This is a genomic window from Sporosarcina sp. P37 (assembly GCF_002109365.1).
Lineage (GTDB): Bacteria > Bacillota > Bacilli > Bacillales_A > Planococcaceae > Sporosarcina.
In genome coordinates this window covers 2175207-2232877 of the sequence record NZ_CP015349.1, presented here as the reverse complement: position 1 = coordinate 2232877, position 57671 = coordinate 2175207, and the positions used below count along the sequence as shown (strand labels likewise).

The window sequence follows — 57671 nt, the reverse complement described above, 5'->3', positions numbered from 1 at the left end:
TTCCATCAACTCTTCCATTCGTGAATCGCTGAACCCCCAGTGGAAAGACCGGCTGATCTCCATCTTACATGACACAGGATGCCCGGCGGATAAGGTATATCTGGAGTTCACAGAGAAATTTGCACTGAAAGCCGAAGAAGAACAATCCGTACTGGCACAAATGTCAGAACTTCAAAGTCTCGGGCTGCAGTTTACACTTGATGATTTCGGCTCTGGTTATGCTTCACTGCGCTACTTGCAGCATCTCCCTATTTCCAGCGTCAAATTTGACCGTGTCTTCATTGATGCATTGCTGAGCAATCCAAAGACGCAAATGCTGATCGAGGGATTAATTCAGCTTTCCAAGAAATTAAACTTGTATACGATTGCAGAAGGCGTCGTCAATGAACAGCAGTTTGAATTGCTGAAAGAAATGGGCATCGACGCCATGCAGGGCCACTTCATTGGAATACCGCTTCCTGCCGAGCAAATCGAAATCAAGTAAATCACTCTACACAAGTCAGATGGAGCTCCTTTCATGCAGAAAGGGCTCCATTTTTTATGTTGCATGTTCAATTGTGGCGGTTCATCGTGCATTTGATTACAGCTTACTGTACGGGGAGTGAAAAAACAACCTTTTACGATTGCTGCGGGGGCGGTTTTGGGCGGTTAGACTGGGTGATTGAGCGCTTGGCGTGGCGGTATGAGCGCACGGACCGCGTCTTTGAGCGCTTGGCGTGGCGGTATGAGCGCGCAAGCTGTGGCTTTGAGCGCTTGAGCCGGAGTTTGAGCGCGCAGGCCGTGGCTTTGAGCGCTTGCCAAATTTATTGAGCGCCCGCTCTGCCGCGCGGGCGCTGCGAACTTATTTCGCCAGTGTATCCAGTGGGGCAAAGCCGTCCAATGCATAGCTCCTTATTTCATTCACAGACACCGTGTAGACGGTATCTCCGCTATACAGCAGACGCTGGATTTCTTTTTCCCAGTCCATATAGTCATTCGTCATGCGCTCTGTCAGATCCGCCGCTTTGATAATGCCGCGCTCTGCTGTAATTTCATAAATCATAGCACCTGAACTTTGCAGATTCAGGATATCATCGTTTTTTGCTTGCTGATACACCGCGATCGGAAAGCCGAATAAATGACGCGACGGATGGATGAACAGTGCGTGATGGTCGTGCTGTACTGATGAATACGTCCCCGTTCCCCCAATAATCTCAGCGGCTTTTTCTTTCGGGTTGGTAAAATCGGTTACATCGAACAAGGAGACTTTCATCCCGCGCGTCTGAATAATCGGTGCTCCGCCCTGAGGATTTTTCTTAGCGACTGTTTCATAGCCGAAGCCGATCAGATGTCCTTCGTCAATCGGATGTAAGTAGTTGCTGAAGCCCGGAATCTTCAGTTCACCGAGCACCTGTGGATTGTGCGGATCCGCAACGTCCATCACAAACAGCGGATCGGTCTCGCGAAATGTCACCATATAAGCCTTGTCTCCGATGAACCGCGCGGAATAGATGCGTTCGTTAACAGCAAGGTCTTCGACTGACCCCACTTGTCTCATGTTCTCATCGAGAATGAATAAATGGTTTTTTGCTTTATTTTGTTCATCCCATAAATTGCCTTCCGTTGTGACTGTTCGGAAATAGCCGTCGTGTTCATCCATGGAAAATTGATTCAGAATCGAACCTTTCAGCTGCGCGGCGTTCAGAAAATGTACTTGCGTTCCGGCAAGGCCGAATTTGAAAACTTCACTGTTGCCCTGCTGCTGGTCCTGATAAAGTGTGGATGTTAAATAGATATGATCCGCCGACATATAAAGCTGTTCTCCGCTGCCGAGATATGCTTTTGTTTCCGTTCCGGCTGATTCACCTGATTCCAGATCAAGTGTTGTGATGACTGAATATGACGGTTCCATCGCGCCCGGCAAAATCGAAACCTTATCCAAATTGATCGGCTGCACTGACTGGTTTGCTGCAGAATCATACACTTTCGGCAGTAACTGATCACCCTTAGGCACCTGGTCAGTGAACCAATAAAACGGCCGGTTATTCGTGATCATATAGAGATATTGACCGATTTTCCGTGTACCGATGACATAGCCTTCAGCGCCGGTTTCCCGAATCAGTCTCGGGTTCGTGCGGTCCGTGACATCGTAGACCCGAATGACCGACAGCTCCTGCATCGGCATAATTTTGTCCTCTGTTGTATTCACATCCATATTTGATGCAGTCCCATCCAAATTCTTACCGCCGATCACCGCGACTTTGTTCTGATCCACATACAATTCTCTTGCCGTAAATCCATCGGGAAAATCAACGGTGCCTGCATGAACCATTCCGTGTGGATTACGGATATCAGTGATAATCAAGCTGCTTCCGTTTAACACATCATAGAGATAGCCGCCGTCTGTTTTGACAGTATCCGCCTCGTCAACACCTGCCACTTGCTGATTGGTTTGAGAATGATCGGCACCCCCGCCTGAGCTGGATGCTTTGTCTTCTGAAGACGACTCCACCGCGATACTTTCATCGCGGCCATTTGGTTCCACGCGCTCAAAGAATTTTTCAATTTCTTTTATAGATGTGACTGGCCGCACCGATTCCAGCACAGCAAAGGAAAGCACTTTTTCCTCCACGCGTTTCCACGTGCCAAAAACGTTGGAAGGTATGTGCAGCTCGTAGTTCCCCGGCTTCAATTCCCCTATTTGCAATGAAGTTTTATTGCTGCCATAGGAAAGCTGTGCAGGTATTTTCTTGCGATTTTCAGTCACGTAAAACATTGAGGCTTCCGCATTCTTTTTCACCGGCTGTGAGAAATAAACGGTCAGCGGCTGATTCGCAAGCACTGACTTCGTCGACGTGACACCGACTTTGGGCCAGAACAGTACGCTCAGCAATACGATAGCTGCAGCTGTTCCAATTGCGCCGCACACAATAATCCATTTGCCTCTATTCATCGTTTTCCTCTCCTCTGCTTTGCTTTATATCAAAGTAGACTGGAAAATTTTAATTACGTTACATCGAACGAAAAGTTACTGCAATTTCACTCAACTTTCTCATTGTCTGTCACCATCTGCATTACGTACCGAATGTCTCGTGCGGAAGCAACTCTCACAGTTCATTCAGCTAACCTTTTAGTTCAAGTCTGATGTGAACGGCATCGATTGTTTGCTTTTAGAAGAAGCCCTCGTTTTATTTGTGTGCTTTATCGATAAAAAAAGAAGAGCAGTTGATTCCCGCTCTCCTTGAGTGTAATTATGCAGTAACGATAGATAATTTCCCGAGCTGTTCGATCGCCTGCTCAATCAATTCAACTTTCTGTACAAGCGCAATGCGGACATATCCCTGCCCGGCGGCACCAAAAATACTTCCAGGCACCATGACAACGCCTGCTTGTTTGATTGCTTCAAAGACGAATTCTTTGTCGTCAATATCGTAAGGATATTTTGCCCAGACGAACATGCCGCCCTCAGAAGGGGTAGTTTCCCAGCCCAGAGTTGCGAGTCCGTTCATTAACGCGCGGTGACGCTTTGAAAACTCTTCGCGCAGTCGGTCGGTGATTTCTTCGCCGTGATCAAGCGCGACAGCCGCCGCTTCCTGGATCGGGCCGAATGTGCCGTAGTCGAGATTTGATTTCAATTCACGAAGCACTTTCAGCATATTAGCGTTGCCGACGAAGTACGCAATGCGCGCGCCTGCCAGACTGAAACTTTTCGACAGCGAATTGATTTCCATGCCGACTTCCATAGCACCCGGCGTCGTTAAGAAACTCGCCGGACGGTCCCCAGTGAAATAATACTCCGAATACGCCGCGTCATGAAGCACGATAATACCGCGTTTTTTCGCGAATGCAACGACTTCTTTGAAAAATGCTTCACTCGGCATGGCGGGCACTGGATTGCCCGGCAAGTTAAGGATTAACAGTTTCGTCTTTTTTAGGACGTCTTCCGGCACGTTATTCAGATCCGGCAAGAACCCGTTTTCGGCAAGCAGCGGCATGTAGTACGGCACAGCACCTGCCAGTTTGATCCCTGCATCATACGCAACGTAGGCAGGATCAGTTGTCAGGACATAGTCCCCTTCATCGCAAAAAGCAAACGGCAAATGCACGAGTCCTTCTTGGGAACCCATCGTCTGCAGGACTTCCGTGTCTGGATCAATGACGACACCTGTACGTCGTTTATAATAATTTGCGACAGCTTCATGGAACCGCTTCGTCCCCCCAAGTGTATAGCCGTAAGATGAAGCCAAAGCACTTTGCTCAGACAGCACCTGCCGAACGCGCTCGTCAGGCGGAAGATCCGGACTGCCGAGACTTAAATCGACGACCGCAGCGCCTGCAGCTCGTTTTTCCGCTGCAGCTGCTTTCAGATCACCGAAGATCGCGGGTGAGAAGATGGACATTTTTTTGGAAGGTTGAAAATTCATGAAGACACGCTCCTTAGCTGTTATAGAATAGTTAATAACTTTAGTATATCACGCAAACTGCCAATCCGAAAAAAGTTTCTGCAAACAATTCGTATGTTTGTTCAAAGACTATCCGGGAATACTTTTTGTAGAATATCTAAAGGAGGACATCATGTGAGTAAAGATAAATATGAAAAAATTGATGGACAAGTTGACGGACAAACGCAATCTGAACAGCCTGGTGTGGAAAATGAAATGCACCCTGCCCCTATTTATGATGACCCTGATTTCAAAGGAGCGGATAAACTTAAAGGCAAAACGGCACTGATCACAGGAGGCGACAGCGGAATCGGCCGCGCCGTCGCAGTAGCTTATGCAAAAGAAGGCGCGGATGTTGCAATTGCCTATCTTGCTGATCAAGAAGACGAAGACGCCGATAAAACGATTGAATTAATCGAAAAATACGGCGGAAAAGCGAAAAAATATCAAACCGATGTCAGCAAAGAAGAAAACTGCAAACAGCTGATCGAACAAGTTCTGAACGATTTTGGCGGGCTTAATATACTTGTAAATAATGCAGGAAAACAGTTCCCGCAGGATACTATCGAAGATATTACCGAAGAGCAGCTGAAAGAAACATTTGAGACGAATTTCTTCGGCTTGTTCCTGCTGTCAAAAGCAGCGGTCAAGCATATGAAGAAAGGCGACTGCATAGTCAACACGTCTTCCATTACGGCTTACAACGGATCACCCGGCCTGCTGGACTATTCAGCAACAAAAGGCGCGATCACCAGCTTCACACGCTCCCTTGCGCTCAATCTTGCGGATAAAGGAATCCGTGTAAACGCCGTGGCACCGGGACCTATCTGGACACCGCTCATCCCGGCGACATTTGATGCAAAAACCGTGGCAGAACACGGCGCAGACACACCGATGAAACGCCGCGGACAGCCGGCTGAAAATGCACCGGCCTATGTATTTCTCGCTTCACAGGACTCGAGCTATATGACAGGACAGACCATCCACGTTGACGGCGGCGATTTTGTCGGATCTTGAGTTATTGCAGTGACTGTATTGGCGGCAGAGTTGCCGGGTCGCGCCATTGATCCGGGGCACCGCGACAATACAGTCAAACACCGCGCATTTATCACACTTTAAGAATTTTAAAAAGCTATCCGGAACGCCAAAAACTGGCGATCTGGATAGCTTTTACATTTACCCTCATCCCTCAAACGGCCATTTCGGCAGCATGCGATGCAGTTTCTTATCACTTCGTTTTCCCAGCACATAATCTGCTTGCATGATTGTATGAATTTCACGTGTGCCTTCGTAAATAACCGGTGCTTTGGAATTCCGTAAATAGCGCGCAACGGGATACTCATCTGAATAGCCATATGCGCCGTGAATCTGCACCGCATCGTCTGCAGCCTGATTGGCAAAATCACATGCCTGCCATTTCGCAAGGGAGGTCTCACGTGTATTACGCAGCCCGCTGTTTTTCAGTTCACCTGCCCGATATACAAGCAGACGGCTCATTTGGTAACCGGCTTCCATCTTCGCAATCATTTGCTGCACGAGCTGATGCTCCCCGATCTTCTTGCCGAAAGTTTCACGTGCCGACGCATACTCTATGCTCGCTTCCAGACAGGCATATAATAGCCCGACGGCTCCTGCTGCCACAGTAAAGCGTCCATTATCAAGCGCCGACATAGCAATTTTAAAGCCTTCTCCTTCATCTCCGAGCAAGTTCTCTGCCGGCACACGGACATCTTCAAAAAATAATTCCCCTGTATTGCCCGAACGGATTCCGTATTTTCCTTTTATTGCTTTCGACGAAAATCCGGGCATCGTCCGTTCCACAATAAATGCGCTGATGCCGTGATGCTTTTTGGATTTATCGGTATAGGCGAAAACAAGAAAATGATCTGCCGAATCACAGAGCGAGATCCAGGTTTTCTGTCCGTTTAACACATAGTCACTGCCGTCACGAACCGCGTGTGTCTGAATTGCAGAAACATCTGAGCCTGCACCTGGTTCCGTCAGTCCAAATGCACCGACTTTCTCGCCTTTTGCCTGTGGCACCAAATACTTTTGCTTCTGCTCTTCCGTTCCCCACTGCATCAGTGTCATACAATTCAAACCGATATGCACAGAAACCGCCGTTCGAAATGCCGTGTCACCACGCTCCAGTTCCTCGCATAAAATTGCCAATGAATTATAGTCCATGCCGCTGCCGCCATACTTCTCCGGTACACAGACACCCATAAAACCGAGGTCCGCGAGCCGTTTCCAAATCACCGGATCAAAGCTTCCCTGCGCATCCCACTTCGCGATATGCGGCATAATTTCGGCATCGACAAACTGCCTGGCTGTCTTTCGCAGCATTTTTTGTTCATCTGTAAATGTAAAGTCCATCTTCGTGTCCTCCTTTACAATGAAACTATTCTTTTACAACACGTGCATTTATCGCAATCTTTCCGATTGGCACGCGATACACACGATTATACAACTGCCGATAGAACTGCCGGAAACTGCGTCCGTTCAATGGCGGCAGCTCTGTACTCGTCATCAACAGTAACGGATGTTTGAAGTTTGTCAGTTTCACCGTTTTGTTGAGCATCAGCCCGTTGCGTTCGTAAAATGCTATGCGCCGCGTACGGACGGACAATTCACTTTCATTCTTCGCAAAGTCCGGATCTTCCACTTCCAATAAAATTCCTTCGGGCGACATAGCGTTCAGACGCTGCAGCAGGATACTGCCCAGTCCGAATGAACGATAATCAGGCGCAATCGCCAAGTACAGCACATGAATGCCGCCGTATTTCGGAATACGCTGGTAAATCGCATAGCCGTATACATTTATTCCATCCGTTAAATACACAGCATGCAATATCTTTTTCTTCAATGCTGACCGCATGATGGGAAAAGGGATGTGGTCCAAAAATTCGAAGTCCACCAAAACAAATTCGAATAATTTATTTACTGTTCTTCGATTCGTTGCCAGATGCTGTAATCCCATTTGTTGTGTGTTGAGAGTTTGTTTGTTCATGTTCGTGCCACTCCTTATAAAATACACGAGGAAATGGTTCGCTGAGAGCTAGATCCACGCTTATCTCTAGTATATACGTGATCAGGCCCGTTGTACGTCAATGACAACTCCGCGTTTCTTCATTTCTTCAATATATCGTTCACCCGGCACGACTTTTTCAGGCGGATACGCACCTCTTTTCGTAATGACACCATTGCCGATCATTTGCGCTACAACCGAAATGGTGTTGGCTGTCGCACGTGCCATTGCCGTTTCATTAATTGACTGGTCTTTTTCAGTAATCATATTGAATGTTACCGTTTGTTCCACGCCATCTTTTTTCCCGCCAACAATGACTCGGAGCAATACGGCATCCGATTGATCACCAAGACGCAATTGCGGCGTCAAGTGGGCGAGCATGACATCGCGCACGCGCAGCGGTTTCCCGTCGACTTGGATGGCCGGTTCCCGCGACAGCAGACCTAAATCCACGAGCACTTGAATTTTTTCTGCGTGACCGGGATAGCGAATCGTCTTATATTCCAGCGTTTCAACGTCAGGGAATGACTCAAGCAGCGTCGATGTGCCGCCTGACGTATGGAAAGCTTCCATCATGCCATAGCCATCGAATTCAAGCGCTTCTACTTCCGATAATGAAGGCAATTCCAGCACCTTTCCTTCCCGGATGACCCGCGAGGAATCCGTGTAATGATCGAATAAACCTTCCAATGAAAAAACAACGTTATAGTTCAGCGGAGGCTTCGGATCAACTGGCACACCGCCGACAAATAGTCTGATCGACTGCGTTTCATCAAGCATCGACGCGCCGTACCCTGATAAAATATTGATCATGCCCGGCGCCACACCGAGATCGGGAATGAGTGTCACACCTTTAGCCGCTGCCTGTTCATGCAGAGACAGAACTTTTTCCGTCGCTCCGCCGATATGGCCGCCCAGATCAACAACGTGCACCCCGCGTTCCACCGCGCAGCGGGCAACCTGTTCATTGAATGTATAGAACAGGGCGTTGACCACGATATCACCAAGTCCGATGACATCGCTCAGCTGCACTTCATTGTTGGCATCCAGCAATAAAATATCGAGCTTTTCATTCATCAGCTGCTCCGCGAAATCTTCTGCCTGCCGGATTGCCCGGTCAGCGAGATACACTTTTTTCACTTCGTCCTGCTTCACTAAGTCGCGAACAACTTCTTTCCCCATTAATCCTGCACCTAATACGACAACTCTCATTTGCTCATCCCTTCTTCCTGTTAGTTCACTCCGTATCGATCTGCGCGCGCTGCAATTTCCCGCTGTAATCGACGTAAATGCTCTTCCATTCCGTAAAGACGTCCAGCGCGGCGACACCCGAGTCACGGTGTCCATTCCCCGTACCCTTCGTTCCGCCAAACGGCAAATGAATTTCTGCACCTGTCGTTCCCGCATTGATATAGACGATTCCTGTATCCAGATCGCGCTGCGCACGGAATACTTTATTGACATCCTGCGAGAAAATGGAACTTGACAGGCCATATGCGACGCTGTTATTCACTTCGATTGCTTCATCCAGACTGCCGACTGTAATCAATGAAACGACAGGTCCAAATATTTCTTCCTGCGCCAGGCGGCTGTCCCATGCAACGTCTGCGAAAAGAGTCGGCTCGAAGTAATGGCCGTCCGCAAATTTACCGTCACGCAAGACATTTCCGCCCGCAGCTAGAATCGCCCCTTCTTCTTTGCCGATTTCAATATACTTTTCTATTTTCTTCAATGCTTTTTCATTGATCACCGGACCGACTTTTACTGTTTCATCCAGTCCGTCGCCCATCGTCAGTTCTTTCATGCTTTCGACGAGACGTTTCTGCAGCTCTTCTTTTACCTTTTCATGTACGATGACACGGCTGCAGGCTGTACAGCGCTGTCCTGCCGTACCGAATGCGCTCCACAAAATCCCTTCAACCGCCAGCTCAAGATCCGCGTCATCCATTACGATGACCGCGTTTTTTCCGCCCATTTCCAGCGATACTTTTTTCAAATGACGCCCGCCCAATTCCGCGACATGACGGCCCGTTTCGGTTGAACCCGTAAAGGAAATAACGCGCACGTCGGGATGTTCGATCAGCGCAGTACCAACATCACTTCCTGAGCCATAGACGATGTTCGCTACGCCATGCGGCAAGCCCGCTTCTTCAAAAATCAATGACATTTCGTGCGCCATCAGCGGCGTTTCCGTTGCCGGTTTCCAAACGAACGTATTGCCCGCGACGATTGCCGGGAACGATTTCCACGTGGCGATGGCAATCGGGAAATTCCATGGGGTGATGAGCCCGACTACGCCGATTGGGGCACGTACGCTCATCGCAAATTTATCTTGCAGCTCGGACGGAACTGTTTCGCCGAACAGTCTGCGGCCTTCTCCTGCCATATAGAACGCCATGTCAATTCCCTCTTGCACTTCACCGCGCGCCTCTTCTATTACTTTACCCATTTCTTTCGTCAATACTTGCGAGAGGTGTTCTTTTCTGTCTTTCATCAGCCGTCCGATTTCATAGAGATAATCTGCACGTTTCGGTGCCGGAACCAGCGCCCATTTTTTCTGCGCTTTTTTAGCAGCAGCCACCGCCTGCCGCACCTCTTCATCTGAAGACAGCGGAACTTGCGCCAGTTCTTCTCCGTTCGCCGGGTTGAGTACGGCGGTATAGCGAGCCGCTTCCTTCTGCCAGACGCCGCCGATATAGTTAGTCAGTTTCATGTGTATTGCCCCTCTCTGTTTGGTATAGTTTTCGTAATTTGTCTCTACTAGATTTCTTCGACAATATACCATCCTATTCCTTTAAAGCTGGAGGTATTACTGGGATTTTATATGGTATGGGCGAGTACATTGAAGACGGTTTCTGGTTTTTGCATCAGAACTGGATTACATAGCCTGACGTCTTTGTGATCAGAGAAGCGAAACGGCTTTGGACTCACTGTTGCGCTAGCGGATGGCTACGCAATGGGCAAGTACTATGCAGTCCGCTTTCTGCTTTTTTGCAGCACGACTGGATTACATGGGCTGACGTCTCTGTGATCAGAGAAGCGAAACGGCTTTGGACTCACTGCGGCGCTGGCGGATGGCTACGCAATGAGCCAGACAGGAAGACCGCCTGGCTGTCTCATCACTTCGCCGACCGCTTGGGAGGCGCCTCCGTTTAGTAAGCGGAAATCACTTTGGCTACTGATTTTTGAAAAGTGACGGGCAAGTGCTGTGCAGATGATTTTCTGCTTTTGCATCGAAAATGGAATACACCAGTTGCCGTCATTGTTATTAGAGAAGCAAAACGGCATTGAACTCACTGCGGCGCTGGCGGATGGCTACGCAATGAGCCAGACAGGAAGTGCGCCTGGCTGTCTCATCACTTCGCCGACCGCTTGTAAGGCGCCTTCGTTTAGTTAGGGGGAAGCAAAACATGACACGTCATTTGCCAAAGCATACGCTAGTCGTCTAGTAGTCACTGCACTTCTTCTCTTTTAAAAGAGTACTCGGTTTGCCTCCACTCAGTAGCGCAGGCACAACTGCGGGGTCGGCCGAAGTCATGAGACAACTGGCACGCTCTTCGCCAGATGGCTCATGACGAAAGGCAATCCCCCACGTGCCGGCGCGGGTCCTAACAGGTGACATTTGCTAACTTCAATCCCAGACAACTAGTCGAGCAACGATCCCAAAACAAAGACAGAACGGCATTGGATCCACTGCGGCGCTGGCGGATGGCTTCCGCAATGAGCCAGACAGGAAGTGCGCCTGGCTGTCTCATCGCTACGCCTACCGCTTGTAAGGCGCCTCCGTTCAGTTAGGGGGAGCAATTAAGACACATCATTTGCCAAAGCATACGCCAGTCGGCAACCAGTCACTGCACTTCTTCTCTTTTAAAAGAGTACGCGAATAGCATCCACTCAGCAGCGCAGGCACAACTGCGGGGTCGGCCGAAGTCATGAGACAACTGGCGCGCACTACCGCCAGCTGGCTCATGACGTAAGGCAATCCCCCACGTGCCGGCGCGGGTCCAAAGAGCGGACACTCGCTAACTTCAAACCCCGAAAAAAATTCGAGCAACGGCCCCAAAATAGAGACAGAACAGCATTGAACACACCAACTGCAGCGACCCAACAACAAAAAATCCGCCACAGCAAGTCAGCAACACTGACTCGCCGTGACGGCTGGATTCATTATAGTAAATACCAAATATAATGCGCTTCTTCATGCGTACCCGGCACCAGATCCACACTTCTCGGATAGCTGAACTTCTTTGCCGACGTATGTATCAACGCACCAACATGCGGATTCAACTGCTCCGCCTTCTCGAACAACTCCATAACGCGGGCTGTGTTTTCACCTTTGTTTTTCTCCATCTCAAGCGTCCACGCCAAATACCAGTACACCGCGTCACCTTCAGAAATCTCAGCGCACGCCTGCATCACTTGCTCAGCTTGTCCAATCTCTCCCTGACGGATCAGTGAGGAAATGGCCAGGTAGCGTGCGTTCTGATGATCGTAAAGATCCGTCGTCAGCAGACGCAAGAACATTTCGCTTGACTCCGCAAAGCGGCCCTGTTCATACATCCAGATGCCGTACTGCAATAAACCGCGCAAATACGGACGGTTTGGCGCAAGATTCCACGCGCTCTCCGCACGGTTGTCAAACTGTTTTTCACCCGAGAAAACAGCCTGCTTGAAGAATTTCTCCTGCTCATCTTTGGAATCGGTGAACTCGGTCTGCAGCAATAATGCATCGACATTCGTCGGGTCCGCGCCATAGGCACCCTCTGCAAAGTCGCGGCGCTGTTCATCCGTTTCTGCATTATACGCCATATAACAAAGCATCTGCGCTTCCTGCTGCTGATTCTCCGGCTCGAACGGCTTTTGAATCTCTTCCTGAATAAACGCCTGGGCTTCTTCAAACGTTTCAAATTCATTTTTCGCAGACAACAGATGCACTTGCCAATTCATTTGCTCAGTTGCAAGCGGATCCGTTCCTATATGATACGGGGCACGCGGACTGTTTTTTTCCATCATCTGTTCCAATTTCTGAATTTTATCAGCGAGTATATCTGTGTGCTTTCTGAATGAAGACACCGAAACATCGAACATTTTCGCAACTTCTGCCTGTGTATATGTTGTTGGCATCATCGTCGTATCTACAGCCAGTTGGAATGCAGCTGCAGCCAGCACTTCCGGCTTACGGAACTTCGGATTTTGATCGGTAAAGTAGTAAGCAAGTAATGAAAGCAGCATTTCATAGGCACCTGGATACAATTCCTCTTCTTCCAGCTTGGCATCGAGTATTTCCACTACTTCCCGCTGCAGCGGTGTAAAGTTCTGCTCGACGACATCGGATAACGTCTGCACGTCCAGTTTACAGACCACCTCATAAATATCCACGAGATGCTTCTTAAAGAATTCGAAGCTGTTGCTCTCCTCGCTTTTTTCCGCAATAGCCTGTACGCGTGAGATCATTTCATCGCTCATATGCTGATTTACTGCGATCGCTGAAATGGGCATGACCCAGCGCTCGTCATTGCGGTACTCCTCCAAAACAATCGCCAGCACTGCACGCACATCTTCCGGCTCTCCCGGTTCTCTGGCCAGCAGATACTCGCCTTCGCCAAGAATTTCCTTCATATAATAAACTTCTTTACTTGCTTCTGTAACTTCCGCAAACGTAATGAATGCGTTCTGCCAGCTCTTCAAAATGGCGCGCACTGCTTTATTTTGCGTACGGTTCAGTGCTTTGACCAAGTGGCGTCTCCAAAGATCTTTCCGGACGATGAAGAAATAATAATCGCTGACATTCGTCACAAGCTCCTCTTCTTCCATCCACTCACCAAGACGTCCGCCCCACTCTTTCAGCAATCCTTCAAGCACTTGAATTTCTGAAGGCGACAATTTTGTTTCATAATAGCTGTTCAGTACACGCTTCAGTTCTTCCCGAATTTGATTCGTGCCCGGCTCATTCGTTTTGCCGCAGCAGTTCTCCACGATCTCATCGCTTCCACACGGGCAATTTGCTTTATTCCCTATCACATCGAACACAACCTTTTCTTTTTACTATACCATACAAAAAAGAAGCCCCGCATGCATCACAGCATACGGACCCTCTTATTCTACTTTTCAGACTCTTCCAGAGCTTCATCAGTCTGTATATTACTAGGCGGCATGACCCGTCGGATGAACAGCGACAATATCAATGCGCCAAGCGTAACGATTGTTGAAATGAAGAATGCGTGATTGACTCCATCCAGCATCGCGATGCGTTCAATTTCTTCAGCCTTCGCAGAAATATCCACACCCGAAGCCGCCAATTCACTTGCCTGAGCAGCAGCCGACTTATCCAGCCGGCCAGTCATAAGTGTCAGTAACAATGCTGATCCGATGGCACCGGACACTTGCTGCAATGTATTATTCATTGCCGTACCGTGCGGATTGGAGTGCATCGGCAAGGAATTCATTCCATTCGTCATAACAGGCATCATGACCATAGACAGTCCGAACATCCGGAACGTATACAGTCCCATCAAATAATAGTACCCTGTATCCAGCTGCAGGCGGCTGAATAAATAGGTTGCGATGACGGAAATGGCAAGTCCTGTGTAGACGAGCATACGCGGCCCATATTTATCAAACAGCCTGCCTGTAATCGGCGACATAATTCCCATCAGCACTGCTCCTGGCAGCATCAGCAGCCCTGCATCGAGCGGAGAAATCCCGCGGACGTTCTGCACATACAGCGGCGTCAAAATCATACCGGAGAACATCGCTACAGCCAACACCATCGAGATGACAGAAGCCAGCGCAAACATCGGATATTTGTAAATCCGGAAGTCGAGCATCGGTTCTTTCATGCTCAATTGTCTAAGAATGAACAGTACGAGTGCCACTGTACCCAGCGCAATCATGCCGTATACCAGCGGAGATCCCCAGCCCTTTTCCCCAGCAGAACTAAAGCCATACAGCAAACTGCCGAAACCAATACTGGACAGAATAAGCGACAGAACATTTACACGGACATCACGATTCGGCGTAATGTTCTTCAATTTAAAAATAGCCAGCAACAAAGTCAGCACGGAAATGGGCAAGACGATTTCAAACAATGTCCGCCACGAATAGTTCTCTACGATATAACCTGATAGTGTCGGCCCGATTGCCGGCGCAGTGAACATTACCAGACCGAACATCCCGAGCGCCGCTCCCCGTTTCTCAACCGGGAACGCCGTCAGCATGACATTCATTAATAATGGCATCATCAGTGCTGAACCCGATGCCTGAATCATCCGTGCAACAACCAGCAATGAAAATGTAGGTGCGACAATCGCAAGGAACGTCCCTAACGAGAAGAGCACCATTGCTGTGATAAAGATTTTTCTGTTCGTAAACTTCTGAATGAAAAATGCACTCGCCGGAATCATAATCCCGTTGACAAGCATATAGCCTGTCGTCAGCCATTGAACAGCTGACGGAGTAATGGAAAACTCCTTCATAATGACGGGCAAGGCAATATTCAGCAATGTATTATTCAAGATCGCAACAAATGCACCAATAAACAAAATCGCTATAATCCCATAAGGCGGTTTTTCATGCATTTTCTTAATTTCTATTGATTCTGCCATTTCATCCTCCTAAAACACGTATAAAATATGTCAGATACATATTTTATACCGGCAGTTCATTTATTTCAAGAAATAAATTCGCCAAAGACAAAAAGGTTGATACACGGGTGTTTAAAGAATAGTATACTATTTGTACAAGGTGTATAAAATAAATTTAATGTACAGGTGATAAACAATGAATGACCGAAAAAAACATGTCTTACATATCGCAAAACTGCTGTTCATAGAAAACGGCTTTCACACTACTTCGATTCAAGACATTTTGAATGCAGCACAGATTTCAAAGGGAACTTTTTATAATTACTTCTCTTCTAAGAACGAATGCCTGATGGCTATTTTGCGCGACGCTCATTACGCAAGCTATTTACGGCGAAACGAACTTGCGATCGGCAAAGACTTGGCAGATCCCGTTCTGCTCACTAAACAAATTGAAATCCGTTTGACTATGAACCGCGAACAGAATCTGCTATCACTTTTTGAAACGGTTATCCATTCACCCGACGATGAACTCCGGCTGTTCGTCAAGCAGATGTATTTCCGCGAACTCGTATGGCTTGCCAAACGGCTTACTGACGTTTACGGAGAAGAAGTGAAGCCCTACTCCTATGATTGCGCATCATTGGTTTTCGGCTTCATTCAGCATTCGCTGAACACTTTGAAAACCTCCTCGACAGAAGAAATCGATACGATAAGGATCGTGGAATTTGTTATGCAGCGGATGGAAGTTATCGTGCCGGACATCGTCAAGAAGGATGCGCATTTACTTTCTGAGGATCTGATTGAAGAAATGCTGACGGGCGCAGAGTTTTATCCGATGACGCCTGAGATGCTGACCGACAGCTTGAAGACATTTATCGGCGAGCTGCCGGACGGTGACGATGCAGGCAAATTGTACAGTCAGTTTCTGCTCGATGAACTGTCCGCAAAGCAGCCCCGAATCTACCTGCTGGAGTCCGTCGTGCGCTCCTTCCGTCAAGCTTTCGAAGGCAGCCCGAGCCAACTGCAGGCCATCGAACTGTCAGCAGCGGTCTGGCTGTATATTAACAAGTCGCGGCGAACATAAAAAAGACTGCCAAAGTCAGCGTTTAATGACTTTGGCAGTCTTTTTTTATTGGGTTTGTGAACGGCTTTGGATCCGGTGTGTTGCTTGCGATGACTGCGCAGATCTTTATTTGTTTTTGTGCATCTTAACAGGATGACACTAGTTGCCATCATTGTTAGGAAGTAAGGAGAACGGCATTGAACTCACTGCGGCGCTGGCGGATGGCTTCCGCAATGAGCCAGACAGGAAGTGCGCCTGGCTGTCTCATCGCTACGCCTACCGCTTGTAAGGCGCCTTCGTTCAGTTAGAGGAAGTTACTCTGGCTTCTGGTTTTAGAGGATTGACAGGCAAGTGCAGTTCAGACTGTGCTCTGTTCTTTTGCATCGTAACTGGATTACACGGGTTGTCGACATTGTGAGTGGAGAAGGATAACGTCATTGAACCCACTGCGGCGCTGGCGGATGGCTACGCAATGAGCCAGACAGGAAGACCGCCTGGCTGTCTCATCACTTCGCCGACCGCTTGTAAGGCGCCTCCGTTTAGTTAGGGGGAAGCAAAATATGACACGTCTTTTGCCAAAGCACACGCCAGTCGGCAACATGTCACTGAACTTCTTCTCTTTTAAACAACAACCTGGATTGCCCCCACTCAGCAGCGCTGGCACAACTGCGGGGTCGGCCGAAGTCATGAGACAACTGGCGCGCTCTTCGCCAGCTGGCTCATGACGAAAGGCAATCCCCCACGTGCCGGCGCGGGTCCTAACAGTGGACACCCGCTAACTCCAATCCCCGACAACTAGTCGAGCAACGATCCCAACACTAGAGCCTAAACAGCATAGAACCCACTGCGGCGCTGGCGGATGGCTACGCAATGAACCAGACAGGAAATGCGCCTGGCTGTCTCATCACTTCGCCGACCGCTTGTAAGGCGCCTCCGTTCAGTTAGGGGATGCAAAATATGACACGTCTTTTGCCAAAGCACACGCCAGTCGGCAACAAGTCACTGAACTTCTTCTCTTTTAAACAACAACCTGAATTGCCCCCACTCAGCAGCGCTGGCACAACTGCGGGGTCGGCCGAAGTCATGAGACAACTGGCACGCTCTTCGCCAGCTGGCTCATGACGAAAGGCAATCCCCCACGCGCCGGCGCGGGTCCTAACAGCGGACACTCGCTAACTTCAGCGCCCGACAAAAAGTCGTGCAGCGGCCTGCCCTACCCCTGCACCTGATGATTCGGCTCCTCACCACGCGCAAACGCCTGCAGCGCTTCCACATTACGCTTCATCATCGCCTTCCGTGTCTTTACAGTCGCACTCCCGATATGCGGCAGCACGGTGAGGTTCGGCAGCGTCAGCAGCGGATGGTCAAGCGGAACAGGCTCCGTTTCAAAAACGTCCAGCCCTGCCGCATGAATCTTCTTTGTGCGCAGCGCATCGAACAATGCGTCTTCATCCACAATCCCGCCGCGCGCCACATTGATCAGAATTCCCGACTCTTTCATCTGCGCCAGTTCCTTCTCACCGATCATGCCCTTCGTCTCTTCATTGAACGGCACAAGAATAAGTACGAAATCTGATGCCGCGAGCAGATCGGAAAGCTCTGCATAGCGGCAGCCGTACATGTCTTCCATTTCAGACTTCCGGCTGCGGTTATGATAAAGCACGTCCATGTCAAATCCTTTCGCGCGTCTCATCACTGCTTCGCCGATCCGCCCCATGCCGACAATGCCAAGAGTGGCGCCGTAAACATCGGTGCCCGTAAATCCAAGCGGTTCCCATGACGTCCAGCGTCCTTCACGCAGTGTGTTTTCTGCACCGATCAGATCACGCGCTGTTGCCATCAATAAAGCAAATGCGAGATCTGCTGTCGTTTCAGTAAGTACATCTGGCGTATTTGTCACGATTATGCCCCGTGCGTTCGCTGCTTTGACGTCGATATTATTATAGCCGACCGCCATATTGACAATTAGCTTTAATTCCGCGGCGGCGTCCAGTATTTCTTCATCAATTTGATCAGAAATGACCGTCCACAGTGCGTCTGCTGATGCCGCTTCTTTCATCAATACATCGCGCGGCACCGCTTCACTTGCAGACTCCCACATGCGCACTTCGTACTGATCACGAAGAGGCGCCACGACATCCTCCGGCATTTGCCGGCAAATATATACTGTTGGTTTCACAGACAACACTCCTTTAGCCGCCGATATAATTCATATCAATTTTCTTACGGTTTTTCACCGTCTGCTCTGTGCGTTCATCGGAATAGCGGTCTTTTCTGCCTCTCCAGACGTTCGCAATTGCATCGAATAACTCTTCATTCGTTTTTCCCGAGCGAATTAATTCCCGGACGTCAAAACCTTCGGAAGCGAAAAGGCAAGTGTATAACTTCCCTTCAGACGACAGCCGTGAGCGGGTGCACGTTGAGCAGAAAGATTCGGAAACTGAGGTAATGAAACCAACCTCTGAATTTGTTCCTTTGTAGCGATAGCGCTTTGCCACTTCGCCGTAGTAGTCTTCTTCTGCAGGCTCCATATCATATTTCGCAGCCAGCATGCCGTAGATTTCTTTCTTCGTGACCACTTTTTCAAAGCTCCAGCCATTGTCATTTCCGACATCCATGAATTCGATGTAGCGCAGCGTAATACCGCGCTCCTTGAAATAGTCGGCCATTGGAAGGATTTCACTTTCATTGACTCCTTTTTGCACGACCATATTTACTTTGATCGTAAAGCCGATGTCTTGTGCTTTTTGAATGTTTTTGAGAACGAGTTCAGGTGAAATGCCACGGCCGTTGATCTGGCCAAACAGTTCTGCGTCCAATGCGTCCAGACTGATGTTCAGACGGCGCAGCCCTGCGTCGTAGAGCGGCTGTGCGTATTGTCCGAGCAGCACTGCATTTGTTGTTAGACCGATGTCTTCAATTCCTTCGATGTCGTGAAGCTTCTGGATCAGCTCAGGCAAATTACGGCGCATCAGCGGCTCTCCGCCTGTCAAACGCAGTTTTTTCACACCTAAATCGGCGAAAATCTTTGCCAAGCGTTCTATTTCCTCAAATGACAGCAGTTCATTTTTTGCTAAAAACGTAAAATCATCACCAAATATTTCTTTTGGCATGCAGTATGTGCAGCGGAAATTACAGCGGTCAGTCACAGAAATACGCAAATCCCGAATCGGGCGTCCAAGCTGATCTACAATGGCATTCATCTTCTTCATCCCCTTTCCAATTCACATGGCGTATTGACATTTTTAAACGTAATGCCGGGTGTATCTGTCAGCAAATTCCCTTCAATCCATTGCCCTTCATGCTGTGACTGCACGTGCATGACACGGCGGTTGCCGTCCAGCAACGCCTGCCGTATTGTCGGTTTCACGTAGCACTCCCAGACCGAAACGAGCGGATGACGTTTTCCTTCTACAGTTACAGCCGATACATCTCCTTTATGCAGATCGAGCAATTTCCCGATGACTCCTGCCTCGATGAACGGCATATCGCACGGCAATACGACGTAACGCTGTGCAGGCACTGTTTCCATGGCAGATAATATCCCCGCAAGAGGCCCCATGCCGGAAAACGCTTCCAGATCCGTCGTCACATGGTCGGCTTCAGGAAATAATTCCGCGAATTCAGGACGCGCCACGACGATCGTTTCATCGCAAAAAGCATGCAATGCATCGAGTGAATAGCGGTAGTATGATTTTCCTTCATGCACCGCAAACGCTTTAGGCGAGCCGAAGCGCCGAGACTGTCCGCCTGCCAGTAAAATCCCGGCCGTCTCTTTCATCCGCCGCTCACTGGCGGAATGAACGCGCAGACATCTCCTGCCTGAATGATGTCTTCTTTGCGTGCGTATTCTTCATTCACCGCCACATGGATCGTTTCTTTGCCAAAACCAGGGTACGTCTCTTCCGCCCAGTCCAGTAACTCTTCCACTGTCAAAGGAGCCTGATCCAACAATTCTTCTCCCTTACCCGTCAACTCCCGAAGCCTTGCAAAGTAATGAACTGTAATCATTGCGACCCGCTTCCTTTCTCTGGATATTTTTTCTGTGCACCGATCCATTCTTCGCCGTCTTCCCAGATTTCCTTCTTCCAGATCGGCACGACTTCTTTGATGCGTTCGATTGCGTATTCATTCGCTTCATACGCTTCTTTGCGGTGCGGCGATGATACTGCGATGACAACGGCAATGTCCGATATCTTCAGTTCGCCAATCCGATGCGCCATGGCCACCTGGACCCCCGGCCATTTCGCTTCCATTTCCGCGCCGATTTCAGCAAGTTTCTTCTCCGCCATCGGCACATAGGCTTCGTACGCAAGATAGAGCGTCCGAACGCCGTGCGTCCACTCGCGAACATGTCCTGTGAATACCGTCACAGCACCCGCTGCCGGATGCAGCACGAGGTCACTGTACTTCTGCACATTGATCGGCGTGTCTGTAATTTCGAATCGTTTCATTGTCTCGCCTCCACCCATTCTTGCAGCCAGTTATCAAGCAGCGTGATATCCGAAAAAAGATCCGCACTGTCCGCCGTTTGGATAATTCCAGGCAGTGACTCCAGCTCCTTACGTTCTTCTTCATTACGGATCAGCACGACTTTCTCCCCGGCTTCCTGTTTATAACCTTCTATTAATAAAACATCCGGCTTGCCTGACGAAGCCAGTGTCTTTAGCTGTTCAAATGAACGTTCTTTATTTTGAATCAATTGTATCATATCCCCGCCTGCCACAAGGGTCGAGACAGCTCCTGACTGAAGAAACTGCACCGTGTCAGTGTGCGCCGGGGGCAATTCCGGTTCTCCGCCATGCCCGTGATGCTTCAGTACGGCAACATCCAATCCGCGGCGTTTCAGAACGCTGATCCAATGTGACACGAGCGTAGTCTTTCCACTGTTCTTAAAGCCGACAATATGCAGCGTCTTCACAGTTCCCATCGCCCAACACCTTGTTCAGCCCCAAGCAATAAAACATCGACCGGCATTCCCTTTTCAAAGCCGCGTGTGCCGCCCGGCAGAACGATGATGCAGTTACCACGCGCAATCGAAGATACCGCACTCGATTTATTAAAACCGGCAGGCGTCGCAACGATTCCTTGCTCTGTCAGCGCCCAGCTTGCTCGAACGAATCGTGTAAATGGATTTGCTTTCTTGAAATCTTCGCCAAGCACGGCCTGAATCTTCGGCATATAAGGAGCGGTGCAGCCCATCATCGCAAGAATGGCAGGACGCGCGAACAACTCGAACCCTGTAAAGCACGCAGACGGATTACCCGACAGACCAAATAATAATTTGTCCCCAAGAACCGCAACCGTCGTCACACTGCCCGGACGCATCGCCACTTTATTGAATACCACTTCCGCACCGAGACGTTCATAGATCACCGGCAGATAGTCGTAATCACCGACCGACACACCGCCTGTTGTAATGAGCAGATCGGTCTCCTGAAGCGCTTTCTTTACCATGTCAGTGCATGCGTCCAAATCATCTTCCATCATGCCGTATGATCGATACCCGATGCCCATCCGCGTCAGCTGTGCACGAATCATCGGCCCATTAGAGTTCCGGATTTTGCCCGGCTCCAGTTCATCTGAGACATCCAGCAATTCCGTGCCTGTTGACAGCACACCGGCAACAGGGCGTTTAGCAACACGCACTTCTGCATAACCGAACGTCGCAAGCAAAGCAATCGTCCCCGGATGAATAACTGTTCCTGCTTCAATCAGCGTTTCACCTTGTTTCGCATCTTCACCCCGGCGCGATATATTCTCGCCTGCTTCAAACGGTTTGCGCAATGTAAATCCATCATCGTTTTCTACGGTTTGTTCAAGCATAACGACCGCATCTGCCTGTTCAGGAATCAGTGCGCCCGTCATAATCCGGAATGACTCTCCCTTTTCAATGGGACGATCCGCCACATGCCCGGCCCCGATTTCTCCAATCACCCGGAATGCCTTCCGTTCGTCACCCGAGGCACCCGCAGAATCCGCTGCCCGGATCGCAAAACCATCATACGGCGAGCGGTCAAAAGGCGGCACATCATGCTTCGCCACGATCGGCTCCGCCAGCACCCGCCCATAGGTATCTTCTAACGGCAGGATTTCTGTCTCCAGCCTATGTACATTTTTCATAACACGTTCTACGGCTTCTGCCACTTGAATCGGTTTACGAATTTCTACCACGTATATCTCCTACTTTCTTTTTCTATACGAACGAGTACAATGAAATGAAACGAAAGGATGATCAACATGTCCAAATTTACACACTTTAACGAACAGGGCCGCGCCAAAATGGTTGACGTGTCCGAAAAAGAAACAACTCTTCGCACCGCAATTGCGACGTCGTCAATTATCGTCAATCAATCGATTCACGAACAAATCACCCAAGGCACGAATAAAAAAGGAGACGTCTTTGCAGTTGCGCAAGTCGCCGCCATTATGGCCGCAAAAAACACGTCCACTATCATTCCGATGTGCCATCCATTGCCGCTCACAGGCGTCGACGTTCGATTTGACTGGAAAATTGACGAGGAATCTTCGCATTACGAAGTGCACATCCAAGCCGAAGTCAAAACAAAAGGTGTCACCGGTGTCGAAATGGAAGCACTGACCGCCGCCTCTGCAGCCGCACTGACAATCTACGATATGTGCAAAGCAGCCGGCAAAGATATGGTCATCGGACCGACCATGCTGCAGCATAAGTCAGGCGGTAAAAACGGAGATTATCAGCGCGCGGACTGAATGCCGCGCGCTTGTAGTTGTGAGCCGGGGTGTTGCGCGATGTCATTGGAGAATCGCGCTATTTTGCCTGTGGACCGCACAATATCACAGAAGAATCGCGCCCCCGTCACCGCGCATCACGTCTCCAGATGCTTCCGCAGCTCATGCACAATATGCGGCAGTTCGGGCACGATCAGTTTGTCCATCGCAAGCGTCACGGCTTTTGACGATCCCGGCAGCAAAAACACTGCCTGCAAGCCGATTGTGCCTGCAGCGGCACGGCTGAGTAATGCTTTTGACCCCACATCTTCGGTATAGCTTAAAAACCGGAACAACTCGCCAAAACCGTCAAGCGGCTTCGTGAAATGTGGCGTCACCGTTTCAACGGTAATATCGCGCGCACCGATTCCTGTTCCGCCTGTGAAGATCATTGCATCAACCGATGAATCTGACAGCCATTTCGAAAGCTGCTCTTCGATATGCCCGCCCTCATCCGCACAGATCTCATAGTCCTTTACTTCATGTCCTGCATCAAGCAGCTTCTCCCGGATAATTTTGCCGCTCTTATCGTCTGCCTTCGTCCGCGTATCACTGATTGTCAGCACCGCAACCGCTATAGACTTCCTGCGCGCTTTTTGCGGCAAATGAGCTTCTTCCATGTTCCATCCCCCTAACCGAATAATGAATGATAGATTTTCCGTCCTTCACGCATATCTTTCAATCCGTGGATCAGCAGCCGGCCGTTACCGAATAAAATACAGCGGTAGTTTTCTGCATGAAACTCCACGAAAAACGGTGTCTGCCTGTATTTCGATCCCAATTGTTCCGCGACTTTCACACCGTCCGCCACAGTCAATTCACGTCCGGCGTCCGGAATGATTTGCACGGTATCACGTCCGCACAACACTGCATACTGCGTGCCCGATGACTGATGCAAGGCAGGATATACCGGATGCTCGCCGCATGTCTCACATTGCGGATTTTTCAAACGGCTGATTCCTGCTTCGACGGATGTATTATTCCACACATCAAAATGCAGAAGTTTAGTGCGCATGGCCGGCTCGTTCCCTGTCAGCCATTTCATTGCTTCCGCACTTTGATGTGCAGCCGAAATCTGTACAGCGGGCGCAATCACCCCAACTGTATCACAAGTTTCATTGACCGCCGGCATGACCGGCAATAAACAGCGGAAACAAGGTGTTCTGCCCGGAATGAAAGGAAAGACGCTGCCCGAACTGCTGACGACAGCGCCGTAGACCCAGGGAGTATTCAGTTTCCAAGCAACATCATTGATCAGCAAACGTGTTTCGAAGTTATCTGTTGCATCAAGCAAAATGTCTGCGCCCAATGCGATGTCTTCGAGCAGCGGACCATCCACGTGATCGAGGACCGTGACGATTTCCACGTCTTCCCGGATTTCACGCAGCCGGCGCTCTGCCGCCACCACTTTTGGCACGCTGTTTATCGCGTCTGTCTCAATAAATAATTGCTGACGCTGCAGATTGGATGCTTCTACATAATCGCGGTCAGCGAGTGTCACTTTGCCGATCCCTGCACGCACAAGTGTTTCAGAGATTGCCGAACCGAGCGCGCCGCAGCCGATGATGACCGCATGCGAATCTGCTAACTGCCGCTGCCCCGGCGTGCCGATCGGCTGAAATAATGTCTGCCTTGAGTATCGATTTTCCACTTGATCTACTTCCTTTCATTCGACAAGAAGCGAGGCAACCGGTTACGACCGATTGCCTTCGTTTGATTCGGGACTGATATCGCTGAATGAACCAACGTAGCGAACGACGTCGCCCGTCCCGTCTGTTACGGCACTGATGGAAAGGAACTCCAAATACTCTTCGCCGCTTTTCTTCTTATTCCAAATCTCACCTTGCCACATGCCCTGCTCTTCAATCGCGCTCCACATCGTATCATAGTACGCACGATCATGCCTGCCGGAGCTGAGGATATTCGGACTTTTGCCAAGCACTTCTTCTTCGCTGTATCCTGTCAGCTTTGTGAATGCCGGATTGACTGAAACGATCTTCCCGTTTCGGTCAGTTACAAGAATACCCTGTCCGGTAGAGTCAAAAACTTCTTTCGACAGGCTCGCACGATCCATATAATAGAGCCAGACCGTCAGTACCAGGCTGACGAGCGATACTTGTGAAAACGCCATAAAACCAATCGAATAGGATCCGGTCATCGAGAAAATCGTTGCGAGCAATAAAGGAGGGAAAAATCCGCCCAGACCACCCATCATCGAAACAATCCCGTTCACCGTACCCGCTTGTTTACTGAAATAAAGCGGCACTAATTTAAAGATAACCCCGTTTCCAATACCTGCAGCTGCAGCGATCATGATACTGCCGACTGTATAAATCGCGATGTCCGGCGAAAATGCCAGGACAATCGACGCGGCAGTCAAGCCAGCGAAACAGCCCATTAATAAAAATAACGGCTGGAATTTGTCACCGAGCCAGCCGCCTACCGGCCGCAATAGCGTCGCGACGACGATAAAGCCCGCTGTCCGGAGCCCCGCGTCGACCTTCTCCAGGCCAAAATAGTTGACGAGGAAATTCGGCAGGAAAACGGTGAATGCCACGAATGAACCAAATGTGATGAAATAGAACAATGAGAAAAACCAAAGTTTCTCATTCTTATAGACACCTTTAATCTGATCCACTATCGGCGCCTTCACTTTTACTTCCTTGCGGTCACCGAAGAAGAAGTTTAGCGCAATGAACACAAGCAGTAACACTAAATACATTTTAACAGTCATCGACCAGCCGAATTTCATTGCCAGCACCGGTGCAGAAAATGTCGTGATAGCCGTCCCGATGTTCCCCATTCCGTAAACACCGTTGACGAGTCCGTGCTTTTCTTTAGGGTAATATTTCGGCAATGACGTAACACCGACAGAGAAAATCGCACCGCCCACCCCAAGTAACGTACCGCCGATCAATAAACCTGTCACTGTCGATGTTTCACTTATGTAGTAAACAGGAAACAGCAGTACGATGAAACTGATAAAAAACATTACACGCGCGCCATACACATTGGCATAATAGCCAAGCGGAATCCGCAGAATCGAACCGAGTACTACAGGGATTGCTGTAATGATGGCCACGCGTTCAGGCGGTATGCTAATATCTTCACTGATAAAAGGCAGTAAAGAAGAGATAAGCACCCATACCATGAAACCGACAACTAGATTTGCCGTTTGCAGCGGCAACTGGATCTTTTGTGTCATAGGAATCCATCCAATCTGAAGTTAGTTACTGAACAACCCAACTACTCTTATTTCTTTACTAATTGCTGATTATGATTCTGGTACTATCGATGTATACAGTTGATCGAATAATTCATCCTGCTCTTTCGCCCGCAAAACTGACATGACCATCGGGAAAATAACGTTTTCTTCTTTCACAAAGTGAATCATGATCACTTCAAACGCTTCTCCTGCGTCTTTCACCACGTCTTGCATCATCTCGAGCGTAAATGCCGATAAATCTCCTCTTGTGTGATGAAGAAAGTGTCCGATATATGCATCGATTTCGTCGTGTTCTTCCTGCACCGCCTGAACTGGTCCTTGATCATTGCCCACATACTTCGCCAGCATCGGAAACAGGAATTCTTCTTCCTTTTCCGTATGATTTTTCAACGGCTCGATGAATTCAACAATCAGCTTGCGCAATTGCTGGAGCGCTTTAAGTCCTTCTTCACGGTTATACCGTCCGTTCTCAAAGTCCAGTACAATCGCATGCCACTGACTCATTTCATGCGTCAGGAAACGATGTTCATTTTCCAGCACGCGCAACGCAGGCAGGCTATACGTAAAACCCGGATTGACCATCAACCTTCACCTCTTCAATCAGAAATTCAAAAACTTCTTGCGCAGCGCATACTCGACCAGTTCCGGACGGCTCTTTAACTGCAGCTTATCCATCATCTTCGCTTTATGCGCTTCTACAGTCTTGACCGAAATGTAAAGCATTTCCGCAATTTCCTTGTTGCCGTAACCTTTCGCGACCAATGGCAGTATCTCGATTTCCCGTTTGGATAAAATCTTGAACGGATCATCTTCATCAGTCTGTTTCGGCCCTTTTTTCACAAACTCCCGCACGAGCGAAGTTGCCATCGACGGATGGACATACGTCCCGCCGTCGTACACTTCCCGAAGCGCATTCAGCAGTTCCTCGTCGGGCGCGTTTTTCAAAATATAACCGGATGCCCCGTTTCTCAATACATGGAACATATACTCTTCATCATCGTACATCGTCAAAATAACAATCTTCGTTTCCGGAAAGTCTTCATGAATTTTGCCGGTCGCAATCAGTCCGCTTTGTCCGGGAGGCATGCTCAAATCCAGTAAAATGATATCCGGTCTGTGTTTGGCAACCAGCTCATATGCTTCCAATCCGTCTGCCGCCGTTGCTACGACTTCCATATCATCCTGGAAATTCAAAATGTGCATGAATCCCGTGCGGACGACTGCATGATCATCAGCTATTATGATTTTCACTCGTTGCTCTCTCCTTTTTTAGTGGAATATCAGCCTGGACAGTCGTGCCTCCCTGCTGACTGGAGACGATTGTCAAACTTCCCCCCACCAGTTCCACACGCTCTTTCATGCCATAAAGACCGAGACCCGTTCCCTGGGGCGTGAAGTCGTTGACGTCAAAACCCGTGCCTTCATCGGAAATTTGAATTTGCAGATGGCCGTCCGTCTCTTTCAATGTCAAAAACACATCTTCTACATGGGCATACTTCATGGCGTTTAAAATCGCTTCCTGCCCAATACGGTACGCAACCGTTTCTATTGCACCGTTGTAGCGCTGATCTCCCAGTTCCGAGTCAAAATGAACGTAGAGGCCGTAATTTTTCTCAAGTCCTTTGATATGCGTCCGGAACGCCGCTTCCAAACCGAAATCGTCCAGCACTGCCGGCCGTAATTCAACGGACAGGTGGCGGATTTCATCGAGCAGGCGCATCAGGGAACCTTCTGTCTGACGTAATTTCTCCAGCGCTTTTTCGTTCATTCCCATATACTTCAGGACCCGTAAATCTACAAGTGAACTGAGCATTTCCTGCGCTACACTGTCATGCAATTCTCTTGATATTCGTTTGCGCTCATTTTCTTGCGCCAAAATCACTTGCTGCATCCTCAGTTTTTGGTGAAGCATTTCCGATGTCTGTGTTTGCTTCGTCAGATTGCGCAGCATCAGCACGGATATCTTTTGCTCTTCATCAAGAAACTGGTACGTCGCACTGTATGGCTGTATGCCAAAATCTTTCGTTTCCAGATACAATTGAAATGAAGATAACGTTTTTTCCGGTTTTTCCATGAAACACGCCACACATGTCATTTGCTCTTCTTCACTCGTATAGCCGCGGCACGTCAGACAAATAGCGTCCTTCTCACCTTGCAGCATCTTTTCATAGAGTGATGGCTCAATAATTTGTTGTGCTGCTGTGTTCATCGAGATAATTTCACCCTCCGCACCAAAAAAGAACATAGGCTCCGTCGTGCGGTCGTATAATGTATGCAAAAGATTCGTCAGCTGGTCATTGTTCAATAACGTCATCTTTTAATCGCTCCTTCAAGTGAAACGATCCGAATTGAGGTCCGACGGTTTGCTTAAACTGCTCAAATATGGCGGGCGTCAACCGGTCCACTTCACGGTAACCGATCATGATCACGCCTTGCACATGATCATCTTGAAACAGGGGAATCGCACCAAAACTTTTGAGCTTCTCGAATACGATGATTGGGTAATTATACAGATCTCCTGCATTCACACAGTTCTCTACGTTTTCGTTTACCATCGGCTTGCCCGTCTTGAAGACGATTCCCGCCACCCCTTTGCCTGACTGAAGTACAATCCGGCGGTAGCGCAAACTGATATTCCCCGCCACGTACCGCCATTTCAATTCATAGTGGTGTTTTTTCAAATCCACAAGCGCTAATCCAATGAAATCCGCGTGTAACGTGTCTTTCAGTTCATCGATCGCCAGTTGAAAATTAAAACTCTGTTGTCCAGTCATAGACCTAATCTCCTAATATTCATCATTCGCTTATCGGGGTGTCTGCTTGGTCGGCTGATGTTTTCTATATAGAATATAACTTCTGCCTACATAATTCAACGGCACACTCCAAACGTGAACCAAACGCGTAAATGGCCACATTGCAAAAATCAGAAACCCTGCTAACACATGAAGTTTGAACGCAATGGGAACAGATGCCATATACGCTGCTTCCGGCCTGAAAATTAATAGGGAGCGGAACCATACTGAAATCGTGTCACGGTAATCAAAGCCAGGTGTCATCGTGTTCGTGATCAGCGAGCTGTAGACACCAATGAAGACGATAAACAGCAAAAACGAATTGACGATTAAATCAGAACGGGAAGACAATTTCCGTACATTTGCTTTCGTAAAACGGCGGGATGTCAGAATAATCATCCCCGCCAGTGTCACGACGCCGAAAAAACCGCCGCCCCACACCGCACCAATATGGTACATATGGTCGCTGATCCCCATTGCCCGCGTCCATTCTTTCGGAATTCCCAGCCCTGCCACATGACCTAAAATAACGGGAAAGATTCCGATATGGAACAGCAGACTGCCGATCATCAACTGCTTCTTTTCAATGAATTCACTCGATTTTGCCGTCCAGCCGAACTGATCGTTACGGTAACGGAAAATATGCCCTACAATGAATATTGCGATACAGACATAAGGAAAAATGATCCACAAAAATTGACTAGTCATTAGCGGAAACCTCCCGTTGAATACATGATTTACATGTTTCACGCAGTGCACGGATCAAATGGACCCACGGACTTTCATACTTCTCCAAAGCTTTCATTAAAAAGTATGTACCGTCCTCGATTACCGCGAGCAGCATAGAAAAGCTATGCTGTGCTCTCGGATCTCCCTTCCATTCCGCTGCATAAATAAATTCACACATTAATGGAAGCAAGTCGGATAGTTCTTCGTCCGGCATTTCAAGCCCGAACATTTCGTACAGCACTTTCAACTGTGCCAGCGTCTGACCGCGTTCTTTCGAGTCCTCGAATTTTACGTATGTCATAAACAGCGTGGCATCTTTTTGGAAATCAAAGGTGTACGTGTACATCTCCTGTATTTCATCTAAACTGTACGTCTGCATCGTTTCCCAGTACAGCTGCAGCTCATCATAAGCTGCAGCATTATCTGGCACGAATTCATTCCACATATCTGGATGGAACGTCAGCTTCTCCGGATAGTTCAGCTGTTGGGAGAAAAAGCCGAAGATCTGTTTCTTTTCATATAGCAAATCAAGATTAATCACGCCAGATCCCCCCATAGAAGTTCTCCTGGTAGATTTCCTTCCCTGTTTTCACCGGCGCTCCTGGCGACGCTGGGCCGCAGCCGTCACAGCCTCCATCTGAGCCCATCACAGAGAATGAATACGGATTGGAAGCCGGCGCTTGTTCGCCATACGTGCCCATGCCGTCATACCCCGCGGAACCTTGGGAACGGTAGACGTTCATCTGACTTTCTTTATGCGATGTCGGAATGACGAATCGGTCCTCGTATTTCGCAATCGCAAGCAGGCGGTACATCTGTTTTGTCTGTTGCGCAGTCAGTCCAACGCGCTCCAGTTTTGTTTCATCGAAATCCTTGCCGGAAGAAACTGCACGCATGTATGAACGCATCATCGCCATACGCTGCAGGCCTCCTTTCACTGTATCCACATCTCCAGCCGTCAGCATATTCGCCAAGTACTGAAGCGGAATGCGCATTTCTTCGATAGCCGGGAAAATCATGTCCGGATTTTTGATGGAGTCTTTACCTTCAAAGTAGTTCATGATCGGACTGAGCGGCGGCACGTACCATACCATCGGCAGTGTACGGTATTCCGGGTGCAGCGGGAATGCAAGCTTGTACTCTATCGCCAATTTATACACCGGCGAGTTCTGCGCTGCGTCAATCCAGTCTTCCGAAATGCCGTCTTTGATCGCCTGTGCGATCACTTCCGGGTCATTCGGGTCTAGGAACAAATCGCATTGTGCCTGGTAAAGATCTTTCGGGTCCGGCGTGGAAGCCGCTTCCTGCACGCGGTCTGCGTCATAGAGCAGAACACCCAGATAACGGATCCGGCCTGTACATGTTTCAGAACATACTGTCGGCAATCCCGATTCCACACGCGGGAAACAGAATGTACATTTCTCTGCTTTATTTGTTTTCCAGTTAAAGTAGACTTTCTTATACGGACAGCCGGTCATGCAATAACGCCAGCCCCGGCATGCTTCCTGGTCGACCAGAACGATTCCGTCTTCGTCACGCTTGTAGATGGCGCCTGAAGGACAAGATGCCACACAGCTCGGATTCAGACAGTGTTCACATAGTCTTGGCAAATACATCATGAATGCCTGCTCGAAGTTGAATTTGATTTCTTCTTCGATTTTCTCAATATTCGGGTCAGTCGGTCCTGTGATATGCGCGCCCGCCAGCTGATCTTCCCAGTTCGGACCCCATTCAGGATCCATATATTCGCCTGTCACAACAGACTTTGCGCGAGCTACCGGCGTATGCTTCTGATCCGGCGCTGACGTCAGCTTCTCGTAATCATATGTCCACGGCTCATAGTAATCTTTCATTTCCGGCATATCCGGGTTGTAGAAGATTTTTCCGAGCGCGATTTTCGACAGCTTCGTGCCTGATTTCAGCTCCAGCTTACCTTTTCTCAACTGCCAGCCGCCTTTATAGAGCTCCTGGTCTTCCCATCGTTTCGGATAGCCGATTCCCGGTTTTGTTTCTACGTTATTGAACCACATGTACTCGGCACCTTCGCGGTTCGTCCATGTCGTTTTACACGTAACACTGCACGTATGACACCCGATACACTTGTCTAAATTCATCACCATTGCAACTTGTGCTTTAATTTTCAAGCCAGTTGACCTCCTTCATCTTACGGACTGCGACGTAGACATCACGCTGGTTACCAATCGGCCCGTAGTAGTTGAATCCATAGCTGAGCTGTGCATAGCCGCCTACCATTTGAGTCGGCTTCATGTGGATACGCGTCGGTGCATTATGGCTTCCTCCGCGCTGCTCGGTAATTTCCGAGCCCGGCATCTGAATGTGTTTGTCTTGTGCGTGGTACATGAACATCGTACCTTTTGGCATTCTGTGACTGACGACGGCACGTGCGTTGACGACGCCGTTCCGGTTATATACTTCAAGCCATGCATTGTCTTCGATTCCATGCTCTTCTGCATCGAGATTGGACAGCCAGACCGTCGGGCCGCCGCGGAACAATGTCAGCATGTGCTGATTATCCTGGTAAGTCGAGTGGATGTTCCACTTGCCGTGCGGTGTTAGATAGCGCAGGACGAGGGCATCCTGTCCGCCTTTGACTTCATCATCGCGGTCCGCGAAGACAAATGGCGGCAAGGTCGGTTTATAGATCGGCAATGCTTCTCCAAATCCAAGGAACAGTTCATGATCGACGTAGAAATGCTGTCTGCCGGTCAGTGTCCGGAAAGGCACCAGACGCTCAATATTCGTTGTAAACGGTGAGTAGCGCCGTCCAAGTTTATTGGAACCGCTGAATACTGGCGTCGGAATCACTTCACGCGGCTGCGCGGTAATATTGGCGAATGTGAAGCGCTCCGCTGCGCGGTCTGCTGAAATATCTTTCAGCTCTACACCCGTATCATGCTCCGCCGCTTCAAATGCACGTTGCGATACACGGCCGTTCGTTGCGGAGGACAATGTCAGCATCGCTTCCGCTGCGTGCTTCGCCGTATACAGCTTCGGCAAGCCGCTCTTTACGGTATCGTCATCATAGACGCCGTTGATGCCTTTCATCAGTTCGTATTCTTCCGCTACAGAGAAGCTGACGCCGTGCGCCCCTGTCTTGCCTGTGGACAATAAAGGTCCGAGCGTAATATATTTGTCATAAATTTGGGTGTAATCCCGTTCTACAATCGTCATGCCTGGCATTGTTTTGCCCGGTACCGCCTCAATTTCCCCTTTACTCCAGTCATGCACTTCACCAAACGGCTGCGCAATTTCCTGAATGGAGTCATGTGCTAACGGCGACGTGACCAAGTCTTTGTAGACGCCCGGCAAATGGATCTTCGCCAATTCTGAGAACGTCTGCGCAATTGTGCGGTAAATATCCCAGTCTGATCTTGATTCCCACAGCGGATTGACTGCCGGATTGAACGGGTGGACGAATGGATGCATGTCCGTAGAAGACAGATCCACTTTCTCGTACCATGTAGCAGCCGGCAGAACGATATCTGCGTAGAGCGGCGTTGCTGTCATACGGAAATCAAGCGCCACCAGTAAATCCAGTTTACCTTCCACTTCGTCGCGCCAGACCATTTCTTCTGGTTTCATATCTTCATTCGGCGTAGCCAGCAGGCCGTCTGACGCCCCTAGCAAATGCTTCATGAAATATTCCTGCCCTTTTGCCGAACTCGAAATTAAATTCGAGCGCCAGACGAACAGGGAACGCGGGAAGTTTTCTGGTGCATCCGGATCTTCCGCTGCAAATTGCAGTTCTCCCGATTTCAGCTGGTCAACAACGTGCGAGACCACTTCCTTCGGTTCTGTCTTGCCAAGTTTTGCGGCTTCTTCGACAAGCTGCAGGCTATTTTTATTAAACTGCGGATAAGACGGCAGCCAGCCCAATCGTGCTGCGAGTACGTTATAGTCAGCAGGATGCTGATATCTGGCTTTTCCTCCGAGCGGCGACATAAGTGTATCGGCACCCGCTTCCTCGTATTTCCACTGATCCGTAGCGAAGTAGAAGAATGACGTCGCGTTTTGCAGACGCGGCGGCCCTTGCCAGTCTTTTGCGAATGCAATGGTGCTCCATCCTTCAATCGGACGGCATTTCTCCTGTCCGACATAATGCGCCCAGCCTCCGCCGTTGACGCCTTGCGAAGCTGTCAGCGTGACAAGATTCAATATCGCGCGGTAAATCGTATCACTGTTGAACCAGTGATTGATGCCCGCTCCCATGATGATCATCGAACGTCCGCCGGTATCAATCGCATTCTGCGCAAACTCCATCGCAATCTGCGTAACTAGTTCAGGCTTCACATTAGTGATAGCCTCCTGCCAGGCTGGAGTATATATAGAAGTTACATCATCATATCCTGTCGCTTCCAATTCACTGTCAATGCGGTTGACGCCGTATTGGCTCAGCATGACATCATATGTTGTCGCGACCAGACGCTCTGTGCCGTCTGCAAGCTGTAATTTCATTACAGGAATTGGCCGCTTGAATGTGCCGTTGCCCCGGTTATCAAAGTAAGGGAAATGAATTTCTTCCCAGCTGTCCGCCTGCTTTTCAATGGACAATGCCGGCTCTACAAAAGTGCCGTCTTCATTTTCAAGCTGCAAATTCCATTTAACGTCATCTTCCCAGCGCTGTCCCATCGTGCCGTTCGGAACAATCACTTTGCCTGCCGCTTCATCAAACAGCATAGGTTTCCACTCGGCGTGTGCATCCTGCTGCCCTAAATCGCTGGCACGAAGGAACCGTCCCGCTTTATATGAATCTTCATGCGGATCCAATAAAATCAGAAACGGCATGTCCGTATATTGTTTCGCATAATTTAAAAATGTCGGCTCTTTACGTTTCTGATAAAATTCATCCAATATAACATGTGTCATCGCCTGTGCTACAGCTGCATCCGTTCCGGGGTTTGCCGCGATCCAGTCATCCGCATGTGTAACACTTTCTGCATAATCCGGTGCCACCGAAACGACTTTCGTTCCTTTATAGCGGACTTCTGTCATGAAGTGTGCATCTGGCGTCCGGGTAAGCGGCACGTTGGAGCCCCACATAATGATATAACCGGCATTGAACCAGTCACTTGATTCCGGAACATCGGTCTGCTCACCCCAGATTTGCGGAGAGGAAGGCGGAAGGTCCGCATACCAGTCGTAGAAGCTGAGCATTTCGCCGCCAAGCAATGAAATGAAACGTGCACCTGACGCGTAACTGACCATCGACATCGCAGGAATCGGCGTGAATCCCGCTACGCGATCCGGACCGTATTTTTGTACCGTGTAGATGAGCTGCGCCGCGATCAGCATCGTTGCATCACGCCAATGAATCCGAACGTGGCCGCCTTTACCGCGCGCACTTTTATATTCTTTAGTTTTCTCTGGATCTTCGACGATGGATGTCCAAGCTTCCACGGGATCTTTCTTTTCCTGCAAAGCTTCGTTCCACATGCGCCACAGCTTCCCTCTTATATAAGGATACTTCACGCGCAAAGGACTGTATTCATACCAGGAAAATGAAGCTCCGCGGGGGCAGCCTCTGGGTTCAAATTCAGGCATATCCGGACCGCAGGAAGGATAATCTATTTGCTGATTTTCCCACGTGATGATGCCGTTCTTGACGAATACTTTCCAGCTGCAGGAACCTGTACAGTTTACGCCGTGTGTAGTACGCACCACTTTGTCATGTGACCAGCGCTGACGGTACATATTTTCCCAATCACGGCTCTTTTCTTCCAGCACCGACCAGCTTCCGGAATAACTCTCGACAGGTTTAAAATAATTCAATCCGAATCTCTTTTTCATCGAACATTTCCACTCCTTCTCAGAATGTAGCAGTAAATGAAACAAACCTATTACTCACAGTACCCTAAAACAAACTGATTAATCTGAATATAAACTAAGGGAATTCCCTATTTTCATTTTTGTATCACAGGACGTTTCAACTAATTACAATTTATTATCTTTATATTTGATAATTATACGTGTTTTAACAGGTCTTTCCATAAGGGTTTTCCCTATTCCCGTCCACAGAACACCCTTTGTATATTTGAATTTAAGGGGAAACGCTTACTGCCGGCGTTCACAACAACTCTGTTATTTTACCCGCTTGCCATTTGATTTTAGTGTAATTATTCATAGAGTGGGAAATTAAGTATAGTTCTCTTAATATTATGTTGATTTTATTCAGATAACTGATAGAATTATATACAAAATGAAAGGTAAGGTGGATAATACCGTGGCAAACGAACTAAATAAAGTACTTCGTTGTGAAGCACTAAAAGACAAAATTGTAACAGCAGAAGAAGCAGCTTCTTGGATCGAGGATGGAATGTCATTGGGTCTGAGCGGCTTTACTTTGTCCGGGGACGCGAAAGCGGTTCCATTGGCATTGGCTGAAAGAGGTAAAAAAGAAGACTTCAAAGTAAACGTTTTCACCGGTGCTTCCATGGGGCCAAACGTTGACCAGCTGATGGCTGAAGCAGACGTAATTAATTTACGCGTTCCTTATCAGGGTAACCCGACAATGCGCGGTAAAATCAACAATGGTGAGTCATTCTATATCGATCAGCATCTTTCTCATACAGCTGAATGGATTCGTCAAGGCGTAATCGGCCCTGTTGACTATGCAATTATCGAAGCAGCTGCAATTACAGAAGATGGTCAGATTATTCCGACTGGTTCTGTTGGTAACTCCCCTATTTTTGTTCAGGAAGCGAAGAATGTTATCATCGAATTGAATGTGAATGCTCCTGTTGAATTTGAAGGTTTGCATGATATCTATATTCCTGAATACCAGGGCGACCGCAAAGAAATTCCTGTTTTCAGCGTGACAGATAAAATCGGTACACCTGGAATCAAAGTGGATCCTGAAAAGGTACGCGGTATCGTTCTTACAGAGCAGGGAGATATTCCGTCCCCTATCGTTCCTCCAGATGAAGAGACACAGGAGATTGCAAACAACTTGCTGACATTCTTCCGTGACGAAATCAAATTGGGTCGCATGGACGAGTCACTTCTTCCTCTTCAATCAGGTGTTGGTTCAGTAGCAAACGCTGTTCTTGACGGCATGAGAACATCTGAATTCAGAGACATCGAAGTATATTCTGAAGTTCTTCAGGATGCAATCTTCGACTTGATCGATGACGGCGTTGTGAAATTCGCTTCTGCGACTTCATTAACACTTTCTAAAAAGCGTTTGGACAGCTTCCAGGACGATATCGCTAAATACCGCGATAAGCTAGTTTTCCGTCCACAAGAAGTTTCAAACCACCCGGAAGTAATTCGTCGTTTGGGTGTTATTTCCTTCAACACGGCGCTTGAACTGGACATCTACGGAAACGTTAACTCTACACATGTTGCTGGAACACGCATGATGAATGGTATTGGCGGATCTGGTGACTTCGCTCGTAACGCGCGCATCGCGATTTTCGTTACGAAGTCTTACGCAAAAGGCGGAGACGTGTCATCAATCGTACCTTTCTCTTCTCACGTGGACCACACGGAGCACGACGTAGACGTAATTGTAACGGAACAAGGTTATGCGGATCTTCGCGGCCTGGCTCCAAGACAAAAAGCAGAACTGTTGATTGAAAACTGTGCTCACCCTGATTTCAAGGAAGAGCTGCGCGATTACTACAACAGAGCATGTGAACAAGTTGGCGGACAGACTCCACACATTCTGGAAGAAGCCCTATCTTGGCACGTAAATCTTGCAAAAAACAAGACAATGCACAAAGCTGCTGAAGCACAAAAATAATTTCATAACTATGAAGACGAGCGGACTTAGGTCCGCTTGTCTTTTTTTGCGTTGTTTTTTTGATTGAGCGCTTGCGGGGGCGGGATGAGCGGACGCGGGGTGACTATGAGCGCGTGCGAAGGCAGTATGAGCGGACGCGGGGTGACTAGGGGCGCTTGCGAAGGCGGGATGAGCGCACACGGGGTGACTGTGAGCGCTTGCGAAGGCAATATGAGCGGACGCGGGGCGACTATGAGCGCTTGCGAAAGTAGTATGAGCGGACGCGGGGCGACTATGAGCGCGTGCGAAGGCAGGATGAGCGCACACGGGGTGACTATGACCGGTTGCGAAGGCGGGATGAGCGGACACGGGGTGACTAGGGGCGCTTGCGAAGGCGGGATGAGCGGACACGGGGTGACTATGAGCGCTTGCGGGGGCGGGATGAGCGGACGCGGGGTGACTATGAGCGCGTGCGAAGGCAGTATGAGCGGACGCGGGGTGACTAGGGGCGCTTGCGAAGGCGGGATGAGCGCACACGGGGTGACTGTGAGCGCTTGCGAAGGCAATATGAGCGGACGCGGGGCGACTATGAGCGCGTGCGAAAGTAGTATGAGCGCACGCGGGGTGACTATGAGCGCGTGCGAAAGTAGTATGAGCGCATGCGGGGCGACTATGAACGGTTGCGAAGGCGGGATGAGCGCACGCGGGGTGACTATGAGCGCTTGCGAAAGTAGTATGAGCGAATCCGGATACGCCCTTCCCCCTCTCCTCCCTACACACCAAAAAAGCGGAACCCTTTACGGATTCCGCTTTCTCTTACGTATTACAAATCATCAAAGCCATTTAAATCACTGGTTTTCACATACTGGCGGCTTGTCTGCTCGAAGAAGTCCGTTTTCGTGTCGTCGAAGTTGTCAACGTACGCTCGGATCCACTTCATTGGGTTGTCTGTAAACTCGGGATAGATTTCGCTCAGGCCGAGCATGCGCAGCATTTTGTTGGCGCGGTATTTTACGTAGCCTTCCATTTCATCCATTTCTAGACCATCGATGTCACCAAGTACATAGCGGCTCCAGATGACTTCTTGTTCTACGGAGTGGCGGAATTGGTCGTAGATCCATTCCGTGAATTCATCCGTATTGTACTCAGGGTTTTCCGCCAGTGCTGCGCGGAAGATGTCGCTGATTGCTTTGCCGTGCTGAAGTTCGTCACGATTGATATAGGAGATCATCGTAGATGTGCCGACCATTTTCTGATGACGCGCCAAATTATAGAAGAATGCGAAGCCGCTGTAGAAGAAGAGTCCTTCAAGCAGCGTGGTGTAGACCATTGCTTTTAGTACTGTTTCAATCGTCGGATTCTCTGCAAATTCATTGTAAACTTCTACAATCCGTTCATTACGCTTCATTAACACTTCATCTGTACGGCCCATCTCAAAAGATTCCATCTGCTTGTCAAGATTTGTGACTGATGACAGCACGTATGCATAACTGTGATTATGCTCGCTTTCCTGATCGGCAATCGTTGCCATAATCGACTTGACGGAAGGATCTGTTGTAAAGTCTGCAATTTTCATTGCGATGACGGTTTGCGGACCATCCAGTGTCGCAAGCAAACCAATGATTTTCAGAAATGCAGATTGCTCTTCTTTAGTCAGACTTGCAAACTGTTTGACGTCCTGCGTCATGTCTACTTCATTTGCTGTCCAAAAAAGAGAACGGATGCGCTGACGCAGTGTATAGAAATGCGGGTGCGCGAGGTCATTCCAGTTCAAGATGCCGCTTGCTTCCCCGCCGAATATTGCTGTCGCTTTATTCGGATTTGCCGGGTTCAATACTTTTACTCGTGTAAGTGTCGCCAATGGTCGAGCACTCCTTTCGTCCAGTTCATAACTGTTTGTTCTTGTACGCCGCGCGGGCTTTGTTCAATCTTTAATGGTTCAAAGGGAGAGTGGTAGAATTTTGCAAGTTTGTCTGCAGCTTTGCAAAATAGCTCGTCGCCTCCAAACTGTGTGTCCCCCGTCCCGAAGACGTAGACAGGCTCGGGCTTATAGCCGATGTCTGCCACGAAATCTTTGACTTCATCCGGTGTTGCGCCCTTTTCCCAGGTGAAAGAACCGATGCAGAACGCGTCGTATTCGCTAATATCCGGAATCACACCGAGGCCGATACGATGTGTATCGACTTCGATGCCTTCACTTTCCAGATTTTCTGTAATTAACTCTGCCACTTCCTGTGTATTGCCGCTCCAGGATGCGTAGGCAATCAGGAATGACACCACTCGCACTCCTCGATCTCAGCTGCGGTTGAACGCATATAGTATGTCGTTTTCATGCCCGATTTCCACGCCTGCAAGTGCAGGTCCAGAATGACAGATGCACGGATGGTGTTCGGAACATAGATGTTGAACGAAATCGCCTGGTCGATATGTTGCTGACGGGCGGCATTTTGTTTGATGGACCAGCGCTGATCAACGATATACGCAGAACGGCGGTATACATCATACGTGTTATGATCCAAATCCGGTGCGATAACCGGTAATTTATAATCTTTTTTCTCCTCATGGTAGAACGGCTTAAACACCGGGTCGATGGACGCTGTTGAGCCAGCGATGACGGATGTGGAACTGTTCGGTGCGACTGCCATTAAGTAGCCGTTACGCATACCGTTAATAGCTACGTCCATTCGCAGCTCACGCCATTTGTTGGAATCATACTCACGTTGTTCGAAATACTCGCCTGTCTGCCAGTCCGACCCATCGAACAATGGATATGCCCCTTTTTCTTTCGATAATTCCATTGACGCTTTGATCGTCAAGTATGCAATATTTTCGTAAAGCTTGTCCGCATATTCCACAGCCTCATCAGATTCCCATTGGATATTTTTCAATGCGAGTAAATGATGCCAGCCAAATGTCCCTAGACCGATTCCGCGGTAACGCGCATTTGTACGCTGCGCCTGGACCACCGGAATTTTATTCTGATCGATGACATTGTCGAGCATACGGACTTGAATAGTAATCAAGCGCTCTAATACATCCGCTGGAACTGCTTTTCCTAAATTAATCGATGACAAATTACAGACGACAAAATCACCAGGCTTCGTGCGCGTGACAACCAGATCATCTTCCAGCGTAACCGATTCATGTGTACTAGCTGACATATTTTGCAATATTTCTGTGCATAAATTACTAGAATAAATAATCCCTTCATGTTTATTCGGATTCATCCGATTTACTTCATCGCGGTAAAACATGAATGGCGTTCCTGTTTCAAGCTGGCTGCGCAAGATTCGTTTCATAATCTCAATCGCCGGAACCGTTTCTCTGGATAGGTCTTCATTGCGGACACACTCTTCGTACTTTTCACGGAATGTTCCCTGCCCTTTTGTTTCATCATAGAAATCTTCCAATGAATAGCCCATCTTTACACGGACCTCATGCGGATCAAATAGGTGCCAGTCTTCACGTGACTCCACTTTTTCCATGAATAAATCCGGCAGGCAAACGCCTGTGAAAATATCGTGGGCACGCAAACGGTCATCGCCATTATTAAGCTTCAGATCGAGGAATGTGAATATATCCTGATGCCATACGTCCAGATAAACTGCCACTGCCCCTTGGCGCTGGCCAAGCTGATCGACGCTTACTGCCGTGTTGTTCAGCTGCTTGATCCACGGAAGCACCCCGCTGGACGCGCCTTCAAATCCCCGAATGGAAGCACCGCGGGACCGGACTTTCCCCATATAGACGCCGATGCCGCCGCCAAATTTCGACAGATTCGCGATATCCGTATTGCTGCTATAGATACCTTGCAGTGAATCATCGACTGTATCGATAAAGCAGCTCGACAGCTGGCCGTGCATTTTCCCTGCGTTTGATAATGTGGGAGTAGCCACCGTCATGTACAGATTACTCATCGCCCAGTATGCTTCGCCGATTTTATGGATGCGATCTTCCGTTTCATCCTGCATCAGCGTCATCGCTATGATCAGCCAGCGTTCTTGCGGAAGCTCGACCGGCTGCTTTTTGAAATTCACCGTTACATAACGGTCCACCAATGTTTTCAAACCGATGTAAGTGAATAATAAATCGCGCGCAGGGTCGATCAATTTGCCGATTTCCTGCAGCTCCTGCCGGCTGTATTTCTCCGTCAGAACAGGCGTATAAAGTCCCTGCTCCACTAATCGTTCTACATTTTTCGCAAAATCGGCATAAACATCTGCACCGCGCAAGGTTTTTTGTTTCGCATAGACGTCGAATAAATAAATACGTGCAGCAACGAATGTCCAATACGCATTTGCTTCATCAATACGGCTCAATGATTCGAGCACCATCGCATTCGTCCACTCCGCAGCGGAACTCGCGGGATGACGCTGCTGAAATTTCTCACTCGCTTCGATCAATGGCTCAATTTGCTTCTTTCCAAATTCCTCTTGTAAATTTTCCATCAATAGCTGAAGTCCGACTGTTTCTTGAATAATAGCCATTATATCCGCTCCCTTTAGTTGAGTGATGATGTTTTGCGGTAAATAAAAAGACTCCCAATAAAATCGGGAGTCGACAGCTGACGTATGGCAGATAGTAGAAAGGTTTAGGCAGGCAAAAAAACACTGCTGTTTGCTTTCACTCTCCAACCCCGAAGAATGTTTTGCTGAGACGATTGGCAGGTCTACTGGCTGGCACATCTTCCTTCCATCTTTCCTTCCCGCCGAAGCAGTGGATTTACTAAGACAGTCGTCCGTGCCCTCAGTTGCGGGGGCAGCTCCGTTTTTCGCGGATTCCCTTTTAAACTTGTTGGGTACCAATTCATCTAATTACCGTTATACACTATATATAGTATATTGTTTCCTATATAACCCTAACATGTTGTGTTCAAACATGCAAAACAAAAATCGAACCGAAGTTCAGAATCTATCTTCTGAACTACGATTCGACTTTTGATATTCAGCATTTTATAGTATATCAAACTTTTTACTTCTTGACTAAATAGTTTGTGTGAACGTTCAGCATTTGAAAATAATGTTTTAAAATCTTTCCACTTGATTACTGATTCAGGAAGCAAAATTAAAAAACTAACTCCTTACAATCTGCCTCTTATCACTTCACAGTCGCAGCCGCTCTTCCGCTTCTTCAGCTGTTTCTTCCCAGCATTCTGCTCCCTTTAAGTCCGGGATGCTCGCGGCTTTGAATACGGGGTTTCTGCCTGCTTTTCGTTGTTTGCTGAAGTCGTCGAGTACTTTGAAGGCGACTTTGCCGAGTAACAGTATGACGATCAGGTTAATGATGGCCATTAGTCCCATAAACAGGTCAGCCATGTTCCATACGATTTGTACTTTTGCAACGGCTCCAAAGAAGACCATTGCGAGTACCAGGATTTGATAAACTAATTTCCATGCTTTGTTTGCCTTAATGAATTCTATGTTCGTTTCGCCATAGTAGTAGTTCCCGATGATGGAACTGAATGCGAAGAACATGATGGCTACGGCGATGAAGTATGGTGCCCAAGCGCCTACATGTACAGCCATTGATGCCTGTGTTAAAAGAATACCGTTTGTTTCGCCTGATTCATACAGACCGCCAAGCAAGATGATGAAGGCAGTTGCAGAACAAATGATGATCGTATCAAAGAATACGCCCAGGCTTTGTACAAGCCCCTGTTTCGCGGGATGTGATACGTTCGCCGTGGCTGCGGCGTTCGGTACACTACCCATACCCGCTTCATTGGAGAAGAGACCGCGGCGCACACCTTGCATGATAGCCATACCGATCCCGCCGCCCATGACTTCCTTGAGACCGAATGCATGCTGGAAAATCAATGCAATCATCGCAGGAACCTGCGTAATATTCATAACGACAATAAACAATGCCACGATAATATAAAACGTCGCCATTACCGGGACAATGGTCTGTGTTACTTTTACAATACGCTTTACGCCGCCGAAGACGATAAACCCAGTCAAAACAATCAGGCCAATACCGACACCCCAGTCGGGAATGCCGAATACATCTGTAAACGACTGACTGATCGTGTTCGATTGCACGGAGTTAAAAATGAACCCAAAACTCATGGTCAGTAAAACAGCGAAGACAATACCAAGCTTCCGCCAGCCAAGCGCTTTTTCCATATAATACGCCGGCCCTCCGCGGAATGTTTCGCCGTCCTTCACTTTATACACTTGCGCCAGTGTACTTTCAACGTATGCCGTCGCCATGCCGATTAACGCGATCACCCACATCCAAAATACAGCACCCGGGCCGCCGATACCGATCGCAAGGGCCACCCCTGCCACGTTACCGGTCCCTACACGCGACGCTGCACTGATTGTGAATGCCTGAAACGGCGATACTCCGTCATTACTGCTCTTCTTCTCTACAATCAGACGGAACATTTCACGAAATAATCGCACCTGTACAAATTTCGTACGAAACGTAAAATACAAACCCGCCAGTAATAATAGTCCAATCAAAACATATGTCCAAATAAAATTATTCGCTGGCCCTACCAGCCAGTCCAAAGCATCTTGAAACATCCGACCACCTCCTTGTGTATGCTATACCCTGTCAGCCTGTCTCCTATGCACATCAGAGATAAATAACCTATTACTTTTTACATGCTCTGCATCACAACCGCTGTTTTACATTCCAATAGCCCAAACGCGTTTTCCATCAGTTCTGATAACGGCGTACATCCGTCGTCCAGTGAATGCAGTTGAGTAAACCACTTCTGCAGCTCTTCGCGCGCCTCTTCTTCCACAGATCCTGAAATCACAACTGCCGGCACACCATGTTTTTTCGCTGCCTTCGCAATCCCCATCAGTGCTTTACCGGCCAGAGTCTGCCGGTCTGTCGCGCCTTCTCCGGTCAAAATAAAATCGGCAGACATCAGCGATTCGACAAACCCAATTGCACTCAGCACCACATCAATTCCGCTCTCCAAACGTGCACCTGCATAAGCAATCAATGCACCTGCACAGCCGCCAGCAGCGCCTGCACCTTGCAGATCATGCAGGCGAATCCCTGTCAGCCGTTCGGTTTCATCAGCAAAATGCTGCAGCCCCTCATCTAAACGCAGAACCATATCCGCATCCGCCCCTTTTTGCGGACCAAACACAAATGATGCCCCCTGCTCACCAATAAAAGGATTCTCCACATCGGACGCGATCCGTATATCCGCCTGAAGTATGCGCCTGTCCAGCTGCGACAGATCGATGCTATCAATTGACGAAAGTGCTGCACCATTCATCCGCAGTAACCGGCCTTCTGACAGAAAACGGACACCGAGAGCCTCGAGCAGACCCGTCCCGCCGTCATTTGTCGCACTGCCGCCGAGACCGATGATAAACTTGCGGAAGCCCCGATCAAACGCATGACGAATCAATTGTCCTGTACCATATGCAGACGCTTTCATTGGATCCAGCTCATCCTCCGCCAGCAGCATCAGACCGGAAGCCTGTGCCATTTCGATGACTGCCGTCTCTTGGTCACCGAGCACACCGAACGAGGCATTAATTATCCGGCCGAGCGGATCCTGCACGGACACCGTCTCACTCGTTCCTCCTGTTGTCGTTATCAAAGCGGAAAGCGTTCCTTCACCGCCGTCTGCTACAGGCAAACGCAGCACTTCTGCATGCGGGAATACCTTTTTCACCCCTCGATACATGGCCTCAACTGCTTCTCCTGCACGCAGACTTCCTTTAAATGCATCAGGCGCAATCACAATCTTCACGGCCGCCACTCCCTTTCTTTGTATTTTAGCAGATTGAATGAAATAAAATACAGTGGAAATATCATGGAGAATCTATATTTCAGGTGAACTGATATTGAAATAGCCTGTTAAGTACACGGTATCCGGCAGATGAGCGCAGCGCGGACATGAAATGCCCCGCTAACGGCTTGTCACTATCAAATAAACACCCGTACATATCAAAATTACATAAGTAATGACTTGAAACGTTCTCTGGCTGATCCACTTAAATAATACTTGCCCCATCCATACGCCTGCGAATAAAGAAGGCAGTGCCCACAGCGAGGAAATCCATGCCTCCTTAGCCGTCCCGCCAAACGTCAGCTGCATCATCAGACTGGCTGAATAAACAAATAGATAATACGCCAGTGTGGTACTGCGAAGTGTCGTTTTATCTATTCCGGAACCGGAAAAGTACAGCAGCAGCGGAGGGCCGGGCACGCCGATGCTTGTCGTTAATAATCCCGAAACCCCGCCAGCAATCAAATCTTTCTGTTTCGTTCGTTCAAGCGTCAACCTGAAAATAAGAAGCGCTGTTAAAATAAGAATGAGTGCACCGACTGACATTTTCAGCAGCCTGATATCCATAAACAGATAAACCAAAATTCCTAAAACCAATCCCGGCACACTTCCTTTTATTAGCCTTATCAGCAATCCGCCTTCTATTTCCCTCCTGATCCTCACGATCATTACAGCGGAGAGAACAATCGAAAGAATAATATTAATTTGAACCGCTGTATGTACAGGGTATATCAATAATAAAAAAGGAGTTCCGATAATGGAGAAACCAAAACCGGTACTCGACTGCAGCAGCGAAGCCACTAGCACAATGACAATTAGTATTCCCGCATCTTCTATCATCTATAATCACCCACCCGGTACGTTAACTGCTAGAATGCTGGATGCCCCTATTCTATTCAACAGTAAACGGCACTGCAAGAGTTACTTCATAGAAAGGTTCTGCTGGCGCTAAAAATGTCTTAACCAAACGGTATTGCCCCGGTATCAATTTGACCCCCAGCATATCAACCGAGAATGTCTGCTGCGTCACGGCTCCTGATTTTAATATCAGCCCGAAGTTTTTAAAATCGGGATTTTCGAGAAATACTGCATCCGAATGGGTCATAATATGCCAGCCGTCTTCTTCAAGCATCTCCATACGGTAATACGCACCATATCCGAAGTCTTTTCCGCTTTCATTTTTCAGCTCGGCATCGAAGACAGGTGTCGGGTCCGTATAGATATCTTTTGATATAGAAAGTGACAATCCTGCTTCCGACTGATGAAGCTCCTGGTCCGGAGAAGGAATATCCAGCGTGCGAACGGACAGGCTGTTACTGCACGCTGTTAATAAAAAGACGAGTGTGAACAGAATGAACTTTTTCATAATAATCACCTCTGTCTTTAGTTTATCAAGCGCCCGGCAGTCCGCGCCTTGACCCCTGTCAAGACTCAGGCACGCTGGAAGTATCGGTGGAAGTTGATGATATAATGTATTACAGTACATACTAAAGAACATATACGAAACAGAAGGCATAGGGGGCTGAGAAAGTATGCGATCCTTTCATTTCAACGGCAGTCGAATAGTGAAGACAGGGATAGCTATATTTTTGACGGCCATTATTTGCGAATGGATGAATTGGCCGCCGGTATTTGCGGTGATCACAGCCATTGTTACAATTGAGCCGACTGTCAGTGATTCCATAAAAAAAGGAATCATACGATTTCCGGCATCTGCAATCGGTTCTGCGTTTGCCGTTTTTTTCATCACACTGTTTGGGAACTCTCCTATTACCTATACCTTGGCAGCCGTTTCCACGATTTTAGTCTGTTATAAACTTAAACTGCATGCCGGTCTGCTGGTTGCCACATTGACAGCTGTCGCCATGGTGGAAGTCATCCACAGTAATTACTTGATCGCATTTTTTATCCGATTGGGCACAACGACGACAGGACTGCTCGTGTCCACCGCCGTCAACCTGTTAGTATTTCCGCCTGACTACAGAAAAGATATTGCGAAGAACATTCAACTGGTGAGTGAACGGACAGGCACCGTATTGGACCGGCTATTCCGAACGATCTTATATGAGGGGCACGGGGAGCGGACTGAGGAAAAAGCAGTCATTCAACAACTGACAGAAGTAATCAGAAGAACAGAAACGCTCATTCAATTCCAGCGCGATGAATCCACATTGTTTTCTAGGTTGCGAGGAAATAATAAAGATTTTCGCCTGGCTGAAGAACAATTGCTGTTTTTACATAACTTGGAGTACCATCTCACTACGTTACTTCATATCCCTTTGCAGCACATTTCATGGACAACGGCGGAACGCGATCGTATCATGCATGCCGTAACGGAGCTTGCTCAGAACTTGAAGAATTCTGCAGGATACAATCACGACAAGCAACAGCAGCACTTACAGACTATTACGGATCTGTTCTGGATTGACCATGAGAACGCAAAGAAAGACAATAAGGCAGCGAGCACTCCATTTTCTCAGAAGTTCATGATCCTGTATGAACTGGCCGCAATTTATCATGCAGTGAATCAATTTTATTATCACTCCGCCGCGAAGTACCCTGACAATGAACTGGACAAACAATAAAAGCAGACATAGAAAAACAGGCTTATCGGGCCCGATAAGCCTGTTTCCAATATACAGTATCACTTCTCCAGCGCGTTCGTAATGTGCGCCAAATGATGCTCCTCATGCCACGCTAATTTCGCCAGCTTTGCCGCAACTGATATTTCACCGTTCTCTGCATGAGTAAACGTCCGGTCCAGCTGCTCGTTTGTCAAACGGTTCCCTAAAGCAACAATCCGCTCATTGATTCCTTCAAGCATTTTAATGGAGCTTTCCACAGGAAGCTCCGTATCTGGCTGCACGGCCCACTGGTCTTGGTCAAAGGCCGGTGCTGTCGGGTTATCATCTGTTAAAGCCAGCTTCAGGCGCTGATACATATTCAACTGGGAATCCGCAATATGATGCACCAATTGACGGACTGTCCAGCCTCCCTCTCGATATGTTTTTCGCAATTCCTCTTCATTCAATGAATCGACAGTTTCTCTTAACCGCGAAGTATACGTTGTAATTTCCCCTAGCCATCCTTGAATATCTTCCTGAGTAACTTGTTCAGGCACCTGTAATTTTCCGATTGGAAATTTTACATCCATACTATATCCCTCGCTTTCTTATTCTTTCTTTATCCTATTATCACATGTATTATCTAACTATTCTATCAGTAAATTACCACAGCAGCACTTTCATATAAAGACAGCTGAAAATATTTGAGCTAAAGCCGACATATTGGTATTGACTCTCACGTTACGTCACACTTTACAATAAGAGTTGTCAGGAGGTTAAAACGATGAAAATGAAGGTAAAGGAAGTTGCTGATCTAGTCGGGATCAGTGTGCGGACATTGCATCATTATGATGACATCGGGTTACTGAAGCCGGATGAGACAACTGAGGCGGGATACCGCTATTACTCTGATCAGAACCTTGAGACATTACAGCAAATATTATTTTTCAGAGAATTGGACTTCCCGCTGAAAGAAATCAAGGAAATTATCACCGCGCCGTCATTTGACAGGCACGAGGCGCTCAGGCTTCAACGGGAGATGCTGCAAAAGAAGCGCGAGCGCATTGATCTGATGATAGCGACCATCGATAAAACAACTAAACACATGAATGGAGAGATTGATATGACAAACGAAGAGAAATTCGCGGGGTTTGACTTCAGCCATAATCCTTACGAAGAAGAAGCCCGCAAACGGTGGGGCAATAAGGCTGTCGATCAAGCAAACACTGCATTTACAAATGAAGCATTAGGCGAAAAGATGAATGATATTTTTCGCAGGCTGGCGGCACTTACAGATATCCCGCCCGAATCTGCTGAAGCACAAACAGGTATTGCTGAATGGTACCACTTTTTAAATTCTAGCACTGGCAATTATTACTCACCAGAAGCATTTAAAGGTTTAGGTGAACTGTATGTGGCTGACGAGCGCTTCACGAAAAATATTGATCAATTCGGCGAGGGATTGGCCCGATTTATGCGTGATGCCATGGCAGTCTACGCAGACAATCATAAAAAGTAAATGTTGTATTCATCCTCAAAACACCAAACGAGTCAGCGCTGCGATCGCACGTCTCTGACTCGTTTTCCAACAGGTGAAAAGAACATATGAACGCAGATGTATTTGCCATTCCCTTATTCCGCGACGACTTGTGAAAGAGGCCATTTCCATGTATATTTTAACTATCACTGATTATAAGCGTCTTACATATGCAGGCGTTTGGATGAGTGAAGAGGGTTCGAAACCATCCCCTCTAAAATAAAAACTATGGAGGAATGTAAAGTGAATAAGGCAATTGTAGTATTTAGTGGCGGACAGGATTCGACCACGTGCCTGTTATGGGCATTGGAAGAATTCGACGAAGTAGAAACCGTCACGTTTTTGTATGGGCAAAGACATGAGCAGGAAGTGGAATGCGCCCGAAAGATTGCAAAGGATTTAGGTGTTAAACAAAAGATCATTCAAATGGATGTTCTTCATCAATTAACTGACAATGCCTTAACCCGGAGCGATATGGACATTGCAGCAGAAGAAGGAAGCGTGCCCAATACGTTTGTAGAAGGACGAAATCATATATTCCTTTCCTTCGCGGCGATCTATGCAAAAACAATCGGGGCAAGCACGGTGATTACTGGTGTAAGTGAAACAGATTTCAGCGGATATCCTGATTGCCGGGATGAGTTTATTCGTTCATTGAATACAACGCTAAACTTGGCAATGGATTACCCCTTTACGTTAAGCACCCCTTTAATGTGGAAAAACAAAGCGGAAGTTTGGGAAATGGCCGATCAAATGGGACGGCTTGCGTATATTCAGGAGAATACGTTAACTTGCTACAACGGCGTAATGGGTGACGGCTGTAAAGAGTGCCCGGCCTGCACATTGCGGAATGACGGGTTCAAAATGTACATGCAAGGACACCGTGTCTCATGATCCGAATCACCATTTATTTACTGTCCATTATACTGGCCAACGTGATTACAGCAAGATTTGCACCATTTGAAATCGGACCGCTCATTATTCCTTATGGTACCCTATTCATTGGATTAACACTTGTCATGAGAGACATGGTTCAAAATAGATTCGGAAGATTTCAGACGTACATATTGATTGGCGCCGCACTCCTATTATCCGCTCTTTCAAGTTATTTATTAGGAGATCAATTGTGGGTCGTCTTTGCAAGTACGCTCAGTTTTATCGTTTCAGAAACAGCTGATACCGAAATTTACACACGTTTTAAACTGCCTTTCGTAAAAAGAGTTCTCTTTTCGGGTATTGTAGCCGGATTTTTAGACTCCAGTTTGTTTGTCATCATCGGAATCGGACCCCTTGGACTTCAATTCGTCCCGTGGGAACTGGTGCCGTACGCCATACTAGGACAATGGATTGCGAAAGTATTGATGCAGTTACTCGTTGCAGGCGGAATTAGACAAGTCGTGATCAAGCTAGATCTATACGAACCAAACATTTCAGATGTACATGAAAGGAGAATTCAACATGCGGGACCAAGATAAAAAAGATCTTACATTACTAGGAAATCAAGATACAAAATATAATTACGAATATGATCCAGATATTTTAGAGACATTTGAAAATCAGCACCAAGACAATGATTATTTTGTGAAATTTAATATCCCGGAGTTTACCAGTCTATGTCCGATTACCGGTCAGCCGGATTTTGCAGCTGTGTACATTTCTTATATTCCTGATGTAAAGATGGTAGAAAGTAAGTCATTGAAACTGTATATGTTCAGCTTCAGAAATCATCCGGGGTTTCATGAAGATTGCGCAAACCTTATTATGAAAGACTTAATTGCCCTGATGGATCCCAGATATATTGAAGTATGGGCTAAATTCACCCCGCGCGGCGGAATTTCGATAGATCCGTATTGTAATTACGGTAAACCTGGAACCGTTTTTGAACAGATGGCGAAAGAAAGACTGTTTCAGCACGATCTGTATCCAGAGAATATCGACAACAGATAAAAAAAGCCAGGCACGGAACAATTACAAAATTGTCCAAGTGCCCGGCTTTTTTACTTTCTTCCATTATTCCTTCAATTAGAATGGGCCATACCCTGTCATGACCGCATAAGTGATCGCAATAACGCCCACCACAATCCACATTAATAATAGCGGAATCGCAAACCTGATCCACTGTGTCCACTTGACACCGCCGATAGCAGCACTGCCATTAACACCCCAGAAGTCGGCGCAATAATGTTGGTAAAGCCATCTCCCAGCTTAAATGAAAGAACTCCAGTTTGTCTGGTCATTCCTAAAATATCTACAATAGGAACCATAATAGGCATAACGATAGCTGCCTGCGCATCCCCTGCTGTTACTAGAAGGTTAAAGCACATATTAAATAAAAATAGCAGCAATGCCCCTACTAATAATGTCGTCGACTCCAATGGCACGAGAACCATATTTACAATGGTATCCAATATATGCCTGTTCTCCATTACAATGACAACACCTCTTGCCAAACCTGCCACCAATGCACCGTATGCAATAGATTGTGCACCCGAAATAAAGATTTTCACAAAGTTATTCGGGTTAATGCGTGCAATAATTGCCACTACTACACCCATCATGATGAAGATACCCGCTAATTCATTAATCCCCCATTGCTTAGTGAAGGCTCCGTATACGAAAAAGACCAGCGATCCGACAAATGCCAAAATTACAAGCTTTTGTACAGTAGTGAAACTTGTAGCTTTACGCTCTGCAGGATCTTCCTCTCCGTCTGTAACTTGCTGATGATCACCGAACGGTTTACCAGCCATAATAGATTTCTCAGGATTATTTCTAATCTTTCTTGCATAATTGTTTGTATAAAGGATAGTTACTGTAATTAACGCTACAAATACAATTACACGAAGCACTATTCCTGAGAAGAGCGGTAATTCCGCAATTGTTTGTGCAAAACCTAATATTGTGGGATCAAAAACGCCTGCAATCATACCGGAGTAATATCCCAAATAAATCATCGCAACTCCGGTTATCGCATCAAGCTTCAGGGATCGCGCCAAACCGATACCAATCGGAATAAAGGCGATCACGGCGTTTGCTACAACTCCCATAGAAGCTAAAATTCCAAACATTGCACTGACTGTTGTTATTAAAACGATATACCGGCCTTTCGTTTTATCTATTAATTTATTCAGACCGGCATCAATAGCCCCTGTTGACTCAATGACTGCTATAATTCCTCCAATAATAAAGATCAGGAAAATGATATTTGCAGTTTGAACCATTCCTAATTGAATGGATGTAAACAAATCTAATAAATTGGCAGGGTTAGACTCTTGTGCAGTATAACTATTGGGTACTACTTTTGTTATATCATCTACAGTTTCCAATCATAAGATCCCGCTGGTATCAGATAGGTTGCAATAGCCGCCAATATTATAATGCTGAATATAATGATATATGCATCTGGCATCGCAAATTTCAGACGCTTTTTTTTGCGTTCTTGTTCCATGAGATCCTCCTCAGTCAATCAATCTGATTGGACTTGAATATATTCTTTTGTCTTACGTAATTCTATTTTTATAACCTTTGTGATCAAAAATTAAAACGCTGTTTATCGATCGGCTGGCAAGGCTGGCCTTCTTTTAAATACATACTTTTATTTGTTAAGTTCATAATTACCGAAAAGACAGTAATTGTATCTGTGAAGTCTGACGTTCCAGGCACTTTGTGTATACAAATGGAGTTTGGCTGATTCTCGTGGTCGGCCAGCCAGCCTTCTATGTCTTGTTCCTTCACTGCGATGTTGTCTTTCGTAGAGTTTTTTATTAACTGCCCCATACGGTCAATTCGGCTATACGAATTTTCTTCCGTACTTAAATTATCGCTTCCAATATCGTCAATAACAGCTTTTGAACAGAAGTGATTTGTATGGTAAAGATACGAGTCTTCGGTGACCTTTTCGCCAAATTTATTCGGAGACAGCTCCAAGTTTATCGCTTTATGAACATCGCCCTTTGCCTGAGCCATTAAAAAGTTCGCTGAAGACCCCAGCTTGCCATCTACTACTTTATTTCTCGCTTCCTCAATGTCCGTCGAATTTAACACTTCTCTTAAACCGAGATGGATCGGCAGTTCATCTGATTTGAGGTTTGAACGTAAAGCATTCAGGCAAACGCCCAGTCCGTGTTCATTCAAGCCGATTTTTCCAATGATTCCTGCTTCCGTGACCATGTGAATTTTCGGTCCGTTCTGCTGAGTAATCTTCGTCATAATCAGACTTTTAGATTGAGCCGAAGTCCAATCCCAAGTTTGGCCCAAGAATGCGTACTCTGATTTAGGGGGCACGATCGCAAAGCTTGTACAGCCGTCTGTTTTATTTTGCGTTAATACAATTTCACTTCGTGCATTTAATACTAGAATGTCTTCAAAATCTACAGAAGCACCTTTTGCAAGCCCTTCCATTTCTTCAATTAAATCAACGTTCGTTTTTTCGATAGCGTGTAAATGTTTTTTCCCCATCTCTCTTGCCTGATTCCATGTGATGTCTGCATTATTATAAAATAATTTTTCATACGCAGTTATACTGGACGCCACTTCACTTTTGGCTTGTTCTTCATGACTAAAACCAATCTCATACGGCGAACCGCCCAAATTTAAAATTTTCATGTTTATCCAACTTCAGTTTTTTTATTGTCCGATTCCTCTATCACGCAAAATAACTATTCAAGAATAACTTTTAAACAAAATATTCCAAAAACTCCGGATGCAGTTTTCTATTTTACTGAATCAGACAGTAAAATAGAAACTATCAATGATCTTGCTCAGCCTGCAAATAAAGTCTGGACGTTTTCGGCAAATTCATTGGCTGACTTTTTGATTGTACCTTTCATCAGTACATCCCCAAGCGTTGCCAGCCGGCCCGTCATTTGCAAGTCCATTGCATACGTGATTTTCGTCTCAGTATCTCCAACTTCATCAAGCGTTATATTCATTTTCGTTTTAAACAAACCAGCCAATTTCATCGGTTTACCGACCATTTCCACATTCATCTCTTCGCCTTCAACCGAATCTTTGAGAATGCCATTCACTTTAAACTTGATGGTCATAAACATCGTTTTGACGACCATGTCTGCTTCATACTCTTTATCACTGAAGGCTACTAACCCTTCACAACCAGGCAGGCAGCCGGCTAACTTTTCTACATCCATAAATACTTCCCATACATTTTCTTTGGGAGCTGAAATAGTAAATGAATCTGTCATCTTCATGATTTACCCTCGCCTAACTTATTGCAATATTTGTTTGATGCTCTTTTCAATTTCGGATTCCTGGGCGTCTGGCTGAACGGTACAAGTACCGAACGCCAGTATGTTTTTTACATTGGTCGTACCATCCACGCCTGTTTTAACAAAGTGGTCTTCGTTCAATTCAATTCCCGTTCCTCTTAAATAAAAAGTAGCCGGAATCAGTCCCTCGCTAAAGATCAGACTGTCGCATTCTATTGTCTGCAGTTCTTTATTTTCCTTATGGATTATATCGATTTTTTCCAAATGGTTTTTCCCGTAAATCATGTGAATCAAGTGCTGATCGGCATTTATTTGTTGTACAGCAACCCCTTTAGCAGCCAGCACTTCTGCCAAAGCCAGCGTTTCCTTGCTGTTTACATAAACTGCCACTTGGTTTCTAGGCAGTATATCTCTGTCCAATAACCCGGCAGCCATATTAGACGTCATGACACCAGCTGGCCTCGTTCCGCCAATTTTGTGGGCTTCCCTCGGTTTTGCCAAACTGCCGGAGCAAATGTAAATATAAGCGGCTTTAATATCTTTCGTGCCGTCCGGCGTTTGAATATTGATTTCATGAGAACTATCATCTGATGACTCAAACAGCCCGATTACTGTAGAGTTTGTCCATATTTCATAAGGAGTATCATTGCATTCACTGATTAAAGACCGTTCTTTTTCAAAGCCCTTTTCCTGATAAATTGCGCTGTTGAAACCGCCCAGTTTCGGGTTATGATCGACCAGCAGCACATTTTTCAATCCAAGCTTTTGGGCAGCCAACATAACTTTCATGCCTGTTATACCTGCACCTATAATGACATGTTCATATTTCATCACAAAGTCCCTCCTTTAACGCCAAGCCGGGAGTTTTGCAGACCTTTTAGAGGAATTTCATCAAGCGTTTGATTCTCTGATAATAAATCTATTATTCGCGGGATACAGCAGTTCCCTTGGCATTCACCCAAAGTTGCGCCCGTTCTTCTTTTTACGCCGTCAATCGTTGTCGGCGGAACTGGACCATGTAATGCATTTGTAATTTCGCTTTTCGTAATAGTTCTGCAAAGACAAATAATTTCGCCTGTGTTTTCTTCCGAATCGTCAAATAAGTTGTCAACCGAGATTTTTGCGTTCTTATTTTCCTGCAGTTGCAGTCCTGCTTTTTCAAGCCGTTCTACTACCACTTCAGCAATTCCTGGAGAAGCGGATAATCCTGTGGAACGTATTCCGGCGGCATGAATAAAGCACTTATTTTTCTCTGATGATTCAATTACATATTCTCCTGTGCTGCAGACAGATCTGACTCCCGCAAATTGACGAAGACTTTTATATTCTCTCGCTTCCGGTATTAACTTTGCACAGCCGGTCAAGACTTGTTCAATTCCTTCAGCGCTGGTTGAATTATCTTCCTTACCCAGCTGATCTTCTGCCGTCGGACCGAGCAAGAAGCCGCCGAATACAACAGGTGAGATCAAAGTTCCCTTTGATTTAGCTGTAGGAACAGGCAAAATAACTTGCGAAATCTGAATTTCTTCTTCTGTCAAAATGAATTGTCCTTTTCTCGGCGACAAAGTATAGCTTTCATCACCAATCATCCGACTGATCTCGTCCGATTTTATCCCCGCTGCGTTCACAATATATTTTGCAGTAACTTCTTGACCGTTTTCCAGCACAATGACAAAGCCGTCATTCGATTCTTTAATATCGAGGACACCATTTCCGAGAAGCAATTCGGCCCCGTTTAATACAGCTAATTCCGCATATGCACGGGTTGCAGTAAATGGATCGCAGATTGACTCGCCTGGAATGGAAAGAGCACCAACCGTTTGATCTGTAACGGCCGGATTCATTTCCAGAACTTCTTCTCTGTTCAGCCATTCTACCTCCGCACCGTTTTTTTCTGCGTTTGGTATATACGTGCTTTCAATGATCATTCTTTCTTCGTCGCTCGTTGCAATCATGAGCGCCCCGCAAGGAATATATGGGATTTTTAATTGCTCCGCGTAATCCGGCCATAATTCACGTGACCGTTTTAAACATTCTGCCTCCAATGAACCGGGAGGCGCATCAAAACCTGTATGAACAATGCCGCTGTTTGCTTTACTTGCCCCTTCGCAAATATCCGGCTGTTTTTCTATTAAGCAGATTGACAAGTCGTAAAGTGAGAGGCTTCTTAAAATAGCAGTTCCAACGACTCCGCCACCAATAACCACGACGTCTTTGATTGTATTTTGCATTAATCTGTACACCTTTCACACAAAGTAATAAGTAATGTAAGTTAGTATACAATCAACAAAAGTACAAGTCGAACTATTATAAATCCACAGAAAGCTTTAATGAACGTCAATTTACAGCCCAATTCCTTGATCTTTCTACAGCTCTGCTCCAATTGCTCATTAATAATTCTCTTTTTTCTTTTGTCATTTGCGGTGTGTATGTTTTACTTACCTTCCATTTGGAGGCGATTTCATGTACGCTACGAAACTCCCCGATTGCCAATGCGGCTAAATAAGCCGCTCCCAGTGCCGTTGTTTCTGTTATTTTTGGCACCTCAATCGGTATTCCCAATATATCCGCCTGAAATTGCATGAGAAATTCGTTGGAAACCAAGCCGCCGTCTACTCTCATGGATTGAATGGTAATCCCTGTTTCCTTTTCCATTGCATCCATATTTTCTTTCACCTGATATGCGATGCTTTCTAACGCCGCCCTGACAATATGTGCTCTCGTGGTCCCGCCTGTAATACCGACGATCGTCCCGCGGGCATATTGATCCCAATGAGGGGATGCCAACCCCACAAAAGCGGGCACGAAATACACACCGCCTGTATCTGGAACAGAGCGTGCCAATGGATCTGTTTCTTCAGCAGTTTTTATAAAACCTATTCCATCTTTTAACCACTGAATCGCTGCGCCTGCGATGTAAATGCCTCCGTCTAAGGCAAATGAGACGTTATTTTCTATTGACCAGGCAACTGTATTGATTAATCCGCTTTTTGACTCAGTTGCCTTCTCTCCCGTATTCATTAACATAAAGCATCCTGTGCCGTAAGTCGTTTTACTGTCACCAGCGCTAAAACATGCCTGACCGAAGAGCGCGGCCTGCTGGTCGACAATACTTCCGCTAATTGAAAGGTTCGCGCCTAAAAAACTTGTTGGATCAGTCTTGCCGTACAGCTCACTGGAAGACCTAATTTCCGCCATCATGGATTTGGGTATAGTCAGTATCTCCAAAATCTCGTCATCCCAGCAG

At 47.4% G+C, this 57671-nt stretch carries 56 protein-coding genes and 1 riboswitch (2 of these 57 cut by a window edge); of the genes, 14 read left to right on the top strand and 42 right to left on the bottom strand.

Annotated elements, in window-relative coordinates; all coding sequences use genetic code 11:
• Window positions 1–484 carry the end of a sensor domain-containing protein gene (locus SporoP37_RS11440; protein ID WP_085430999.1) on the top strand. The gene continues 1169 nt to the left of window position 1, outside the view, so the window shows 484 of its 1653 coding nt (coding positions 1170–1653); its start codon lies off the left edge, out of view; its stop codon occupies window positions 482–484.
• Window positions 485–540: 56 nt separating this feature from the next.
• Window positions 541–810, top strand: coding sequence for a hypothetical protein (locus SporoP37_RS17010; protein ID WP_143565487.1), 270 nt, complete (start codon window positions 541–543; stop codon window positions 808–810).
• 31 nt (window positions 811–841) lie between these two features.
• Here SporoP37_RS17010 and SporoP37_RS11435 read toward each other — a convergent pair whose 3' ends face one another.
• Together SporoP37_RS11435 and SporoP37_RS11430 are read right to left on the bottom strand one after the other, a co-directional pair.
• Window positions 842–2932, bottom strand: a complete 2091-nt coding sequence (locus tag SporoP37_RS11435) for a beta-propeller domain-containing protein (RefSeq protein WP_085430998.1) — start codon at window positions 2930–2932, stop codon at window positions 842–844.
• Window positions 2933–3230: 298 nt separating this feature from the next.
• Window positions 3231–4403 carry an aminotransferase class I/II-fold pyridoxal phosphate-dependent enzyme gene (locus SporoP37_RS11430; RefSeq protein ID WP_085430997.1) on the bottom strand — a complete coding sequence of 391 codons (1173 nt, stop codon included), beginning with the start codon at window positions 4401–4403 and terminating at the stop codon, window positions 3231–3233.
• Between the two features lie 153 nt (window positions 4404–4556).
• Between SporoP37_RS11430 and SporoP37_RS11425 the strand changes: the two genes are divergently transcribed.
• A complete protein-coding gene (locus tag SporoP37_RS11425) occupies window positions 4557–5438 on the top strand; it encodes an SDR family oxidoreductase (protein ID WP_081243766.1) in 882 nt (293 codons plus the stop codon).
• Between the two features lie 165 nt (window positions 5439–5603).
• On the opposite strand, the gene SporoP37_RS11420 is transcribed toward SporoP37_RS11425, so the two are convergent.
• From SporoP37_RS11420 to SporoP37_RS17005, 5 genes are all read right to left on the bottom strand, one after another.
• On the bottom strand, window positions 5604–6797 hold the full coding sequence (locus tag SporoP37_RS11420) for an acyl-CoA dehydrogenase family protein (RefSeq protein WP_081243765.1): 1194 nt from the start codon (window positions 6795–6797) through the stop codon (window positions 5604–5606).
• Window positions 6798–6822: 25 nt separating this feature from the next.
• Window positions 6823–7431: a GNAT family N-acetyltransferase gene (locus SporoP37_RS11415; protein WP_081243764.1), complete on the bottom strand. Its 609-nt coding sequence runs from the start codon at window positions 7429–7431 to the stop codon at window positions 6823–6825.
• Window positions 7432–7512: 81 nt separating this feature from the next.
• Entirely contained in the window at window positions 7513–8661 is a 1149-nt protein-coding gene (locus SporoP37_RS11410; RefSeq protein WP_081243763.1) for a saccharopine dehydrogenase family protein, read from the bottom strand.
• A gap of 25 nt (window positions 8662–8686) precedes the next feature.
• Window positions 8687–10162, bottom strand: coding sequence for an aldehyde dehydrogenase family protein (locus SporoP37_RS11405; RefSeq protein WP_081243762.1), 1476 nt, complete (start codon window positions 10160–10162; stop codon window positions 8687–8689).
• Between the two features lie 365 nt (window positions 10163–10527).
• Entirely contained in the window at window positions 10528–10683 is a 156-nt protein-coding gene (locus SporoP37_RS17005) for a hypothetical protein (RefSeq protein ID WP_157118634.1), read from the bottom strand.
• 19 nt (window positions 10684–10702) lie between these two features.
• Here SporoP37_RS17005 and SporoP37_RS17000 point away from each other — a divergent pair, with 19 nt between their 5' ends.
• Together SporoP37_RS17000 and SporoP37_RS16995 are read left to right on the top strand one after the other, a co-directional pair.
• Window positions 10703–10846 carry a hypothetical protein gene (locus tag SporoP37_RS17000; RefSeq protein ID WP_155961341.1) on the top strand — a complete coding sequence of 48 codons (144 nt, stop codon included), beginning with the start codon at window positions 10703–10705 and terminating at the stop codon, window positions 10844–10846.
• 218 nt (window positions 10847–11064) lie between these two features.
• Window positions 11065–11244, top strand: coding sequence for a hypothetical protein (locus tag SporoP37_RS16995; protein ID WP_157118633.1), 180 nt, complete (start codon window positions 11065–11067; stop codon window positions 11242–11244).
• Between the two features lie 372 nt (window positions 11245–11616).
• Here SporoP37_RS16995 and SporoP37_RS11400 read toward each other — a convergent pair whose 3' ends face one another.
• Together SporoP37_RS11400 and SporoP37_RS11395 are read right to left on the bottom strand one after the other, a co-directional pair.
• The gene (locus SporoP37_RS11400; RefSeq protein WP_143565493.1) at window positions 11617–13470 is read right to left on the bottom strand and encodes a hypothetical protein; all 1854 of its coding nucleotides are present in this window, start codon (window positions 13468–13470) and stop codon (window positions 11617–11619) included.
• Window positions 13471–13550: 80 nt separating this feature from the next.
• Window positions 13551–15053, bottom strand: coding sequence for a DHA2 family efflux MFS transporter permease subunit (locus SporoP37_RS11395; RefSeq protein ID WP_081243760.1), 1503 nt, complete (start codon window positions 15051–15053; stop codon window positions 13551–13553).
• A gap of 175 nt (window positions 15054–15228) precedes the next feature.
• Here SporoP37_RS11395 and SporoP37_RS11390 point away from each other — a divergent pair, with 175 nt between their 5' ends.
• On the top strand, window positions 15229–16116 hold the full coding sequence (locus SporoP37_RS11390) for a TetR/AcrR family transcriptional regulator (protein ID WP_081243759.1): 888 nt from the start codon (window positions 15229–15231) through the stop codon (window positions 16114–16116).
• Window positions 16117–17052: 936 nt separating this feature from the next.
• Entirely contained in the window at window positions 17053–17217 is a 165-nt protein-coding gene (locus SporoP37_RS16990; RefSeq protein ID WP_157118632.1) for a hypothetical protein, read from the top strand.
• A gap of 91 nt (window positions 17218–17308) precedes the next feature.
• Here the strand turns inward: SporoP37_RS16990 and SporoP37_RS11385 are convergent, their stop codons facing one another.
• Genes SporoP37_RS11385 through SporoP37_RS11355 form a run of 7 tightly spaced genes read right to left on the bottom strand, consistent with a single transcriptional unit; the run spans window position 17309 to window position 22269 of the window.
• Window positions 17309–18274: a 2-hydroxyacid dehydrogenase gene (locus tag SporoP37_RS11385; RefSeq protein WP_085430995.1), complete on the bottom strand. Its 966-nt coding sequence runs from the start codon at window positions 18272–18274 to the stop codon at window positions 17309–17311.
• 13 nt (window positions 18275–18287) lie between these two features.
• Window positions 18288–19307 carry a GTP 3',8-cyclase MoaA gene (moaA, locus tag SporoP37_RS11380; protein ID WP_081243756.1) on the bottom strand — a complete coding sequence of 340 codons (1020 nt, stop codon included), beginning with the start codon at window positions 19305–19307 and terminating at the stop codon, window positions 18288–18290.
• Window positions 19304–19876, bottom strand: a complete 573-nt coding sequence (gene mobA, locus SporoP37_RS11375; protein WP_081243755.1) for a molybdenum cofactor guanylyltransferase — start codon at window positions 19874–19876, stop codon at window positions 19304–19306. Before mobA ends, moaA begins: the two co-directional genes overlap by 4 nt.
• Entirely contained in the window at window positions 19873–20106 is a 234-nt protein-coding gene (gene moaD / locus SporoP37_RS11370) for a molybdopterin converting factor subunit 1 (RefSeq protein WP_081243754.1), read from the bottom strand. The genes mobA and moaD overlap by 4 nt, the downstream gene beginning before the upstream one ends.
• Complete coding sequence (locus SporoP37_RS11365) at window positions 20103–20549, bottom strand: molybdenum cofactor biosynthesis protein MoaE (RefSeq protein ID WP_081243753.1); 447 nt, start codon at window positions 20547–20549, stop codon at window positions 20103–20105. The genes moaD and SporoP37_RS11365 overlap by 4 nt, the downstream gene beginning before the upstream one ends.
• Entirely contained in the window at window positions 20546–21025 is a 480-nt protein-coding gene (gene mobB, locus SporoP37_RS11360; protein WP_085430994.1) for a molybdopterin-guanine dinucleotide biosynthesis protein B, read from the bottom strand. Before mobB ends, SporoP37_RS11365 begins: the two co-directional genes overlap by 4 nt.
• On the bottom strand, window positions 21013–22269 hold the full coding sequence (locus SporoP37_RS11355) for a molybdopterin molybdotransferase MoeA (RefSeq protein WP_085430993.1): 1257 nt from the start codon (window positions 22267–22269) through the stop codon (window positions 21013–21015). The genes mobB and SporoP37_RS11355 overlap by 13 nt, the downstream gene beginning before the upstream one ends.
• Window positions 22270–22335: 66 nt before the next feature.
• Between SporoP37_RS11355 and moaC the strand changes: the two genes are divergently transcribed.
• The gene (gene moaC, locus SporoP37_RS11350; protein ID WP_085430992.1) at window positions 22336–22827 is read left to right on the top strand and encodes a cyclic pyranopterin monophosphate synthase MoaC; all 492 of its coding nucleotides are present in this window, start codon (window positions 22336–22338) and stop codon (window positions 22825–22827) included.
• Window positions 22828–22943: 116 nt separating this feature from the next.
• Here moaC and SporoP37_RS11345 read toward each other — a convergent pair whose 3' ends face one another.
• The 11 genes from SporoP37_RS11345 to SporoP37_RS11295 form a co-directional block, all read right to left on the bottom strand.
• Window positions 22944–23465: a MogA/MoaB family molybdenum cofactor biosynthesis protein gene (locus tag SporoP37_RS11345; protein ID WP_085430991.1), complete on the bottom strand. Its 522-nt coding sequence runs from the start codon at window positions 23463–23465 to the stop codon at window positions 22944–22946.
• Window positions 23466–23476: 11 nt separating this feature from the next.
• Window positions 23477–24496, bottom strand: coding sequence for a ThiF family adenylyltransferase (locus tag SporoP37_RS11340; protein ID WP_085430990.1), 1020 nt, complete (start codon window positions 24494–24496; stop codon window positions 23477–23479).
• A 42-nt stretch (window positions 24497–24538) separates the two neighbouring features.
• Window positions 24539–26050, bottom strand: a complete 1512-nt coding sequence (locus SporoP37_RS11335) for an MFS transporter (RefSeq protein ID WP_085430989.1) — start codon at window positions 26048–26050, stop codon at window positions 24539–24541.
• 69 nt (window positions 26051–26119) lie between these two features.
• On the bottom strand, window positions 26120–26653 hold the full coding sequence (locus tag SporoP37_RS11330; RefSeq protein WP_081243746.1) for a hemerythrin domain-containing protein: 534 nt from the start codon (window positions 26651–26653) through the stop codon (window positions 26120–26122).
• Between the two features lie 18 nt (window positions 26654–26671).
• Window positions 26672–27322, bottom strand: coding sequence for a response regulator (locus SporoP37_RS11325; RefSeq protein ID WP_081243745.1), 651 nt, complete (start codon window positions 27320–27322; stop codon window positions 26672–26674).
• The gene (locus SporoP37_RS11320; RefSeq protein WP_085430988.1) at window positions 27303–28385 is read right to left on the bottom strand and encodes a sensor histidine kinase; all 1083 of its coding nucleotides are present in this window, start codon (window positions 28383–28385) and stop codon (window positions 27303–27305) included. Before SporoP37_RS11320 ends, SporoP37_RS11325 begins: the two co-directional genes overlap by 20 nt.
• The gene (locus tag SporoP37_RS11315) at window positions 28366–28845 is read right to left on the bottom strand and encodes a GAF domain-containing protein (RefSeq protein WP_081243743.1); all 480 of its coding nucleotides are present in this window, start codon (window positions 28843–28845) and stop codon (window positions 28366–28368) included. The genes SporoP37_RS11320 and SporoP37_RS11315 overlap by 20 nt, the downstream gene beginning before the upstream one ends.
• Window positions 28846–28875: 30 nt before the next feature.
• Window positions 28876–29571, bottom strand: coding sequence for a respiratory nitrate reductase subunit gamma (gene narI, locus SporoP37_RS11310; RefSeq protein ID WP_085430987.1), 696 nt, complete (start codon window positions 29569–29571; stop codon window positions 28876–28878).
• Window positions 29564–30133 (bottom strand): nitrate reductase molybdenum cofactor assembly chaperone, encoded by a 570-nt coding sequence (gene narJ, locus SporoP37_RS11305; protein WP_081244840.1) that lies wholly within the window; start codon window positions 30131–30133, stop codon window positions 29564–29566. The genes narI and narJ overlap by 8 nt, the downstream gene beginning before the upstream one ends.
• Window positions 30126–31736: a nitrate reductase subunit beta gene (narH, locus tag SporoP37_RS11300; RefSeq protein ID WP_081243741.1), complete on the bottom strand. Its 1611-nt coding sequence runs from the start codon at window positions 31734–31736 to the stop codon at window positions 30126–30128. Before narH ends, narJ begins: the two co-directional genes overlap by 8 nt.
• Window positions 31726–35400 carry a nitrate reductase subunit alpha gene (locus tag SporoP37_RS11295; protein WP_081243740.1) on the bottom strand — a complete coding sequence of 1225 codons (3675 nt, stop codon included), beginning with the start codon at window positions 35398–35400 and terminating at the stop codon, window positions 31726–31728. The genes narH and SporoP37_RS11295 overlap by 11 nt, the downstream gene beginning before the upstream one ends.
• A gap of 409 nt (window positions 35401–35809) precedes the next feature.
• Here SporoP37_RS11295 and SporoP37_RS11290 point away from each other — a divergent pair, with 409 nt between their 5' ends.
• Window positions 35810–37354 carry a succinyl-CoA:acetate CoA-transferase ScpC gene (locus SporoP37_RS11290; RefSeq protein ID WP_369821928.1) on the top strand — a complete coding sequence of 515 codons (1545 nt, stop codon included), beginning with the start codon at window positions 35810–35812 and terminating at the stop codon, window positions 37352–37354.
• A gap of 802 nt (window positions 37355–38156) precedes the next feature.
• Here the strand turns inward: SporoP37_RS11290 and SporoP37_RS11285 are convergent.
• The 7 genes from SporoP37_RS11285 to SporoP37_RS11250 all read right to left on the bottom strand — a co-directional run bounded on the left by SporoP37_RS11285 (window position 38157) and on the right by SporoP37_RS11250 (window position 46464).
• Window positions 38157–39194: a ribonucleotide-diphosphate reductase subunit beta gene (locus tag SporoP37_RS11285; RefSeq protein ID WP_081243738.1), complete on the bottom strand. Its 1038-nt coding sequence runs from the start codon at window positions 39192–39194 to the stop codon at window positions 38157–38159.
• Complete coding sequence (locus SporoP37_RS11280; RefSeq protein WP_081243737.1) at window positions 39173–39610, bottom strand: flavodoxin; 438 nt, start codon at window positions 39608–39610, stop codon at window positions 39173–39175. Before SporoP37_RS11280 ends, SporoP37_RS11285 begins: the two co-directional genes overlap by 22 nt.
• Window positions 39598–41781: a ribonucleoside-diphosphate reductase subunit alpha gene (locus tag SporoP37_RS11275; protein WP_369821979.1), complete on the bottom strand. Its 2184-nt coding sequence runs from the start codon at window positions 41779–41781 to the stop codon at window positions 39598–39600. Before SporoP37_RS11275 ends, SporoP37_RS11280 begins: the two co-directional genes overlap by 13 nt.
• Window positions 41782–41978: 197 nt before the next feature.
• Window positions 41979–42155: riboswitch (cobalamin riboswitch) on the bottom strand.
• Window positions 42156–42435: 280 nt separating this feature from the next.
• Window positions 42436–43863, bottom strand: coding sequence for an alanine/glycine:cation symporter family protein (locus SporoP37_RS11265; protein WP_099662781.1), 1428 nt, complete (start codon window positions 43861–43863; stop codon window positions 42436–42438).
• Window positions 43864–43940: 77 nt separating this feature from the next.
• On the bottom strand, window positions 43941–45059 hold the full coding sequence (locus tag SporoP37_RS11260) for a glycerate kinase (protein WP_085430986.1): 1119 nt from the start codon (window positions 45057–45059) through the stop codon (window positions 43941–43943).
• Between the two features lie 159 nt (window positions 45060–45218).
• Complete coding sequence (locus SporoP37_RS11255) at window positions 45219–45938, bottom strand: sulfite exporter TauE/SafE family protein (protein WP_085430985.1); 720 nt, start codon at window positions 45936–45938, stop codon at window positions 45219–45221.
• A 52-nt stretch (window positions 45939–45990) separates the two neighbouring features.
• Entirely contained in the window at window positions 45991–46464 is a 474-nt protein-coding gene (locus SporoP37_RS11250) for an immunoglobulin-like domain-containing protein (RefSeq protein ID WP_085430984.1), read from the bottom strand.
• Between the two features lie 166 nt (window positions 46465–46630).
• On the opposite strand from SporoP37_RS11250, the gene SporoP37_RS11245 reads away from it, so the two are divergent.
• Entirely contained in the window at window positions 46631–47683 is a 1053-nt protein-coding gene (locus SporoP37_RS11245) for an aromatic acid exporter family protein (protein WP_085430983.1), read from the top strand.
• A gap of 59 nt (window positions 47684–47742) precedes the next feature.
• Here the strand turns inward: SporoP37_RS11245 and SporoP37_RS11240 are convergent, their stop codons facing one another.
• Window positions 47743–48252, bottom strand: a complete 510-nt coding sequence (locus tag SporoP37_RS11240; RefSeq protein WP_081243731.1) for a YfiT family bacillithiol transferase — start codon at window positions 48250–48252, stop codon at window positions 47743–47745.
• Window positions 48253–48446: 194 nt separating this feature from the next.
• Between SporoP37_RS11240 and SporoP37_RS11235 the strand changes: the two genes are divergently transcribed.
• From SporoP37_RS11235 to queF, 4 genes are all read left to right on the top strand, one after another.
• Window positions 48447–49181 carry a MerR family transcriptional regulator gene (locus SporoP37_RS11235; protein WP_085430982.1) on the top strand — a complete coding sequence of 245 codons (735 nt, stop codon included), beginning with the start codon at window positions 48447–48449 and terminating at the stop codon, window positions 49179–49181.
• 246 nt (window positions 49182–49427) lie between these two features.
• Complete coding sequence (queC, locus tag SporoP37_RS11230) at window positions 49428–50093, top strand: 7-cyano-7-deazaguanine synthase QueC (RefSeq protein WP_085430981.1); 666 nt, start codon at window positions 49428–49430, stop codon at window positions 50091–50093.
• On the top strand, window positions 50093–50674 hold the full coding sequence (locus SporoP37_RS11225) for a VUT family protein (RefSeq protein ID WP_085431782.1): 582 nt from the start codon (window positions 50093–50095) through the stop codon (window positions 50672–50674). The genes queC and SporoP37_RS11225 overlap by 1 nt, the downstream gene beginning before the upstream one ends.
• Window positions 50658–51146: a preQ(1) synthase gene (queF, locus tag SporoP37_RS11220; protein ID WP_081243728.1), complete on the top strand. Its 489-nt coding sequence runs from the start codon at window positions 50658–50660 to the stop codon at window positions 51144–51146. The genes SporoP37_RS11225 and queF overlap by 17 nt, the downstream gene beginning before the upstream one ends.
• A gap of 140 nt (window positions 51147–51286) precedes the next feature.
• On the opposite strand, the gene SporoP37_RS11215 is transcribed toward queF, so the two are convergent.
• The 7 genes from SporoP37_RS11215 to glpK form a co-directional block, all read right to left on the bottom strand.
• Window positions 51287–52525, bottom strand: a complete 1239-nt coding sequence (locus tag SporoP37_RS11215) for a YfcC family protein (protein ID WP_198160021.1) — start codon at window positions 52523–52525, stop codon at window positions 51287–51289.
• Complete coding sequence (locus SporoP37_RS17605) at window positions 52513–52647, bottom strand: hypothetical protein (RefSeq protein WP_255414228.1); 135 nt, start codon at window positions 52645–52647, stop codon at window positions 52513–52515. Before SporoP37_RS17605 ends, SporoP37_RS11215 begins: the two co-directional genes overlap by 13 nt.
• 83 nt (window positions 52648–52730) lie before the next feature.
• On the bottom strand, window positions 52731–53804 hold the full coding sequence (locus SporoP37_RS11210; RefSeq protein WP_085430979.1) for a C45 family autoproteolytic acyltransferase/hydrolase: 1074 nt from the start codon (window positions 53802–53804) through the stop codon (window positions 52731–52733).
• Between the two features lie 155 nt (window positions 53805–53959).
• The gene (locus tag SporoP37_RS11205) at window positions 53960–54406 is read right to left on the bottom strand and encodes an SRPBCC family protein (protein WP_085430978.1); all 447 of its coding nucleotides are present in this window, start codon (window positions 54404–54406) and stop codon (window positions 53960–53962) included.
• A gap of 18 nt (window positions 54407–54424) precedes the next feature.
• Complete coding sequence (locus SporoP37_RS11200) at window positions 54425–55255, bottom strand: FAD-dependent oxidoreductase (protein WP_085430977.1); 831 nt, start codon at window positions 55253–55255, stop codon at window positions 54425–54427.
• Window positions 55255–56655 (bottom strand): NAD(P)/FAD-dependent oxidoreductase, encoded by a 1401-nt coding sequence (locus SporoP37_RS11195; protein WP_085430976.1) that lies wholly within the window; start codon window positions 56653–56655, stop codon window positions 55255–55257. Before SporoP37_RS11195 ends, SporoP37_RS11200 begins: the two co-directional genes overlap by 1 nt.
• 106 nt (window positions 56656–56761) lie before the next feature.
• Window positions 56762–57671, bottom strand: the 3' portion of a protein-coding gene (glpK, locus tag SporoP37_RS11190) for a glycerol kinase GlpK (RefSeq protein ID WP_085430975.1). The gene runs 599 nt beyond the window's last position; the window shows 910 of its 1509 coding nt (coding positions 600–1509); its start codon lies off the right edge, out of view; the stop codon is at window positions 56762–56764.

Excerpts from the sequence above, each read along its gene's own strand:
- queF (WP_081243728.1), top strand. The coding sequence starts at position 50,658 with ATGCGGGACCAAGATAAAAAAGATCTTACATTACTAGGAAATCAAGAT.
- SporoP37_RS11335 (WP_085430989.1), bottom strand. The coding sequence starts at position 26,050 with ATGACACAAAAGATCCAGTTGCCGCTGCAAACGGCAAATCTAGTTGTC.
- SporoP37_RS11200 (WP_085430977.1), bottom strand. The coding sequence starts at position 55,255 with ATGAAATATGAACATGTCATTATAGGTGCAGGTATAACAGGCATGAAA.
- SporoP37_RS11430 (WP_085430997.1), bottom strand. The coding sequence starts at position 4,403 with ATGAATTTTCAACCTTCCAAAAAAATGTCCATCTTCTCACCCGCGATC.
- SporoP37_RS11275 (WP_369821979.1), bottom strand. The coding sequence starts at position 41,781 with ATGGAAAATTTACAAGAGGAATTTGGAAAGAAGCAAATTGAGCCATTG.
- moaA (WP_081243756.1), bottom strand. The coding sequence starts at position 19,307 with ATGAAGAAGATGAATGCCATTGTAGATCAGCTTGGACGCCCGATTCGG.
- SporoP37_RS11315 (WP_081243743.1), bottom strand. The coding sequence starts at position 28,845 with ATGACTGGACAACAGAGTTTTAATTTTCAACTGGCGATCGATGAACTG.
- SporoP37_RS17005 (WP_157118634.1), bottom strand. The coding sequence starts at position 10,683 with ATGCAAAAGCAGAAAATCATCTGCACAGCACTTGCCCGTCACTTTTCA.
- moaD (WP_081243754.1), bottom strand. The coding sequence starts at position 20,106 with ATGATTACAGTTCATTACTTTGCAAGGCTTCGGGAGTTGACGGGTAAG.
- SporoP37_RS11240 (WP_081243731.1), bottom strand. The coding sequence starts at position 48,252 with ATGGATGTAAAATTTCCAATCGGAAAATTACAGGTGCCTGAACAAGTT.
- SporoP37_RS11390 (WP_081243759.1), top strand. The coding sequence starts at position 15,229 with ATGAATGACCGAAAAAAACATGTCTTACATATCGCAAAACTGCTGTTC.
- SporoP37_RS11265 (WP_099662781.1), bottom strand. The coding sequence starts at position 43,863 with ATGTTTCAAGATGCTTTGGACTGGCTGGTAGGGCCAGCGAATAATTTT.
- SporoP37_RS11255 (WP_085430985.1), bottom strand. The coding sequence starts at position 45,938 with ATGATAGAAGATGCGGGAATACTAATTGTCATTGTGCTAGTGGCTTCG.
- SporoP37_RS11210 (WP_085430979.1), bottom strand. The coding sequence starts at position 53,804 with ATGAAAATTTTAAATTTGGGCGGTTCGCCGTATGAGATTGGTTTTAGT.
- SporoP37_RS11290 (WP_369821928.1), top strand. The coding sequence starts at position 35,810 with ATGAAAGGTAAGGTGGATAATACCGTGGCAAACGAACTAAATAAAGTA.
- SporoP37_RS11295 (WP_081243740.1), bottom strand. The coding sequence starts at position 35,400 with ATGAAAAAGAGATTCGGATTGAATTATTTTAAACCTGTCGAGAGTTAT.
- SporoP37_RS11405 (WP_081243762.1), bottom strand. The coding sequence starts at position 10,162 with ATGAAACTGACTAACTATATCGGCGGCGTCTGGCAGAAGGAAGCGGCT.
- SporoP37_RS11395 (WP_081243760.1), bottom strand. The coding sequence starts at position 15,053 with ATGGCAGAATCAATAGAAATTAAGAAAATGCATGAAAAACCGCCTTAT.
- SporoP37_RS11410 (WP_081243763.1), bottom strand. The coding sequence starts at position 8,661 with ATGAGAGTTGTCGTATTAGGTGCAGGATTAATGGGGAAAGAAGTTGTT.
- SporoP37_RS11435 (WP_085430998.1), bottom strand. The coding sequence starts at position 2,932 with ATGAATAGAGGCAAATGGATTATTGTGTGCGGCGCAATTGGAACAGCT.
- SporoP37_RS11245 (WP_085430983.1), top strand. The coding sequence starts at position 46,631 with ATGCGATCCTTTCATTTCAACGGCAGTCGAATAGTGAAGACAGGGATA.
- SporoP37_RS11345 (WP_085430991.1), bottom strand. The coding sequence starts at position 23,465 with ATGGAAGAAGCTCATTTGCCGCAAAAAGCGCGCAGGAAGTCTATAGCG.
- SporoP37_RS17605 (WP_255414228.1), bottom strand. The coding sequence starts at position 52,647 with ATGGAACAAGAACGCAAAAAAAAGCGTCTGAAATTTGCGATGCCAGAT.
- SporoP37_RS11250 (WP_085430984.1), bottom strand. The coding sequence starts at position 46,464 with ATGAAAAAGTTCATTCTGTTCACACTCGTCTTTTTATTAACAGCGTGC.
- SporoP37_RS11365 (WP_081243753.1), bottom strand. The coding sequence starts at position 20,549 with ATGAAACGATTCGAAATTACAGACACGCCGATCAATGTGCAGAAGTAC.
- queC (WP_085430981.1), top strand. The coding sequence starts at position 49,428 with ATGGAGGAATGTAAAGTGAATAAGGCAATTGTAGTATTTAGTGGCGGA.
- narI (WP_085430987.1), bottom strand. The coding sequence starts at position 29,571 with ATGACTAGTCAATTTTTGTGGATCATTTTTCCTTATGTCTGTATCGCA.
- SporoP37_RS11415 (WP_081243764.1), bottom strand. The coding sequence starts at position 7,431 with ATGAACAAACAAACTCTCAACACACAACAAATGGGATTACAGCATCTG.
- SporoP37_RS11320 (WP_085430988.1), bottom strand. The coding sequence starts at position 28,385 with ATGACGTTATTGAACAATGACCAGCTGACGAATCTTTTGCATACATTA.
- SporoP37_RS11420 (WP_081243765.1), bottom strand. The coding sequence starts at position 6,797 with ATGGACTTTACATTTACAGATGAACAAAAAATGCTGCGAAAGACAGCC.
- SporoP37_RS11330 (WP_081243746.1), bottom strand. The coding sequence starts at position 26,653 with ATGGTCAATCCGGGTTTTACGTATAGCCTGCCTGCGTTGCGCGTGCTG.
- SporoP37_RS11235 (WP_085430982.1), top strand. The coding sequence starts at position 48,447 with ATGAAAATGAAGGTAAAGGAAGTTGCTGATCTAGTCGGGATCAGTGTG.
- moaC (WP_085430992.1), top strand. The coding sequence starts at position 22,336 with ATGTCCAAATTTACACACTTTAACGAACAGGGCCGCGCCAAAATGGTT.
- SporoP37_RS16990 (WP_157118632.1), top strand. The coding sequence starts at position 17,053 with ATGACACGTCTTTTGCCAAAGCACACGCCAGTCGGCAACAAGTCACTG.
- SporoP37_RS11205 (WP_085430978.1), bottom strand. The coding sequence starts at position 54,406 with ATGAAGATGACAGATTCATTTACTATTTCAGCTCCCAAAGAAAATGTA.
- SporoP37_RS11195 (WP_085430976.1), bottom strand. The coding sequence starts at position 56,655 with ATGCAAAATACAATCAAAGACGTCGTGGTTATTGGTGGCGGAGTCGTT.
- SporoP37_RS17010 (WP_143565487.1), top strand. The coding sequence starts at position 541 with ATGTTGCATGTTCAATTGTGGCGGTTCATCGTGCATTTGATTACAGCT.
- mobB (WP_085430994.1), bottom strand. The coding sequence starts at position 21,025 with ATGGGAACTGTGAAGACGCTGCATATTGTCGGCTTTAAGAACAGTGGA.
- mobA (WP_081243755.1), bottom strand. The coding sequence starts at position 19,876 with ATGAAAGAGACGGCCGGGATTTTACTGGCAGGCGGACAGTCTCGGCGC.